Origin of the sequence: Mogibacterium kristiansenii (assembly GCF_029224645.1) — a bacterium.
GTDB classification, from domain to species: domain Bacteria; phylum Bacillota; class Clostridia; order Peptostreptococcales; family Anaerovoracaceae; genus Mogibacterium_A; species Mogibacterium_A kristiansenii.
Genome location: NZ_JAQXUZ010000018.1, coordinates 1 through 57,671, shown reverse-complemented (window position 1 = coordinate 57,671; position 57,671 = coordinate 1). Strand labels below are relative to the sequence as shown.

Here is a 57,671-nt window from a genome sequence, read left to right as displayed (position 1 = left end):
CCTTTCCGGCGCCGATTTCAAAATGGCATTTCACGATGCCCAGGTCCACCTTGGTGAAAGGACCCTTTCCCGCTTCCACGGAAACCACGTTTCCGAACCGCTCGAAGTAGAAGCTCTGCCGGTTCATGGCCGTGGGTGCCATCATGGCCGCCAGCACGCCGTTCTTGTACCATTCCGGAACGCTGAGGCTCACCTCCGTGCCGTCGCTCACGTCGCACATGGACTTGCTCTTCCGGCTCTTCCCCTGGTTGGCGCCGTAGCCGATGGCGATGGCCGCCACCACCTTCTCTCCCGGTGCCAAGTTGTAGCATTCCGGTTTTTTCTTGAAGGTGGAACCCACCCAGCAGGTATTCAGTCCCAGCTGCTGGGCCAGTAAAACCACTTTTTCGCCGTAATAGCCGCACCGTTCTTCCAGAGTATCGTCTTTCTCCCCCGCCAGAATGATGTAATTCTCCACGCCGCGAAACCGCATGGCTTTGGACCGGAGTCCGGAGAAGGCCTCCGGCTCGTGCAGAACCAGATGCATGTGCAGACCCCCTACCTGATTGCAGGCCCGCATGGCGGCCAGCAGGCGTTCCACGATTTCCTCCGGAATTTCTTTTTCCAGATATTGACGGACGGAATGCCTCCGCTGTATCGCTTCAATGATGTTCATCGCTAACTCCTTTTACAGAAACGCTCAGCCGATTAGTACTTCTTTACAATAAACGGATGATCTTCTCCCTTCAGGTAGGCCTGAATTCCCAGAATGGAATTCTCCACCATGTTAGCTACCGCTTCCTCCGTGTAGAAGGCGGTGTGCGGGGAGAAGAAGACGTTGTAGAAACTGCGGAGGATGGCCATCTCCGGATTGTCGATGATGGTGCCGGACAGATCCTTGTAGTAGATGCCCAGTTCCTTTTCGATAACATCCAGGGCGGCAAAGCCGATTTTTCCGTTGGACAGGTTGCGAATCATGGCCTCCGTGTCCACCAGCTGGCCCCGAGCGCAGTTCACCAGGATGACCCCGTCCTTCATTTTCGAGAAGGCGGTTTCATCGATCATGTGGTAATTGTCCTCCAGCGCCGGTGCGTGGAGGGTGATGATGTCGCTTTCGGCGTACAGGGTATCCAGGTCCACGTACTCCGCATGCTGCCGAACCGCATCCTTCGGGAAGATATCATAGGCCAGAATTCGGCATCCGAATCCGGACAGGTGCTCGATGACCGTCTGACCGATTCGGCCGGTGCCGATGACGCCCACGGTGCTCTTGGAGATTTCTCGGCCCAGTTTGCCCTTCAGGGTGTAATCCTGTACATCGGCCTTATCCATGATGTACCGCAGCTTCCGGCAGGCGATGAGCATCAGCATGATGGTGTAATCCGCCACGGAGGCCGGGTCATAGGTGACGTTGGTGACTCCCATCCCCACCTCAAAGGCGTGCTTCACGTCGATGTGATCGTATCCGATGGTGCGGGTGGAGATGACCTTTACGCCGTTCTCCTTCATGGCATCGATCATCTCCGCCGGGGTCGGAGTGGTGATGATGGAAATGGCATCGTAGCCTTTCGCCAGATGGTAGTTCTCCGGTCCCGGGGACTGGGTGGTGTAGCCGAATTCCACACCGTACTGTTTCGAAAATTTTTCAAAGAAAGGGAGTTCGTCGAACTCTCTCAGGGTATATACAAAGATTTTCACTTTTTTGCCTTCCTTTCCGGTCGCTTTTGTATTACGTTAAACTATTTTTATTATATCTCAATCCTCTTACCCTTGCAATCCGGCGCCCTTGGGATTACAATAGAGCGTACGTGTTTTCGGCGGAGATCGCCTCTGCCGGAAGACATTCCCATCAAGCAGTTCGGGTCCGATATCCTGCTTGTAAAATATCAAAACCAAAGGAGTACTATTATGAAAAAATGGATCAAAAGGGAACTGGAGGATTACCGAATCCTTCTTCGCAACGTTCCCAGTCTCGTAACATCTCTTTTCGTGGTCAGCGTCATCATGATGAACCTTCTGGCCAACAAGGAGCTGTTTTCGTTTAAATATCTGGCACTGGACTGCGGTTTCGCATTGAGCTGGGTATCTTTCTTGTGCATGGATATGCTGTGCAAGCGCTTCGGCGGAAAGGCGGCGGCGAAAATCGCCATTCTGGCTCTGGTGATCAACCTGGGTGCCAGCTTGATTTTCAAGGCGCTGACCATGACGCCGGGCATGTGGGGGGAATACTATTCCACCGGCAGCATGCAGGTGAACGACGCGCTGAACGCCACCATCGGCGGGGCCTGGTACGTGGTTCTGGGCAGCAGTCTGGCCATGTTCCTTTCTTCCATCTGCAACGCCGGCATCAACTCATTCCTGGGCAAAAGGCTCCGGAACACGAGCTACCGGGATTTCGCCATCCGCTCTTTCACCTCCACGATAATCGCGCAGTTCATCGACAACCTCACCTTCGCGCTGGTGGTGTCCTACCACTTCTTCGGCTGGACCCCGGTGCAGGTGTTCTTCTGCTCCCTCACCGGCGCCGTAATGGAACTGCTGTGTGAAGTGGTGTTCAGCCCGCTCGGCTATCGGGTAAGCCTGCAGTGGGAAGCGGAAAAAGTAGGCGAACCGTACCTGCAGTATTGCCGGAAAACGGCGCAGTTCGCGTAAATTGTTTTTAGGAGAATGTGATAAAAGGAGTTTGCCATGGACATTCTGATTACCGGCACGTCCGACGGTATCGGTCGGGCCACGGCGGAATATTTTCTGGAGCGGGGTCACTCGGTGGTGGGTTTCGACCGGAAGCCCCCTGCCCTCGCACATCCCAATTATCGCCATGAGATTCTGGATATCTGCGATGCGGATGCCTATCCGGAGGATGTGCAGCCGGAAATTCTCATCAACAATGCGGGCGTTCAAGACAGCGGAAGGGATATCGAAATCAACCTGATGGGGACGATTCGAATTACGGAAAAATATGCCATCGCCAACCCGCGGATTCGGGCGGTGGTGATGGTGGGATCCGCCAGCGCTCATACAGGGTCGGAATTTCCGGAGTATGCGGCCAGCAAGGGTGGACTTCTCACCTATACGAAGAACGCAGCGCTTCGTCTGGCGCCTCGGGCGGTGTGCAACAGCATCGATCCCGGCGGGGTTCTGACGGATTTGAACCGACCGGTGATGGAGGATCCGGAGCTGTGGAATCAAATCATGGCGCTGACGCCGCTTCGACGCTGGGCGACGCCGGAGGAAATCGCGGAATGGATCTATTTCGTCGGGGTACGGAATCGCTTCATGACCGGGCAGAACCTGCTGATTGACGGCGGGGAAGCCGGAGACGCCCATTTTGTATGGAAGGACTAGAGTTTTTAACGCATGCTGAATAATCTGATTTTTTGTCTCAACGCGACGGTGCCCATCTTTTTTCTGATTCTTCTGGGGATGTTTCTCCGGAAAATTCAGCTGATGGATGATGCTTTTACCGCGCGGCTCAACACGCTGGTGTTCCGGGTTTGCCTTCCGGCGCTGCTCTTTCACGACATGTACCGGACGGACTATCGGACAAACTGGAATACCGCTTACGTGGTGTACTGCGCCTTGGCCACGCTGGCCAGCATCCTGATCTGCACCGGAGTTTCCTATCTTCTGAAGGACCGGAGCGTTCAGGGAGAGTTCATTCAGACGTCCTACCGCAGCAGCGCTACCATTCTGGGCATTGCGGTGGTCCAAAACCTCTATCACAATGTGGGGATGGCGCCTTTGATGGTCATCGGTGCCGTGCCCATCTACAACATCGCGGCGGTAATCATCCTGGAGATGTACCGGCCGGACCGGGGGAAAATGGACGCGATGCTCCTCCGCAAAACCCTTCACGGGATTCTCACCAATCCTATCATTTTATCCATTCTCTTGGGTTTTGCATGGTCTCTCCTGTGCCTACCGCTTCCGACCATCGGCGATACCACCGTGGACTACGTGGGTCGCTGCGCTACCCCGCTGGGAATCATCGCCATGGGTGCTTCCTTTCAGTGGGAGAAAGCCCGGCAGTCTGCCGTTCCCGCGCTGGTCAGTACTTTTATCAAGCTGTTCGGTCTGTGTGCCCTGTTCCTGCCACTAGGAGTTCATCTGGGGTTCCGGAATGACCTGCTGGTGGCGGCACTGGTAATGTGCGGTTCGTCCACCACCATCAGCTGCTTTGTCATGGCAAAGGGCATGGGGCACAAAGGAGACCTTACCATCAGCACGGTGATGCTCACCACCCTGCTTTCCGCCTTTTCTCTCACCTTCTGGCTGTTCATCCTGAAGAGTCACGGGTGGATCTAAGTTTCGAAAAATTAACGCTACATCTTCCGGGGATATAAAAGATATCATCTTGCCGGACGCCACTAAAGCATCGGATGAGAAATACGATTATATTTTTAAAGGCTGGAGTCCGACCATCAAAGATGCCACGGAGGGTGCGGTGTACACCGCCGTGTTCGAGAAGGTATTTAAACAGTTTACGGTTCAATACGAATTCAAAAGTCTTACCGCCGACAAAGAACTGCCGGAAGAAGTGACGGCTTTGCTTCCGAAGGATCCCGCCGGCGACGGACGGGACACCGACATCAAGGCCATCGCGCCGGCCAAAACCGAGGTAAAGGTGGACGGCGGCACCTGGATTTTCAAGGGCTTTGATAAGGACTCGAAAAAAGCCGCGATGGAAAATGCCACCGGCGGCATGGGAACGCACCTCTTCATCATTGTGGGCGCGGCCCGAGAGAGGCCGGCCGGCGACCGGTGGGCCTCGCGGGCCCAATGACGTGGTGCCCCGCGACGAAGGATCAAGGCTTTGACGCGTGTGAAGCACCACGTCCACCCGAACGAAGACCCTTTCGGGTCCAACAACGTGGTGCCCCGCGACGAAAAATCAAGGCTTTGACGCGTGTGAAGCACCACGTTTACCCGAACGAAGACTCTTCCGAGTCCAGCGACGTGGTGCCCCGCGACGAAAAATCAAAGACTTGCGAGGAGTCAGGCGCCAACAGGATCGGCCGGTTTTCCGAGGCGCGGTTTGCTCCCCCATCCCCGCTAGGTCTTATAGTTCCGTCTCGGGGAGCAAAATCTTCACACAAATCCCGCGCCGGCGCATAAAAAACATTCCCTTTATACAAAATCAGCGGTGCGCCAACAGGCATTTCACCTGTAGCACACCGCTGTTTTCAATCTTCTTTTTTCAGGTCTTCCCTTTTTTCTTCAGTGCGGCCGACCGCTTCTATGGCTCGGCAGCGCCCCCTGTTTTTCTAGAACGTGGCCACTTCAGGATCCGCCGGCGCACATGCTTTTACCGACTTGGCGTAAAGCACCGGGCCCTTCTCCCCGTAGGCTTCCTCGTATTCCACCCGGACTTTGGCGGTGATTTCCACCCAATCGCCGGTTTTGAAATCATCCGCATTGGCGTAAATGCACATCAATCCGGCGAACTGAATATCCTCCACGCAGCAGGTCATCACGTGACGGCCGAAGGCGAAACGCCCCTTCGTGCTCAGGTCCTCCGCCATGGCCACGCGGCCCTTCAGGGTCAGGGTTTTGCCCTCGTAATCGTCCTCGTTCTCGTTGATATCCCGGTACCACTCCGCGTAATCATCATCGGAAATGGTGATTTTGGACTGGGTCTTATCGAACGGCAGCGGGTCCTCGATATCATCCGGCTCCACATCGTACGGACCGTACTCGTAGAGAATTTGAGATCTCCGGTTCGCCACCCGCACTTCCTTGTGGAACGGCATTTTGTCAAAACCCTTGGTGCAGCGGTTGAACACCACCAGCTCCGCGGTCTGCATTTTGTCAAAGCACAGCTGACGCATGTTCTGGTTGTACATCAGGAACGTGGTGGCATCCACGAACAGCATCTCCTGCGCCACAATCCAGTTCGGCGGCAGGCTGGCAAACAGGGACTGGAGCATCCACATGCCGTTGTACTCCACCAAAATCCGGTCGAACCGATACTTGCTCTCCAGCTTCTGCAATGCCATACGCGTCAAATCCGCCTCGTCATCGATGTATTCCACGAAAACGTTTTCCGGACTTGCGAATGCGCTGATATCGTATTCCGCCTCGCCCTCTTCGCAGACCAACAACAACGTCGGCACCTCCGGATCGAAGTCCGGGCTGTTCAGTGTATCTTGAATAAAAGTAGTTTTGCCGCCGCCCAGGAATCCGGTAAAAAGATATACCGGCAGTTCTCGGGCTTGACGATCTTCCAATCTTACTGTCATAATTTTCCTCTGCTATTATAATCCAAACAACTCTTTGATGTGATCCTGTGCCAGACCCACACCGATGACGCAAATCATGCCGGTGGCTTCCGGCTCGCCCTCACGCACTTCCGGCTCGCCCGGAACGTAATCGAACTGGTACCACTTGCCGTCGGTACCTTCCAGGATACCCTTGGAACGGAGCACCTGTCCGCATTCCGCTTCGTTCTGGATGGCTTCCAGAGCAGATTCAATCTGCTCTCTGCTGTATTTGTGAGCAGTGGTAACACCGAATTCATCGAACACTTCGTCCGCATCGTGGCCGTGGTGGTGGTGATGGTGATGGTGACCGCAGCCGCACTCGTGGTCGTGATCGTGATGATGCTCATGCTCTTCGTGGTCATGGTCGTGGTGATGTTCGTGATGGCCGCAGCAGCCGTGTTCTTCATGGTCGTGATCATGCTCCTCATGGTCATGGTGGTGCTCGCAGCCGCACTCGTGGTCATGGTCCTCATGGTCATGATCGTGATGATGGTGCTCCGCCTCGTGCTCTTCCTGTTCCCGATGTGCTTCTTCTCTCAGGTGATCCAGCTCCGCGGACAAAGTCTTCTTCTGTTCCATGGTTTCCAGGATCTTCTTGCCGCTGATTTCCTTCCAATCCGTGGTCACGATGGATGCCTCGGTATTGTGTTCTCTCAGCAGACCGATGACCTGATCGATTTTCTCCTGGCTCAATCCCTGCACGTGGCTCAGGATAATGGAGCTGGCGTGTTCCACCTGGTTCACGTAGAATTCGCCGAAGTTCTTCAGATACATCTTCGCCTTCTTGGCATCCACCACGGTGGTAAAGCCGTTCAGCTGAATCTCCTTATTCTCCAGATCCTGCACGGCGATGATAACGTCGGACAGTTTGCCCACGCCGGACGGTTCGATGAGAATCCGATCCGGATGGTACTGCTCGATGACCTCGTTCAGTGCCTTTCCGAAATCCCCTACCAGGGTGCAGCAAATGCATCCGGCATTCATCTGGTTAATCTGAATTCCGGTATTCTTCAGGAATCCCTTGTCTACACCGATTTCTCCGAATTCGTTCTCGATCAGAACGATTTTCTCGTCCCCATAAGCTTCCTCAATCAGCTTCCGAATCAGCGTCGTCTTTCCGGCTCCCAGGAATCCGGAAAAAATATCTACTTTCGTCATTTCTATCCCTTCTTTCTTGTATATCTTACCCTTGCGGGTTTTGGTTCAACGTATTTAATTTTAACAGAGTCCTAGCACTCATTCAAGGAAGTGGATGGGAATTCATGTGTTTTTTGCTTCACACATTCCGGGCCGGCGGTTCGCGCTCGGAAACCGAATTCATTGGCTTTGTCGGCCGGCGGGCGCGAACCGAACCTGAGTCCGGGCTGCTTTTCCGCCTCTTCCAGTTCCAGGGTTCGCGCTCGGGAACCGAATTCATTGGCTTTGCCGGCTGGCAGGCGCGAACCGAACCTGAGTCCGGGCTGCTTTTCCGCTTCCTTCCGTTCCAGGGTTCGCGCTCGAAAACCGAATTTATTGGCTTTGCCGGCTGGCAGGCGCCAACCGGGGAGGCCGCGTGCCGGGGAAACGGCGTCTCTGTTGGCGTGGCCCGACGAAGGCGCAAGGGCTTGCGGGAAGCAAGGCGCCAACATGGAAGCCCGCGCGCCGGGGAAACGGTGCCTCTGTTGGCGTGGCCCGACGAAGGCGCAAGGGCTTGCGGGAAGCAAGGCGCCAACAGGAAAGGCCGTGCGCCGGGGAAACGGTGCCTCTGTTGGCGTGGCCTGACGAAGGCGAAAGGGCTTGCGGGGAGCAAGGCGCCAACAGGGGAGCCCGTGCGCCCGGAATCGGGAATAGAAAAAGAGCTGCCGCCGCAGCTCTTTTCGTCTCGTTGACTTCGGTCGTTCTATTCCGCCAAAAATGCAGTTTTCAATAGGTAGCCTGTGAAAAACAGACTTTTTGTTTAAAACATTCCCAAGCTCTTGAACAGGAACAGCCACAGGAAGATGGTCACACAGGACAGCGGCGTGGCAAAAATCACCGCATTTCCCGCAAGCTCGCCGTCGGAGTCCATCGCCTCCGCCATGGTATAGGAGGAAACTGCCGGTGGCGCCGCCATCATGGCAATCAGGGAAACCAGCGCCACGTCTCGGACGCCCAGCATCGCCGCAAGCCCCAAGCCAATCGCCGGTACGATGACCAGCCGGGCCAGAACGCATATCGTAAGATTTTTTTTGCCCGCATGAACGCTGCTCTTGTTGAAGGATGCGCCCAGCAGAATCATGGCAATCGGCGTGGTGGCATCGCACATTCCGGAGATGGTTTTGTTCACCGCAGACGGCACCGAAATGTTCAGCGCCAGCGCCAGAATCGCCGCCACCGCACCCAGGATGATCGGGTTCGTCAAGATTTTTTTCAGCACGGACTTCAAATTCGCCCGGCCGCCCCGGAAGTATTCCAGCACGATGACCGCCAAGAAGTTGTACAGCGGCACCACGAACATGATCAGCGCCGCCGTCACCGACACGCAGCCCTTGCCGTAGATGTTCTCCGCCACCGGAAGCCCCATGAGGATGAAGTTGCTCCGGTACACCGCCTGAATCATGGCGCCCCGGGTTCGGTCCGGTATGTCCATGCGAACTACGATTCCCCAGGTGATTCCGCACACTGCCAGAACGAAGAGGCAGGCAAAAAGAATCAGCCGTCCGTCGAAGGCTTCCGAAATATCCGCCGAATAGAGATTTTCAAACATCAGCGCCGGAAAAAACACCGCGAATACCATCTTGTTGAATTTCCGCACATCCTTTTCCGTCAGCACGCTGTATTTTCGCACCAGCATTCCCACCACCAGATACAGCACCAGCGGGATGACTGCATTTAAGCACACGATAAAATTATGTATCATCAATCGCTCCCATTCCTCTTTATATTCACGAGGAATATTGTACCACAAAAAGAGTTTTTGGGAAGGCGAACATTTCCGACACCTTGCCTACAGCGCCTCCAGCACCTCGTCCGCAAACTCTCGGCAGGTTCCGCCGCCCGGAAGTCCGGTCATCTTCGATCCCAGCTTCGCATCCGCCGCATCCAAAGCTTTTTCCAGACGTTCCGCTTTTTCCACATATCCGATGTGGGCCAGCATCATCGCCGTCGCCTTCATCAGGCTGGCCGGATTGGCATAGCCTTCGATGCCCTCTTCCACCATGCGCGGAGCGCTTCCGTGAATGGCTTCAAACAGGGCGTAATCCCTTCCGATGTTGGCGCTTCCGGCGGTGCCTACGCCCCCCTGAATCTGCGCGGCTTCATCGGTGATGATGTCCCCGTACAAGTTCGGCAGCAGGAACACCTGGAATTGGTTTCGAATATCCTTGTTCACCAGGTTGGCCGCCATGATGTCCACGAACCAGTTGTCCGTCTCGATTTCCGGATATTCCTCCGCCACCTCCCGGCAAATCTGAAGGAAGTCACCGTCTGTCTTCTTCATGATATTGGCCTTCGTCACGATGGACACTCGCTTCTTTCCGTTGGCCCGGGCGAAATCGAAGGCAGCCCGAGCGATTCGCAGGGTTCCTTCCCGGGTGGTCACCTTGAAATCCACATCCAAGGAGTCGCCGATTCGAATGCCGCGGCTTCCCAACGCGTATTCCCCTTCCGTGTTTTCCCGGAAGAAGGTCCAGTCGATGCCCTCCTCCGGAATGGAAACCGGGCGCACGTTGGCATACAGATCAAAGGTTTTCCGCAGGTACACGTTGGCGCTTTCCAGATTCTTGGTATTCATGGATGCGTTCGGTGTGGTGGTGGGTCCTTTCAGCAGCACGTCGCACTGCCGCATCTCCGTCAACACTTCGTCCGGAACGGTCTGTCCCTTCTCCAGCCGGTTTTCCAGGGTAAAGCCATCGATTTCCCGAAGGCGCACCTCACCCGATGCCAGTTCCTCTGCCAGCAGTTTTTCCAGCACTGCCCGGGCTTCTTTCATGATGACCGGCCCGATGCCGTCTCCCGCCGTCAGACCGATGGTCACGCCCCGGCCTTCTTCTTTGCCGTTTCCGGCGGATTCCCGACTCTTCCGAATCCGTTCATTTCGCGCTACCTGTTCCCGCAGCAGCACTTCAAATTCCGCTACCGCTTTCTGAATATCCTTTTCAACTCCGCAGTCCACTGTCTTTCCTTCTTTCCCTTTTATCTCTGCTTACCCGTCGCTGCCGCATATTTCAGCAATCCGCCGGCCAGGAGCATTTCCTTCTGCCTTTCCGCCAGCTCCATTCGCAGCGGAATTTCTTTTTCCCCGGCGTGAAGAATCACCCGGTTCTCCTTCAACCCTTCGAAGATATCCGAAAGGGTCAGCACGTCGCCTTGCCGGATCCGATCGTAGTCCGCCGGGTCCTCAAATACCAGCGGCAGAATCCCTGCATTCACCAGGTTGGCCATGTGAATTCGAGCAAAGCTCTTCACGATTACCGCCCGAATGCCCAGGTAGAGCGGCGCCAATGCCGCATGCTCCCGGGAAGATCCCTGACCGTAGTTGGATCCGCCCACGATGATTCCCTTGCCCGCCGCTTTGGCCCGCTCCGGGAAGGTTTCGTCCACTACGCCGAAGCAGAAAGTGGAAATCTTCGGAATGTTGGAACGGTACGGCAGCACTTTGGCGCCCGCCGGCATGATGTGATCCGTGGTGATGTTGTCGCCCACTTTCAGGAGGACCTCCGCCTGAATTTCATTTTCCAGCGGGTGGGTTTCCGGGAACGGCTTGATGTTCGGTCCCCGAAGCACTTCCGCATCCTTCGCCTCTTCCGGCGGCAGCGGCGGAATAAAACCACTGTCGTTAATCCGGAACTGCTCCGGTATCTCTACCTTTCCAACGGATTCCAGGGTCGTCGGATCCGTGATATATCCCGTCAGAGCGGAAGCCGCTGCAGTTTCCGGGCTCACCAGGTACACCTGTCCGTCCTTGGTTCCGGAGCGGCCCAGGAAGTTTCGGTTAAAGGTCCGCAGACTCACGCCGCCGGAATTCGGGGAGAAGCCCATTCCGATGCATGGACCGCAGGTGCATTCCAGAATCCGGGCACCGGCATCAATCATATCCGTCAAAGCGCCGCACTCCGCCAGCATGGAAAGCACCTGGCGGGACCCCGGGGAAATTCCCAGGCTGACGCCGTCGGCGATTTTCTTTCCCTTCAGCATTCTGGCTACCTTCAACATATCCGCATAGGAGGAATTGGTACAGGATCCGATGGCAATCTGATCCACCTTTATTTTCTTCAATTCGTCCACCGGCTTCACGTTGTCCGGGCTGTGAGGGCATGCCGCCAGCGGTTTCAGCTCGCTCAAATCAATGGTATACTCCGCTGCGTATACCGCATCTTCATCGCTGAACAGCGGAATCCAATCTTCTTCCCGGTTCTGGGCTTTAAGGAACTTCCGCGTCTCCTCATCCGATGGAAAAATCGAGGTGGTGGCCCCCAGCTCCGCACCCATATTGGTGATGGTGCACCGTTCCGGCACGCTGAGGGATTGAATTCCTTCCCCACCGTACTCCACGATGGCACCCACGCCTCCTTTTACGGACAGCTGTCTCAGCACTTCCAGAATCACATCCTTGGCGCTCACATTGTCGCCCAGCCGGTTCTTCAGGTTCACCCGAATCATGCGAGGCATTGGAATGTAATACGCACCGCCGCCCATGGCAACCGCCACGTCCATTCCGCCGGCACCCATGGCCAGCATACCCAGACCGCCGCCGGTGGGTGTGTGGGAATCGGAACCGATCAGTGTCTTTCCCGGTTTTCCGATGCGTTCATACTGCAGCTGATGGCAGATGCCGTTTCCCGGACGGGAGAACCAGATGCCGTGCTTCGCCGCAACGCTCTGGATGTACCGGTGATCGTCCGCATTCTCGAAACCGGACTGTAATGTATTGTGATCGATATAAGCCACAGACCGTTCTGTGCGAACCCGATCCACGCCCATGGATTCAAACTCCAGATACGCCATGGTTCCGGTGGCATCCTGGGTCAGCGTCTGATCGATTCGAAGACCAATCTCTTCCCCGGGCTTCATTTCCCCGGAAAGCAGATGCTGCTCAATAATCTTCTCCGCAATTGTCTTACCCATTTTTACTGTTCTCCTTCTGTCCCCATATCGGAGGCGATAAATTCATCAATCTTCTTGTCCACTTCTTTTCCGCTGATGATGGACATTCTGCCGTTGGCGTACTGCTCATCGATCCAGCTCTTCACGTATTTCACCACCGGACTGTGCTTGCCGACCCGGTGTTCTCCCTCCAGTCCGTAGGATTCGTTAATCCACAGCGCCACGCCGGCCGCACCGGAATTCTGGTTCAAGGAAACCAGCGGCGGACGCTTCAGGAATTTCTTGGTGTCGAAAATATTATAGATTTCTTCGTTCTTCAGCAATCCGTCTGCGTGAATGCCCGCTTTGGTCACGTTGAAATTCTCTCCCACAAAAGGAGTCTGCGGCGGTACCTTGAATCCGATCTTCTTCTCATAGTATCTCGCCAGGTCGGTGATTACCGTGGTGTCCATCCCGTCCAAGGTTCCCTTCAGCTGTGCATACTCGAATACCATGGCTTCCATCGGGACATTTCCCGTACGCTCTCCGATGCCGAACAGGGTGGTATTCACCGAAGCGCATCCGTACAGCCATGCACTGGCCGCGTTGGCTACGGCTTTGTAGAAGTCATTGTGGCCGTGCCACTCCAGCATCTCGCTGGGCACATCGCAGTAGTTCTGCATGCCGTAGACGATGCCCGGTACGCTTCGCGGAAGCGCCGTTCCCACATACGGAATTCCGTATCCCAAAGTATCGCACATGCGGAATTTCACCGGAATCTTCGCCTGCTCCGACATCTTCTGAATGGCTCTCACGAACGGCACCACGAATCCGTAGAAATCCGCCCGCGTAATATCCTCCAGGTGACACCGCGGCACCACGCCGGCCTCAAAGGCATCGTTGATTACGGAAAGGTAATGCTCCATGGCCTGCCGTCTTGTCATTCCAAGCTTCGTGAAAATGTGGTAGTCTGAGCAGCTTACCAGGATGCCGGTCTCCTTTACGCCGATATCGTGCACCAGCTTAAAGTCCTCCTTCTTCGCCCGAATCCACGTGGTGATCTCCGGGAACTTCAATCCCAGGTCCATGCACTTCTCGATGGCCTCCCGGTCCCGGTCGCTGTATACAAAAAACTCCGTCTGCCGGATAATGCCATTCGGTCCGGACAGTTTGGAAATCATTTTGTAGATATCCACAATCTGCTGCACGGTATACGGCTCCCGAGACTGCTGTCCGTCCCGGAAAGTGGTATCCGTAATCCATATATTCTCCGGCATATTGTACGGGCTCCGCCGGAAGTTGAACGAAACTTTCGGAATCTCCGTATATTCGAAGAACTCCCGCATCAAATTCGGCTCTTCCACATCCTGCAGTTGATAGCTGTACGGCTCTTCCTGCAAAAGATGGGTCCGCTCGTTCAGTTTAATTTCATTCATATCTCTTACCTCTTACGCTGTTCGGGCACCATGCGCCCCCTTCTTTTAAAATTGTATACTTGTATTCTAAACCCCTGTTTTTCTCCTGTCAATGGTTTTTTTAACAATGCTTTATGTTTATTTTTGTAAAAAAATAAATAAAAAAATAAATCCGCAGCACCGGAGGCTTCCGATTGCCGCAGATTGTATTCAATATTTACAGGAACCACTCCGGGTCCTTTCTTTTGCTATACAGCTTCTCCAGCGCCAAGCCGGAAGCCGCACACATCGGTCCGTGAAAATCCCGCGCCCCTTCCGGACATGCCCGGATGCAAGCGGTGCAGGAAATGCACTTCCGCACATCCACCTTTCGCACATCCCTCAGATTAATGGCCCCCATGGGGCAAATCTGTGCACAGGCTCCGCAATTGGTGCAGTGCTTGTTGGGCGTCGGGTGCAGCGGCAAGCGCAGAGGGGCTTTGTGGGGAATGGACCCCTTGATGTTCAGCGGTGCCGGTTTCGCCCGCAGCTCTTGAATCATGGTGCCGCAGAATCGGTGCAGCTTGCGGGAGGTAAGCTCACAGAATTCCTTTACCTTCTGAAGATCTCGGACGTCCGGACGGCACGCCGCTATTTTTTTGAAAATTACGTGCTGGGAGACGAATGCTCCGGCGCTGAGCACGGAAAATCCCTGGTCCTCCATAAAGGTATATAACTCGTACAGCGCATCTCCGTAGGAGCTGTTGCCGTAATCCACCAAGCAGACGGTCATGGTATTCTTGCCGTGCATTTTCTGAATCATCTTAACACAAGGCAGGGGCACCCGTCCGGTAAACGCCGGAATCCCAATCACCACAATTGTTTCCTCATCAAAAGTACAGTCCTCCATCAGAGGATTGCGCAGCAAATCGATATATGATACAGAGAGGTTCTCAATGCAGGCGTCGTCCATGCGCGTCGCGATTTCCTCTGCTACTCTTTTGGTCAGCCTCGCGGTGTCGCCGGAGGGGCTGAAATACAATCCCACAAGTTTGTTAATCATGGATTCTCCCTATAAAAAATCAATACTCTACATTTCTATACACTAGAATTTTACCACATCCCGCGTTTTGTAAATGGTCGCATTGTGAAGAAATGATGTGACGAACAGAAATAGTTTTCCACAGAAATGTGTCGGTCGCCTCCGCACTTTTCGTCCCTTTTTTTACAGAAATTTTTCTGCAAAAATACAATTTCGGGATATTACATTTTCCGAATAGTGCTATACTGAACGCATATAAGGAGGTAAAAAAACATGGCGGATATTACAAGAACACTCGGCCTGCAGAAGCGGATTGCGCTGATCGCTCACGACCACAAGAAGCAAGCGTTGATTCGGTGGTGTCAGAAGAATCGGGACATTCTGGGACAGCATTTCCTCTGCGGAACCGGAACCACCGCGCGGCTGATTTCCGAGAACACGGGACTTCCGGTAGAAGCGCTGAAGAGCGGTCCTCTGGGCGGCGACCAGGAGGTGGGAGCCCGCATTGCGGAAGGGAAAATCGACATGGTGATTTTCTTCAGCGACCCGCTGGAAGCCCAGCCTCACGATCCGGATATCAAAGCGCTGCTTCGAATTGCCAATGTGTACGATGTGCCGTTTGCCAACAACCGATCCACAGCGGATTTTATGATTCACAGCGATTTCTTCAACCGAGAATACACCTGCATTAGCGAGGATTACACCGATATGAATCAGCGCAGGGTTCAGGACATCCAGGAAGAAATCGACAGTTCCGGGAAATAGGATGAAGCGGCGAATTTAAAACCATCAAAACCGAGGAAATATTGACTGGCGGCAAGACCCGACAAAAGCGGAACGGACCCGGAGGCTCCGGGTGTTTTCACGCTTTTTGTTATTTTTTGGTGCGGCCGGCGCGGACTTTGCGCGGCGGCGACCGGCCGGCACGGATTTGGTGCACGAACCCCCGCAAAACCCTGTTTCTCCGTTTCCCTTGCACCAAGTCCGAGAGACTTTTCGGCGATCGGCCGGCGGAGACTTGGTGCACGAATCCCCGCAAAGCCCTATTCCTCCGTTTCCTTTGCACCAAGTCCGGGTGCCTTTTCGGCGAACGGCCGGCGCAGGCTTGGTGCACGATTCCCCGCAAAACCCTGTTCCTCCGTTTCCCTTGCACCAAGTCCGAGAGACTTTTCGGCGATCGGCCGGTTTCATCCCATAAAAACACCCTCCCGCAAAAGGAGGGTGCTTATTTTCTCATGCTACTCGCTTCCCCGGCCGCTGCCTCGTCCGGCAACCAGGCGGAGCACATCGGTTTCCTTCATCAGCTCCGACACGATAATGCCCAGCATTTCGTCCAGCTTTTCCACGTCTTCCTCCGGAAAGCGTTTCCGAATCCGCTGGCAGACCATGTTCATGTAGTTGAAGATATCTCCGTAATCCTCTTCGTATTTCGGCGTAATCCGGAGATGGAACTCCCGCTTATCCGTGTCGCTCTGAACCTTCTCGATATAGCCTTTTTTCACCAGTTGGTTCACCCGGTACGCCGCATTGGGCGCGGACAGGGTGGCCATGGCGGCGAATTCGTTCACCGTCGGTTCGTTCATGCAGTTGATGATTTCCATGGAAATCACTTCCTGTGTGGTGAGGGAATCCTTTCCCCCGTCCCGGTCCTCTTTAAAAATCCGGGCGTATAATGATAATTTGAATCGGTTATAGACCCTTTGAAAATTTCGTTCCAGCATTTTGTTTCACCTCATCCGTGATTATATCAGAAAAAACGGATTCAGTATAGCTTACACCTCGCCGATTGCGAAAGAAATCTCACCGGTAACGGCCGTCTCGCCGTCCACCGTGGCCTCCACTTCCCCAAAACCAACGCTGCCTCTCATGCGGGTCAGGTAGCACCGTAGATTCAGTACGTCTCCGGGAACCACCTGTCTCCGGAAGCGGCAGTTCTTTACGCCGCCGAAAAAGGCCAGTTTCCCTTCGTTTTCCGGAAGGGACAAAATTGCCACCGCACCGGTCTGCGCCAACGCTTCCAGGATCAGCACCCCCGGCATCACGGCCTTTTCCGGGAAATGTCCCTGAAAGAAAGGTTCGTTGCCGCTGACGCATTTTACCGCCTCCGCCGATTCGCCGGGCACCAGATCGGTTACCCGGTCAATCAACAAGAACGGGCTGCGATGGGGAAGTATCTCTTTAATCTGTTCAAAATTCAGTTCCATTTTTTCTCCATTTATCCTTTGATTCTATGATTACACTCTCCGGAACAGCAGGGTGGCGTTGTGTCCGCCGAAGCCCAGAGAATTGGACAGCGCGTACTGCGTCTCCACCGCTTTCCCCTCGTTCGGACAGATGTCCAGGTCGCAATTTTCATCCGGCACCTGATAGCCTGCCGTTGGCGGTGCAAACTGATCCCGCAGCATGCTGGCGGTAATCACCGCTTCCACGCCGCCGCTGCCGCCCAGCAGATGGCCGGTCATGGACTTGGTGGAGGACATCACCACGTTGGATGCGGACTCTCCGAAGGCCAGCTTTACCGCAGCGGTTTCGCATCGGTCGTTCAGCGGCGTTCCGGTTCCGTGGGCGTTGATGTATCCCACTTCCTCCGGGCGCACATTTCCGTCTTCCATCGCCATCGTCATGCAGGCAGCCGCACCGCTTCCGTCTTCCAGCGGAGCGGTCATGTGGTGAGCATCACAGGTGGCGCCGTATCCCGCGATTTCTCCCAGGATTTCCGCCCCTCTTGCCACTGCATGCTCGTACTCTTCCAGAATCAGCACGCCGGCACCTTCGCCCAAGACAAAGCCGCCTCTTTCCCGGTCAAAAGGAATGGACGCCCGCAGCGGGTCCTCCGCCGTGGTCAGTGCCTTCATAGAGGTGAAACCGCCCAGCCCCAGGTCGCTGATGCAGGCTTCCGAACCGCCGGCGGCCATAACATCAAAGTATCCGTCCCGGATGGCATGGAAGGCCTCGCCAATGGAGTTGGTGCCCGATGCGCAAGCCGTCACGCAGCAGGTGCAGCTTCCCTTGAATCCCAAGCGGATGGCAACGGAACCCGCCGCCATGTTCACGATGGCCATCGGCACGAACAGCGGAGAGATTCGGTCGAAGCCCCGCTTCTGTCCTTTCCGGTATTCTTGCTCAATGGTCTGCAGGGAACCGATTCCGCTTCCGATATTTACACCGAAGCGAAGGGCATTCTCCTGCGCCATGTCCAGACCGCTCTGCTCAAAAGCCTCCAGCGCCGCCTTGATGGCGAACTGGGTAAAACGAGCACTCCGTCTGGCTTCCATTTTGTCCATGATTTCCGTCGGATCGAAGCCCTTGACCTCGCCGGCTACTTTTACCTGCCGCTCTTCGGTGTCCAGCGTCTCAATCGGGGCGATTCCCACCACGCCGTTCCGAACGTTCGTCCAGGTCTCCTTTGCGGAAAGTCCCACCGGTGTAATGGCACCCATTCCGGTAATCACAACTCTTCTTTTCATCCTGTTCTCTCCTTATCTCTGCCTCTACATCGCCATTCCGCCGTCTACCCGCAGGACCTCGCCCGTAATGTATCCGGCCTGTTCGCTCGCCAGGAAAGCCACTGCTTCCGCCACGTCTTCCGGCTTTCCGGTGCGCCCCATTGGTATTCCGGTGACGATTTTATCCTTGGCGCCTTCCGACATCGCCTCCGTCATATCCGTATCGATAAAACCCGGTGCCACGGCGTTCACCGTGATTCCCCGGCTGGCCACTTCCCGAGCGTAGGATTTCGTCATGCCCAGGATTCCAGCTTTGGCCGCCGCATAATTCGTCTGTCCCATATTGCCCATCAGCCCCGTTACGGAGGACAGGTTCACGATTCGGCCGTACCGCTGCTTCATCATGATGCGGTTCACGGCCTTCATCATATTCCACGGACCCACCAGATTCACATCCAGCACCGCCCGAAAATCCTCTTCCGTCATGCGTGCCAACAGCCCGTCTCGGGTGATTCCCGCATTGTTCACCAGCACGTCCACCCGGCTGAACGCCTCTTTGGCCTGCGCCGCCAGCTTCTCACAATCCTCTGCGCGGGACACATCGCCCTGCACCAGGAGTACCTCCGCTCCCAGCTCTCGGCAGAGCCGCTCCGTCTCTTCCGCCGCTGCGCTGTTCCCTCGGTAGTTGATCACCAGGTTCATTCCATCCTTCGCCAGGCGCACCGCCACGGCTCTTCCAATGCCCCGGCTGCCTCCGGTGACTATCGCTGTCTGCTTCATAATCTCTCCTTTATCGGCACTTCCGCCGCATCACTACGCCTCTTCCTTCAGCAGCGCCCGCACCTTCTCCACATCCTCGCAGGAGCTGATGCTGATGCACTCCGCCTTCCGGTCAATTTTCCGAACGAATCCCGCCAGGGTGCTGCCCGGCCCAATCTCAACGATTCGTTCCACTCCGGTCGCCAGCATATTTCGAATGATGGCTTCCATCTTCACGCCGTTGGACACCTGGTTCACCAAAAGTTCCGGGATCGCGTCCCCTTCCGATTTCTCATCCCCGATAAAGTTGTACATCAGGGTAAAAACAGGTTCGTTCCAGTCCACGTGTCCGAATCGCTCCCGGAGAGCGTCCCCCGCCGGCTTCATATAAGAAGTGTGGAAAGGACCGCTTACGTTCAGTTTCATGCAGCGCCGAGCGCCCATTTCCTGCGCCAGTTCCGCCGCCCGCTGCACCGCTCCGGCTTCACCGGAAACGATAATCTGACCCGGGCAGTTCAGGTTGGTAATCTCCGCCACGCCGGAAACCCCTTCGGATTCCCCGGCTCGGAGACAGCATTCTTTTACCCGATCTGCATCCAGTCCCATGATGGCCACCATTTCCGGCCGGATACCGGCCGCGGCTTTCTTCATCTCTTCGGCCCGAAAACGAACCAGCTCCACCCCGTCCTTCGGGGTCAGCACCTGTGCCGCCGTCAGCGCAGTGTATTCTCCCAGGCTCAGTCCGGCGCCCAGATCCGGTGTCCAGCCGTCCTTGTGAAGAATCTCATAGACGCCTGCACCGAATGCCAAGAGAATCGGCTGAGTGTAGGCCGTGTCGCTGAGCTGCTCCTCCGGTCCGTTCCACGCAATCTGCTGCTCCTCCGGAGTCAGCAGGTCGAACACCCGGCGAAACTCTTCGTAATTGTCATAAAGGTCTTTTCCCATTCCCACGGTCTGGCTGCCCTGACCGGCGAACAAAACTGCTGTTTTCATGCTTTACTCCTTTGCAGGAATCCGCCCCTATTCCGGGCAGAAGCCCTGCTTCAATTCATCCATTAGTTCTTTTACCGTTGTCATTCCATTGATTCGGCCCACGTTGGCCCCGGAGAAGAAAAGCCCTTCCTCCCAATTGCCATGGAATGCCTGAATCAGCGCCTGACTGATGCAGTACTTGGTGCTGCTCGGGTCGCAGCTCTGAATGCAGTTCCGGCACCGCTTCGGCGCGATGCGGCCTTCCCGGTCCACCCGCTGCAGCAGCGGGGAATCCACCGCTCTTCCCGGAAGTCCTACCGGACTCTGGATGATGCGGAGGTCCTTCTCCTGCGCATCCAGAATCACTTTTTTGAATTCCGGGGAGGCATCGCATTCTTCCGTAGCGATGAACCGGGTGGCAATCTGCACGCCCTCCGCTCCGGCGGCGGTCATTCGGCGAATGTCTTTGGCATCGAAAACGCTGCCGGCGGCGAACACCGGAATTTCCGGATCCAACGCTGCCACGTCCTTCACGATGTCTTCCAGCGACTGTGTCTCGTGAGCCAGCAGATCGTCCTCGGAGAATCCTAAGTGACCGCCGGCATCGGAACCTTCCACCACGATAAAATCCGGTTTCCGGCCGTGTCTCTTCCACGCCCGGCCGATCAAGCGCGCCGCCCGGCCGCTGGATACCACCGGCGCTAGCATCACATCCCGGGCTCCCGCAATTTCCGGAAGCTCCAGGGGCAGCCCCGCGCCGGAGATAACCGCATCCACGCCGGCCTCGATGGCCGCGTTCACCAGCTCTTTGTATTCCGTGGTAACCACCATGGCGTTGATGGCGATGGCACCCTTTCCTTCCGAGATTTCCCGGGCTTTTCGAATTTCCTCTTTCAAAGCGCGAATGCCCGCTTCCACCGGATGGGTCCAGGCGTCTTCTTCCCGAAAACCGATGACCGCCGTGGAGATGACCCCCATGCCTCCTTCCCGGGCAACGGCTCCCGCCAAGGAGCCCATGGAGATTCCAACACCCATGCCTCCTTGAATGATCGGCACCTGCCATTTTTTGTACATATTCATTCCTCGATTCTATCCATCTGCAATCTCTACAGGCTCTCGTATTCCTTCATCATCTCTTCCAGAATCACGCGCAGGGGACGGATTTCCTTGATGTAGGAAGCGTCCTGTCCCGCCATCAGCGATCCCCGGTCCACGTCACCCTCGTGTACCGCTCTCCGAAGGGCACCCAATGTGAACTTCTCCAGCTCCATCTTCTCGGCACCGCTCTGCTCCAGCTCCAAATAGTCTCGGGTCATGCCGTTTTTCAGTACCCGCACCGGAACACCTACGCTTCGGCCGGTCACCACGGTGGCGCGGTCCTTTGCCTTAATCAGAGCATTTTTGTAGTTCGCATGGATTGGACACTCTTCGCTTCCCAGAAGCACCGTACCGATCTGAACGCCCACTGCACCCAGGATTTCCGCCGCCTTCATCTGTCTTCCGGAAGCGATTCCGCCGGCACCGATCACCGGTACGGAAACCGCATCCGCCACCTGAGGCAGCAGCACCATGGTGGTGAGCTCTCCGATATGGCCGCCGCTTTCCGTTCCTTCCGCGATGATGGCATCCACGCCTTCCCGCTCCAATCTCTTTGCCAGGGCTACGGAGGAAACCACCGGAATCACCTTGATGCCCTGTTCCTTCCACATCTTCACATATTTGCCCGGATTTCCCGCCCCGGTGGTGACAACGGACGGCTTCTCTTCCGCAATAATCTGCGCCATCTCTTCCACGTCCGGATTCATCATCATGAGGTTCACGCCGAAGGGCTTGTCCGTCAGGGATTTCGCGGTTTCGATTTCCTTTCGCATCATCTCGCCGTTCATGGCGCCGGTGCCGATGATTCCCAGCGCACCCGCATTGGATACCGCCGCCGCGAACGCACCGGTTGCCACCTGAGCCATACCGCCCTGCATAATCGGGAATTCCGTTCCCAAAATCTGATTCAGTTTCATATTCTCTCCTGTCCCTTTAGATTGTCATGAGAACACCGCCGTAAGTCAGTCCGGCCCCAAAGCCCACTGCCATCATACGGTCTCCCCGCTTGATTTCTTTTCTTTCCAGGCATTCCGCCAATGCCACCGCTACGCTGGCCGCGGAGGTATTTCCGTACTGCTCCACGTTCAGGAAACACTTCTCCTCCGAAATGCCCATCTTCCGAACGGCACTTCGAATGATCCGCATGTTGGCTTGATGGAAGATATACCGATCCACATCCTCGACGGTTCTGCCCGCCCGGCGCAGAAGCTCTTCTCCGCACTCCGGCACCGCCGATACCGCAAAACGATACACTTCCTGTCCCGCCATCCGGATATTGGGATCGAATCGGTCGCACCACAGGATATCGTGGTTGGGTTCCGTTCCCTCCAGGTGCTCAAACTCCCCGTCCGGATCTGCTTCCAGCACCACAGCTCCCGCCGCATCGCCGAAGAGGACGCAGGTTCTCCGGTCCTCCATGTCCATCATGGGACTGATTTTCTCGCTTCCAATCAGCAAAATCCGCCGAAAGCCGCTGCTCATCAGCGCGTTGGCCAGCACCAGTCCGTACACGAATCCGGAGCAGGCGCTGTTCACGTCCAGGGTCATCACCTTTCCGGAAATGCCCAGCCGACCCGCCACTTCCGCCGCCATGGACGGTGTCGCCATATCCGGCGTAAAAGTAGCCACGACCAGTCCGTCGATTTCCGACTTCTCTTCCGGTGTCAGACGGGCCACTGCTTTCGCTCCGGCCTCTGCCGCCATATCCAAATTGCTTTTATTCTCTGCGAAATACCGCTGGCCGATTCCCGTCTTGCTTCGAATCCACTCATCGCTGGTATCCACATACTGTTTCATGTCCTCGTTGGAAACGCATCGGTCTCCGTGGGCACTGCCCCATCCGAGGATTTTCATTCCTGCCATAATTACTCCTGTTCTTCTCCTGAATCCCACGGATTCTCCCGAAGGAGCTCCCGCCCCACGTTCCGGAGTCTCCGATACCGAAGTTCCGCAATATCCTTTCGGCGAATCCGCTGAAGCTCCGTCAGCGCCTGCGCCACTTCCTTCTCCACTTCTGCGAAAACGAAGGGCCGCTGCTCGTGCGCTCCCTCTCCCGGTTCCGGCACGATGACGTCGCACACGTTCATCTTCTTCAGATCCGGTGCGGTGAGCCGCATCACTTCGCTGGCCTCCTCCCACCGGGTTCCGTCCTTCCACAGGATACTGGCAAAACCCTCCGGCGACAGGATGGAATAGACGGCGTTCTCCAGCATAATCATCCGGTCGCAGATGCCGATGGCCAGCGCGCCGCCGCTTCCGCCTTCGCCGATAAAAACAGAAATCACCGGCACAGACACCCGGGACAAGGTCCTCAGACATTCCGCTATGGCATTGCCCTGGCCTCGCTCCTCCGCTTCCTTTCCCGGATATGCGCCCGGGGTATCCACAAAGGTGATAATCGGCCGGTGGAATTTCTCCGCCTGCTTCATCAGGCGAAGGGCCTTCCGGTACCCGTCCGGATTGGGCATGCCAAATCTTCTTTTCAGGTTTTCCTCCAGGGAACGGCCCTTCTGGTGGCCGATTACCGTCACCGGAATTCCGTGAAAGCTTCCGATGCCTCCGATAATCGCCTCATCCTCCGAGTAGGCCCGATCTCCGCCCAAGGGAAGAAAATCCTCAATCATCGCTTCTATATATTCTTTCGTGGTCGGCCGGGATTCCATCCGGGCAATCCGCACCCGGTCCGCCGGCCGCCGTTCCGTTATCTTCATCATCATTGCTGCTCCTTCAATCACCTACGCGTGCAGCTCCAGAATTCGTCCCAGGGTATCCCGCATTTCGCGGCGATCCACGATTCGATCCAGGAATCCGTGGTCGTACTGGAACTGAGCCCGCTGAAAGCCCTTTGGAAGCTTTTCCCCGATGGTCTGCTCGATGACCCGGGGACCCGCAAAACCGATCAGGGCATCCGGCTCCGCCAGCTGGATATCTCCCAGCATCGCAAAGCTTGCCGTAACGCCGCCGGTAGTCGGGTGAGTCATAACCGATACGTACAGCAGCCCCGCTTCATCGTGTTTGGCCACCGCCGCGGAGGTCTTCGCCATCTGCAGCAGGGACATCATGCCTTCTTGCATCCGAGCGCCGCCCGACGTGGAGAACACGATGACCGGCAGTTTTTTCTTCGTGGCATATTCAAAGGCGCGGGTGACTTTTTCTCCCACCGCCATGCCCATGCTGCCCATCATGAATCGGTTGTCCATCACGACCAACACCGTGCGCCGTCCGTGAACCTTTGCCGTTCCGGTCACCACCGCATCGTTGAGATTTGTTTTATCCCGCATCTCCTGAATCTTCTCGGTATATCCGGGAAAACCCAGCGGATTGCCGCCGCGAATGCTGCGGCCAAATTCCCGAAAGCTTCCGGAATCCGCGGTGATGCGAATCCGCGATGCGGCCGTCATCCCCCGGTGATTTCCGCAGTGGGGGCAAATATACAGGTTGTCCCGCCATTCCTCCCGCATAGCGGTCTCGCCGCAGGCCCGGCATTCCACCGGTTCTTTGTCCCGGCGAATCTTGGCCGCCGGCTCTTTGGCGTGAGCCAGCCGGTGAATGGCTTTCATTACACCCTTTCGTTCCTGAAACGGATTCATTCTTTACTCCTTTATCATTCCTGCCGTCTGAATCATTTCCGTCAGCTCCGGCAGCTCCTCTCCGATGAAACCGGTGTTGTAATTTCCCCGAAGGAATTTCCGGTTGTAGAGGATCATCTGCTGTAACGGCTGGGTGGTTTTCGGACCACGGATGATGGTCTCTCCCAGCACTCTTCTCATGCGGCGCACCGCACCGATTCGGTTCTCTCCCTTTACGATGACCTTGGCCACCATGGAATCGTAGTACGGACTGATTTCCGCACCGCTGTACAGGGCGCTCTCCACCCGGGTTCCAAAACCCGACGGGAAGTGCACGAAGTCCACTTTTCCCGGGCACGGAGCGAAATCATTCAGCGGATCCTCGCAGCAGATTCGGCATTCGATGGCATGTCCCTTTACTTGAATCTCATCCTGGGTATACCGAAGGGGCGCGCCGGAGGCAATCCGCAGCTGCTCCGCCACGATGTTAATTCCCGTCACCATTTCCGTTACCGGATGCTCCACCTGAATTCGTGTGTTCATTTCGATAAAATAAAAATTCTCCCGGTCGTCCATGACGAATTCCACCGTGCCGGCACCTTCGTAGTCGCAGGCTTTTGCCGCCGCAACCGCCGCCTCGCACAGGGTCTTTCGGGTGCTCTCCTGAAGGCCGAAGGCCGGAGCTTCTTCCAGCATCTTCTGATTCCGCCGCTGGATGGAGCAGTTTCGCTCTCCCAGATGAATCACGTTATGATGCTGATCGCCCAGAACCTGCACTTCGATATGCCGCGGGTTGATGATCAGCTTCTCCAGGTACACGGTGCCGTCGCCGAAGGCCGCTGCCGCTTCCATTCCCGCCTGTTCCATCGCGGTGGGCAGTTCTTCCGGAGAGTCGGCTCTCCGCATGCCGCGGCCGCCGCCACCGGCGGATGCTTTTACCAGCACCGGATACCCGATGCGTTCCGCCACCTTCAGGGCTTCTTCCGGCGTCTTCACGGCGCCGTCCGAACCGGGAACCACCGGAACCCCGGCTTTCATCATCATCTGACGAGCGGTGGATTTGTCCCCCATCTTGGAGATGGTGTCCCCGTCCGGGCCGATGAACTTGATGTCGTTCTCCCGGCACTTCCGGGCGAACTCCGCGTTCTCCGACAGCAAACCGAACCCGGGATGGATGCCGTCGCATCCGGTGGACATGGCCGCCTGCAGGATATTGTCCATATTCAGATAACTTCCGGAGGCATTCCCCGGACCGATGCAAACCGCTTCATCCGCAATCAGGGTGTGAAGGGAATTTCGGTCCGCTTCGGAGAACACCGCCACTGCGGGGATTCCGCAATCCTGACATTCCCGAATGATGCGAACCGCGATTTCTCCTCGGTTTGCCACAAGAATTTTCTTTAACATTTTTCAACCTCGAAAAGCACCTGATTGTATTCCGCCATCTCTCCATTCACTCCCAGAATGCGGCGAACGATCAAATCGTACGGTGCGGTTAATTCGTTCATCATTTTCATGGCCTCCAGGATGCACAGGGTTTCCCCTTTGGATACCTTCTGGTCCTCCTGAACAAAAGGATCGGCGTCCGGAGACGGTGCCGCATAGAAGGTTCCCACCAGCGGTGCTTTTACCGGTTCCAGATTGTCGTCGGTGCCTGCCGCCGGTGCATTTTCCTTTACGTTCTCCGGGGCACTTGCCGACGGTGCGTTTTCCTTTACGGTCTCCGAGGCACTTGCTGCCGGTGCAGCGGCATTGCCGGAAACCCGTTCCGCGGCCGGATTATTTTGGGCAAAGGAATTGCCGGATGCCATTCCGCTTCCGGCATTTACGCCTCGACCGAACCGAAGCCGCAGCTCCGCAGTCTCCATTTCAAATTCCGTCAAATCCGATTCCTTGAATTCGTTCAGAAGATCCTTGACGATTTTCTGACTGTCCATAATTCACCTACTGATATTTCTCAACACAAGCAACAACGTCGCTGACCAGCTTCATGTTCGGAAGCTCGGTGTCCGGAATCTTCACGCCGAACTCGTCTTCCAGTGCCATTACCAGCTCTACGGCATCCAGGGAGTCGATCTTCAGATCCTCTGCGATGGATGCTTCCGGTGTAATCTTGTCCTCGTCACAGCTCAGGGTGTCTATCATCACTTCTTTTACTCTGTCAAATGTCATTTTCTTTTCTCCTTCTTCGCTTGGTTTTAATTTGGAAATATTTTTTCGGTATGTTTGTTGGTTAAAATATTTTTTGTAAAGAAATTTAAATAAAATATTTTAATTAAAATTCTTGAATATAATACACCCGGTTCCCGACGGTGTCAATACGAGTTATGTGAAGAATCCTTCATATAGTTAAAATTTTTTAATAAAAAAGTATCGGGTAGAGATTCTCAATTGCGGAAAGCCAATCTGTTGGCGTGGCTCAACGGGAAAATCCGATTGACAGAACCGGGTTTTGCGGACATACTGGTGATAGGATTTTAAATTAAGGAAGGGAGGCACACCATGCCACATATTAATGTAAAGATGTTCCCGGGACGGGACGATGAGAAGAAGAAGGATCTTGCGGACAAGCTGCTGCAGTGCGCACAGGAAGCGCTGGGCTGCCCGGCGGAAGCACTCTCCGTATCCGTTGAGGATGTTGCACCGGAAGATTGGAACCGGGATGTTGGGGAGAAGATTCCGGAAGATAAGATTTACTCCGGCGAGATGTACAAGGTAAAATAGTCGACTTGGCGACTTCACGTCGTCGGTTTGGCAACTTCAAAAGAAAATGATGCAAATGGCTGCGGCTTCGGGAGAGAAAGATGGATTCTCGCTCGGGCCGCAGCTTTTTTTTGCCTTTTCGGTGGCGCGCGGCTCAAGACTTGGTGCAAGGAGCCCCGCTAACCCCTATTACTCCGTTCCCTTTGCACCAAGTTTCATCCTCTTTTCGCCGGCGCGCGGTTCAGGACTTGGTGCAAGGAACCCCACTAACCCTTATTACTCCGTTCCCTTTGCACCAAGTCCCGCCCACTTTTCCTCACTGCGGCCCGCCGGCAGGCGGCTTCCAGCCGCCCAGGGGGTGCCGCATATGTTTGTACATGTGCACAAAGAATTTGTTTTATTTTGTGTACATCGCTTATTTTTTATTGCATTTAACAAATTCTTGAGTATAATATAGTTTATCAAAACAATCGAACAGCCCAAAGGAATCGCAGATATCCGAAGGGCGCGAACTCCTCCGCGGGTTCAAAGGAATATATATAACAGGGATAGAAGGAGATAAGGAAATGAATAATCGAAAAGTTGGAATCATCGGTGTCGGTCACGTAGGAGCTCATGTTGCGTACAGCTTGGCAATTCAGGGCATCGTGGACGAGCTGGTGCTGGCGGACACGGACACCGCCAGAGTGGAGAGTGAATATCAGGATTTGCTGGATGCGCTTCCTCATATGCCGCACCGCACCAGAGTGTCCATCGGAGAATATGAGGATTTGGCCGATTGCGATTTAATCGTTAACAGTGCCGGGCACATTGAGTTGCTCTTGGGATCCGACGATCGATCCAGAGAGCTGAAGTTCACGATTCCCGCCGTTCACACCTGGGTGGACCGCGTTCGCAAAGCCGGTTTCGACGGCGTGGTTCTCAACATCAGCAACCCATGCGACGTCGTTACCCGAGAAATCGCCAAAAGCCTTGGCCTCCCAAAGGGCCGCGTGCTGGGCACCGGCACCGGTCTGGATTCCGCCAGACTGGTTACCCAGATTGTAAAAAAGACCAATGTGGATCCGAATTCCATTCAGGCCTTCATGTTCGGCGAACACGGCAATTCCATGTTTGCTGCCTGGTCCTGTGTCACCGTCAATGGCCTGTCCATCGACGAGATGGCGAAACAAGATCCTCGCTGGGATTTCGACCGACCGGAAGTAGAGCAGCTGGGTCGCCACGGCGGCTGGGTCACCTTCAGCTGGAAACATGCCACCGAATACTCCGTTTCCACCACCGCCGCACGCATGGTAAAAGCAATTCTTCACGATGAGAAGATTCTCATGCCGGCCAGCACCGAGTTGAACGGCGAGTACGGCCAGCGCGACGTCTACGCCGGCGTTCCGTGCATCATCGGCAAAGACGGCGTGGAGCGTGTCGTGGAATTCCCGCTGACGCAGGAAGAACTGGACAAATTCAACGACAGCTGCAACGCCATCCGCGCCAACATCAAGATTGCAGACTCGCTGTAGTCATTGATGTACATAAAAATATATCGCCTCGCCGGAAGCGTCCAACCTTCCACTGACAAATTGCGTTTCCGGCCTTGCATTGCATAGTGATGGGACTATTGGTACCTTTGCCAACCTAAGTTTCATTCATTACATTATCACACATGAGAGAGCAGGTTCCGCTTTCGGAGCCTGTTTTCTTCTTTCCTTCGGACATTCTGTACGAAAATAGTTTATTTTTACCTTGACATTTTTACTCATGTAGTATATTATATTTATAAAGAATCATTCCTAATAAGGAGGCTCGATGAAACGACGCAATACCATACAGCGAAATCTGGTGCTGGAAGCCATCCGCACCATGAAGAGTCATGTTACCGCCGAAGAGGTGTTTGAATTTATTCGAAAGAATCACCCCCACATCGGAAAGGGAACTATCTACCGGAATTTGGGGATTTTGGCGGAGGAAGGCGAGATTCGCCGAGTGGAAATCCCGGACGGCCCGGATCGATTTGATTTTACCCTGAAGGATCACTACCATGTGCGGTGCATCCGATGCGGCGAGGTCTTCGATGTGAAGATGGACGCGCTTTCGGATTTGATGTCGAAGGTTCGGGGACCTCGGGGAATGGAATTTCTGGATTACGATATTTCTTTTAAAGGAATCTGCCCGGATTGCCGGACGAAATAGCACAATTTCAACAAGGAGGAAGAAAATGGCTAAGAATAAGTACACAGGAACACAGACGGAAAAGAATTTGCAGGAAGCATTTTCCGGAGAATCTCAGGCGAGAAACAAATACACCTATTTTGCATCCGTTGCGAAGAAGGAAGGCTACGAACAGATGGCGGCTCTCTTCCTGAAAACCGCGGACAACGAAAAAGAACACGCAAAGATGTGGTTCAAGGAATTGGCAGAGTTGAACGACACTCCGGCGAACCTGGCTGCGGCCGCTGCCGGCGAGAACTACGAATGGACCGACATGTATGATGGTTTTGCAAAGACCGCGGACGAGGAAGGTTTCCCGGAATTGGCGCAGAAATTTCGTGCAGTAGCGGCAATCGAGAAGCACCACGAGGAGAGATACCGGGCGCTGCTGAAGAATATCGAGACTTCTCAGGTATTCGAAAAGAGCGAAGTGAAGGTATGGGAATGCCGGAACTGCGGTCACATCGTGGTAGGAACCAAGGCGCCGGAAGTATGTCCGGTATGCAGTCACCCGCAGAGCTACTTTGAAGTTCATGCAGAGAATTACTAATCGATAAAAGGAGGTACGATTATGAAGTACGTATGTAATGTATGCGGATGGGAATACGACGAAGAGAAGGGGTATCCGGAAGGCGGAATCGCACCGGGCACCAAATGGGAAGACGTTCCGGAGGATTTCGAGTGTCCTCTGTGCTCCGTCGGAAAGGACCAGTTCTCGGCAGAATAGTTTTTCAGCCCTCAATTAACACTAAAGAGATAGCGGCGAAGAGCCGGAGCGGGAAGCCTGCTCCGGCTCTTCGCCTTTTCATTTCGCATCGTCACAGATTCTTCACACTATAATTAGCACTCACCTATTGACAGTGCTAACAAAAAGAGTTATAACATAGTTGTAATCGGAAAAAGGTTACAACAAGAGAACAGATGAGTTCCGACCAGGAGTGTTCTCCCTGAGAGACTCCACCGGTTCTCCTTCGATTGTGTATAACGTCAGTAAAAGGAGGATTTAATTATGTTACTGCCTAGTGTATTTACAAATGATTTTACAAATGATGACTTTTTTGATGATTTCTTTAACGCTCCGGCAAGAAGAAGCTACATGCCGACCGCAAGCATGAAGTGCGATGTCAAGGAACTGGATCAATCCTATCAGATTGATATGCAGCTTCCGGGATACGACAAAGACGATATAGAAGTTTCCGTGGACAAGGGTTACCTCACCGTATCCGCTTCCCACAAGGAGAACAAAGAAGACAAGGAAGACGGCAAGTACATCCGGAAGGAATGCTTTACCGGCAGCTGCCAGCGCAGCTTCTATGTGGGCGACGCCGTAAAAGGCGAGGACATCGGTGCCGCATTCACCAACGGCATTCTGAGTCTGACCGTTCCAAAGGCCGAAGCGCTTCCGCAGAACGAAACCAAGCAGTTGGTTCATATCGAAGGATAGTCCAACGTGAGACGTTCCCGCAACGCTCCGATAAAAAAAGAATTCGCAGGGTCGGAAGTCTCCGGCTCTGCGATTTTTCTTTTACCCGATTCTTTTGGCGTTCTACTTCAGCCGTTGGGACTCGATAAACTCATTTTTCTTCACCCGGAACGGCGTGCAGTTGCTGCCGTAGAACTCGTACGGCTCGTCGATAACTTCGGCGCCCATTTTCAAAAGTATTTTCAGCGTCACATCCCGAGCGTCTCCGTACACCTCCGAAGCCCCCAGAGCAAACAGTGCACTCAAAACCCCGCGCAGCAGGTCGGTGCCCAGATGGCGATGCCGAAAGCTTGGATGAACGGCAAAGCGTCCTACATGCGGTCCTTCCGGTTCTTCCCAGGATACGATTCCCCCCACGATCCTGCCGGAAATCTCTATGCACCACCACTGGGGTGATTTCTCTGCAGGAATGTCATCCATGTCCCGCGGGATGCCTTGCTCGATTTCAAAAACATCGGATACCAGGGTCAGCACCCGTTCCTTCTCCTCCGGTCGAACGCGGCGCATCACCGTCAGCTTTTCTCGATTCTCCATTCGTCCTCCACGATTCTTTCTTTATAAGATTAAATCCATAGACCCGATTTTAAATCCCTTGTTAAGTACTATGATACCATAGATTCCCCTTGATAGCAAAGTTCCCCGGCTCCGGAACCTTCCGAAGCCGGGGAGATCGATTCGAATTTTTCAGAACAACAAGTTGTTCAATAAACTACTTTGTCTTAACGCTCTTTGCGGAAGACCAGCTTGAATAGTATTTTGCCTTTCCAACCTTCTTGTAGGTACGGATTCTTACATAGTATCTCTTATGAGCTTTTTTCTTAATCACCCATGTGGACTTCTTCTTCGAAGAAACAGCCTTAATCTTTGCAGATTTGAAATTCTTCTTGGTAGAGTACTGCACCTGATATCCGCTAATCTGCCTGGTCTGCTTCTTCCAGGTCGGTTTGAATGCTCTCACACCCTTCTTCAGATGCTTGATGGAAGTTCCCTTCGGATTGATCTTGAAGGATACGGTCTTGGAACCTGCGTAATCGTTCTTCAGGGTAACCTTAACGGTGTACTTTCCAACGTTCTTTCTTCCCTTTCCGTATGATACGGAGTAGTTGTCCTTGGTCAGTACGGTGCCGTTTACGGAAACCTTCACTCCAGGCGTCTTCACCTTTCCGTTATAGGTGTAGGCGGAGGTGCTCAGCTTTACGCTCGGTGTTGCGCTTACAACGTTCTTCTTCCAGTGTGCGAATACGGTGGTATCCTTGTCGAATACGGTATCTGCCGTTACGGCATCGCCACCCTCTGCGGCGGTGAACCAGCCCTCAAAGGTGTATCCGTCTCTTGCTGCGCCCGGAAGCTCTGCCAGCTTTCCGTCCTTGTCGGTTCTTGCAGTTTCGGCATCGGCCTTTCCTTCACCGGCATTAAAGGTCACCTTGTGAACCAGCACGATTTCGTGAGCCGTACCCTTTGCCACGACCTTTGCATAATCTCCGACGGCATTTACCTGATCTTCCACCAGAGAAATCAGTGTGACTTTCGCATTTCCTTCAAAAGCCGCTGCGTCCAGAACCTTTACGGTTGTCGGCAGGTCGATGGACTTGCATTCCGAAGTCAGTGTCTGGTAGAAGGCTTTCTTTCCGATGCTCTCCAGACCTTCATGCAGTACCACCTTATCAATGCTTGCCTTGATGCTATCCTGCGTTCTCTGGAATGCATATTTGCCAATTGTCTTTACATTTCCCGGAATTTCCAGTTCCTTCATTTGGTTGTTCCAGAATGCATAGTCGTCGATTTTTTCTACGGTGTCGGAAATCTTCAATGTTTCCACGCGGTTTCCGGCAAATGCACGGGAGCCGATGGTTTTAATTCCTTCCGGGATTTCCACGTTCTTAATCTTTTGATTGGTGAACATGCTGGCCGGAATGGCGGTCATACCCTTGGATAGCTTCACCTTTTCGATATGTGTGGTTGCCTTCTCCGTGTTGGTGAATGCACCGTTTCCGACGGATGTAACGCTGTCCGGAAGGCTTACCTCTGTGAGCGGCGCATTCTGGAATGCGGTATCCCCAATGGTCTTCAGAGTTTCTGGGAATTCCACTTCCTTCACACCGTGCTTCACCTCGGAGGTTTTCGTGTCCACTACAGCGGAGAACGCAAAGTTTCCGATGCTTTCCAGCTTTGCCGGGAGCTTTACGGAATCCGGAGCGTATACGGTGCCGTCCGCAGTCTTATATCCGAAGGTGCCCACTCCAACGGTTCCTTTACCGATTGCGGTTATATCCTCACCGGCTGCATTCTGATCCGGAAGTACCAGGTTGGTATCGTTCTGAATCTTAATCTTTCCGCTTTCCGAAAGACCGGTGATTGTGGTTCCGTCGAAGATGAAGTGTGCGGTGCCCCATGGCTTTTCCGCCCACGCTTCGGCCGGAATGGCATCGCCGACAAACGGCTTCTGAGTAGCGTTACTGTCCACGTAAGAGCCCTTGGTCTTTGGAATGTACAGATATACGGTGCCGTTCTCCATACCGGTGTTCTTCACAAAAGCCTGTTTGCTGACCTTTTCGGTCTTGTCCGGCAGCCAAACGGATTTGATTTTATTTACCATAAATGCGCCGTTATCAATTACCAGCGGGAAATCCGTGGTTTCCGGGAAATTCAGCGACTCTATCGCGCAACTTCCAAAAGCACCTGATGCAAGCGTCTTTATTGTGGATGGAAAGGTTACCTTCTTCAGGTTTGCATTTTTAGCAAAGGCCTGCCGTGCCAGATAGAACACGCCTTCCGGAAGGGTTACCTCTTCCAGGTTGTTGCTCTGGAATGCCAGTCCTCCGATAAAAAAATCGCCTCGCTCTTTTACATTGCTGTCCCAATTGGTATCATTGGCCGTCTTCACGTTCTCCGGGAACTTTACGGATTTAATACCCATTGATTTGAATGCGCTTTCACCAACACCCTGAACCTTCTTTCCGTCCGGATCCTTCGCCGGAATCACCAGGTCCTTGTTGTTCTCCAGCTTCGCTTTTCCGGAATCCGACAGGCCGGTTACCACCCATACCGTGGTCTTCAAATACGCCTCGGTGTCATTGGACGGGCAGATTTTATCATTTTCACCGATTGCCCACGCCCCGTATGTAAAGTCGGTCGCTTCCCATGCATTGGATGCCGGGGTTTCATCCTTCTTCTCTTCGCCGGTTCCTTCCCCCGGTACAATCGGGAGTTCGTTTTCGTCCAACTGGGCATCTTCCTGCACGGAAGCTTTCCCCTTTGCCTGATTGTTTTCTACGCTCTGTTCGGTCGCTGCCTTTGCCGAAGCATCGGCGTCTGCGGGAGCTGTTCCATCCTCTGCCGCAAAAGCGCTGAACGGTGTTGCCACCATCATTGCCGAGAGCAGAAAGGCCAGAGACTGTTTTTTGTCCATGGTTATTCTCCTTTCATGGTTCATTGGTTTTAACTTTCTTAATTAATATATGCGGCGGTGCAGTTCGGGCAGATTTTAAGCAGAACTGCACCGTTGTCATATCGCGTGTTTGGCAGGACTATTTCGTCTTTACCTTCTTGATTTTCGACCATCCGGAGTAATACTTCTTCCCCTTTACGGTCTTGTAGGTCCGCATGTGAACGTAATACGTCTTTCTCTTCTTTAACTTCTTTACCGTGACCTTCGTCTTCTTATAGGACTTCACGGTAGCGGCCTTTGCCTTCTTGAACTTCTTGGAAGTACTGTACTGCACCTGATATCCGGTCGTCCAAGTCTTGGAAGATTTCTTCCAGGTTGCTTTGAAAGACTTCTTGCCCTTCTTCACGCTCTTCAGGGAAGTTCCCTTCGGATTAATCTTGAAGGTCTTGGTGATGGTTCCGTTGTAATTTCCGGTTCCGGTAATCTTGATTTTTGCAGTTCCCACCGACTTATTTCCGGAGTAGCTTACCTTGTATTCGCTTCCGCTGTTCAGCGTCATCAAGGAGTTCTTTACGGAAACCTTCTGGGTCTGAGATTTTCCGCTGTAAGTCTTGTTCTTCACACCCGAAACCTTGGTTCCGTTCTTCGCCAGGCTGCGGAGCTGAACCCGGAAGTTCTCATCCGCCGTATTCACCTTGAGCAATTTGCTGTTATTGGTCAGCACCAGTACCGGATGTCCGCTGATTCGGATGTTTCCGGTGTTGTTCTGGAATGCCGCCTTTCCGATGCTTTCCACGGAATCCGGCAGGACCACGGTGCACAGATGTCCTTCCTTGAACGCTCTTTCGCCGATGGTCTTCACGCCGTTCTCGATAGTCAGCTTCTCCAGAGAAGCCGCCTTGTAAGTTCCTTCAAAAGCACTTTCTCCCACTTCCTTTACGTTGCCCGGAATAGTCAGGCTCTTCATCTGATGCAGATGGAAGGCCTTTCTTCCAATCTTTGTAACGGATTTCGGAATGGTCAGGCTCTTTAGACGAGCACCGGCAAATGCGGTCTGTCCGATTTCCTTTACCCCTGCCGGAATGGTAATGCTGCTCATCCGGATATTCATGGAGAATGCACCGGATGGAATTACCGTCATCTTATCCGACAGCTTCAGCTTGTAGATGTTGTTCATGGAAAATGCGCCATCGCCCACTGCGGTTACCGCATCCGGAAGCGCCACGTTGCACAGGTGGTTTCCGCGGAATGCGCTGCCGCCCACATAGGTGAGATATTTCTGGTCTGCCAGGAAGTGATCCTCACCGGTGGTTTCCGTCGGTGTATTCACGACGTTTCCGTCCTTGTCATGGTTCCGCAGGTTGTTGTACTCAAATGCTTTTGCTTCGATTCGTTCCAGATATTTCGGGAACTTCACGGACTGGAATCCATTTGGTGATGTACAATCGTATTTGCCAACAGTTACTTCTCTGTCAGAGAAGGCAAAAGCTTCCTCTCCGATTACGGTAATGTATTCTTTTGCCTCTCTGGATGCTTTATCCGGAAGCACCAGATGGTGATTGCTCATGCGAACGTCCTTGCCCGACTTGCTCAAACCCACTATGGTTTTTCCGTCTTCACTGTACACGAAATCGCTGTATTCCCAGCCGGTTCCCACCAGCTTATCGTATTTCAACTGATGTCCGTCGCCCTTTGCCGTTACCTTTTCATATGGTGTCTCGCCGGAAGCTTGTTTATCGGAAGATGTCCAAACCTCTGCAACCACGGTATTTCCGTTAAATGCACTCGCCGGGAGCACTTCCACGCTGTCCGGTAGTTCTGTTTCTTTCACTGCACTTCTGCCAAAAGCATTTTCACCGATGCTCTTCAATTTCCGATTCAGCTTCAGTTCGGTCAGCGTCTTTTTCAAATTGCTGTCCGTTACCGCAAATGCAGAATCGCCGATTTCGGTTACGTTCTCGGAGAGCACCAGCTTCTTCAGCTGATGATTCTCAAATGCATTATTTCCGATGGTTTTCAGTTCTTCATTCAATGCCAGATTTTCCACCTTGTTATCGGCAAAAGCACCGCTGCCGATTTCGGTGATGTTCTTCGGCAGTGTCACGCTCTTCAGTTTCTGTCCCCGGAATGCATTTTCCGGAATGGATGTCAGCCCCATCGAGAGGGATACTTTTTCCAGTGCCGCCTCATTCTTGTCGGTCGCCTCAAACGCACCCTTTCCAATTGTTTTTACCGACTTCGGAATCTGCAGCTCCATTTCTTTGCTGTTTCGGAACGCGTAGTTTCCGATGGTTTCCAGCTGATCCGGAAGTTCGATTTCCGTCAATCCGGATACGCCCTCTGCTGATGCATCAAAGGCGTAATCCCCAATGCTTTTCAGTGTTCTCGGCAAAATCACCTTCTTCGGAACGTAAGTCTTTCCGCCTTCTGTGTATCCGAAAGTTCCGATGCCTTCCGTCCCGTTTGCGATTCCGGTTACGGTCATACCATTGATCCGACTTGGAATAATCAGTTCGGAACTGTTCTTCAGCTTCGTCTTACCCTCTTCGGAGAGACCGGTGATGATATTTCCGACTACATTATTATACGTAAAATGTCTGGTGCCCCACGGTGCCTCTGCTGCCGGAATCCGACCGACAATCAGCTTCTGCACATTGGATTTTCCGTTGGAAATATTTTCCAGACCATCCGGAACGCTTCCGGCGGTGGCTGCATATACGTATACCACGCCGCCGGACTGCTCCTCCGTTGTTCCCGTTTCTACCTTTTCCTTGCCGGTATTTCCGATAAACGCATTTCCCTTCATGGAAGTGGTGGCCTTCGGGATTTCTATCGACTGAATTTTGTTTCCGGCAAAGCAGCGAGATTCCAGTACCGGAGAATTATCACCGGTATCCTCGAAGCTTACTTCCCGAATCTGGTTGGATTCAAACGCACTTTCACCGATTCGCTTCATCGAAGCCGGAACGCGAACCATCGTCAGACGGTTTTCTCGGAAAGAATTGTTCCCAATTTCGGTGATACCGGAGCCCAAGTCCAATTCATTGATATCGTTGCCGCGGAATGCAGATTCACCGATAGTGAATCCCCCCGCATACGGGCATTTTACCGATGTGATTCCCTTTTCCCGGAACGCTTCTGCGGCCACGCCGGTCACCGCATTTCCTTCATCATCCTTCTCCGGGAGTTCGATATCCCTGTTTTCCGTCAGTTTTCTCTCTCCCAGCGATGAGAATCCGGTAATTTCATTCGTTCCGGATTCTTCCTTGGAGTAGGTGTAGTCGTCGGAAGTCCAGATCATCGGATCCGCCAGATACAGCTTGTGGAACGCTTCCGTTCCTTCTTTCGGGTCCGGGAAATTCTTTTTATCGTAATACTGCTCTGCGTTTCTCACATACACCTTTGTGACGCTTCCGTTCACCTTGTGTCCGTCGGAAGTGTATTCCTTGCGGAAGGTGTTGAGTTCCAATCCTTTTACGGTACTCGGCAAATCAATCTCTGTAATTGCCTTGTTCCGAAATGCGTTGTCGCCAATGACCTCCAGGCCTTCCGACAGGGATACGATGCACGACTCGTTGAGATAGTTCTTGGTGGAGAACGCGTACTCGCCGATTTCCTTTACGGAATCCGGAATCACGATATTGTGAATGTTGTTTCCGGCAAAGGCCCGGCTGCCGATTTTCGTCACGGTATCCGGAATCTCAATTTCCGTCAGATTCGACATGTAGTGGTACTTATCGCTGCAGCCAAATGCCGCATCCGGAATTTTCTTTAAGTTCTTGGAAAGAATGATGCGTTCAATATTGGAGTTGGTACTGAAAGCACCGTTGCCCATATACTTCACGCTGTCCGGAAGGATCACCGATGTCAGCTCGTTGTTGGAGAACGCCAACATGCCGATGCTTGTGAGGGTTCCGGAGAATGCAACTTCCTTCAATCCGCTGCTGCAGAACGCCCGGTCGCCGATTTTCTGAATGGTATTCGGCATATACACAGAATCGAACTTTTCATCTTCCGTCGCAAACAGACCGGTATAGCTGTCGGTGGAACCGATTTCTTCTACCTTTTTTCCATCCGGTGTCTTGCTTGGAATGACCAGGTCCTTGTTCACTTTTCTTTTGGCAATGCCGCTTTCGGAAAGTCCGGTAACCGCGCCGTCCTTGTTGTATTCAAAGTCCTTCGCATTCCACAGAGTCTTATCCGGATTCTGATTTGCCTCCGATCCGTCGCACACAACCAATTTCTGGTACGGGGAATAGATATTGGTATTCTTACCCTCCACGGAGTGAAGCCGGTTCTGAAGCTTATCCTTCAGCCCCGGATTGTCGGTGTACATATATACCAGACCGGCAGTTCTTGTCTCTTTATGGAACTCCTTTTCCAGTATGTTTTCCTTGCCCCAAGGATCCTTTTCCGGTGCTTTGGTCATTCCCGGGTTAAAGGCGAATGCGGTTTTGTTCACCACCTCGGTGAAGTCCGGGAGGCGCACCGATTTGATGTTGTTAAACGCAAACGGCATGCCGTGAAGTTCCATCATAAAGTCCGTCGTCACAGGGAATTGAACATCGGTAATCTTATTGTCCGCAAAGCCTTGGCTTTCAATCCACCAGATGGTCTTCGGGAGTTTTACTTTTACAATCTGATTTCGTTCAAAGGCCTTTGCCAATACGGAAATAACGCCCGTAGGGAGAACGACTTCTTTCAGCTTATTTCCATAAAAAGAGCTCTCGCCAATCACGAAGTTTCCGCGGCGGGAGACCCGTTCTTCGTCGGTCTTTGCCAGCGGATCGTCGTAAGGAGTCAGCATTCCCGTCGGGAACTGAACCGATTCCAGACCCTTTTCTTTAAATGCGCTCTCGCCGATTCCCACGATATTCTTTCCATCCGGTCCCTTCGCCGGGATTACCAGATTCTTGTTGCTCTTCAGTTTCTCTTCACCCTGCTTGGAAAACCCGGTGATGACTTTTCCGCGAACATAAAACTGCCGGCTGTAGTCACAACCGTACATGAGCTTTTCGTATTCCCCATAGGTGAAATCCGCTGTTGTCCATTTATCGCTGACCATCTCGGAGCCGGTGTTCTCTGCCGCCTTTGCCGCTTCTTTCGAAGCTTCGGCATCCGCAGATTCCTCGGTCTTTTTTTCTTTTGCCGAATCCTGTTCTCCGGTCGCGTCTTCTTCCGAACCCTTTACGGATTCTGCTGAAAAATCACTTTTCTCATTTTCAACTGCGTCCCCGCGATCCGGTTCGGATGCCTTGTCCGGATTTACCGGTTCATTGGATTCACTCTCATTTGTGGAACCCGCTGCTCCGGAAATCTCCTGGGCAAATGTCATGCAAGGAGTCGCAACCATGAATAGGGCCAGTGCCCATGCAATCCATCGTTTCTTATCCATAACGCCAACCTCATTTTCTAAGTAATAATTCGTCATCCCCTGTCTAACCATGGTATCAACCATTTCGGTATATTTAAAATCAGTTTTATCTATTTGGAAAATTTTATTATTGGAAAACTCTATATTTCGAAACTCTGTTCTACTAATAGAAGCTTCTCCCGGATTTCTCCGAGAGAAGCTTCTGTGTAATCGTTTGTATCATGGATGGTATCCGAAAAGAGCATGCGCTGCCTGCAAGTCCTACTCTTTTTCCGACTCTTGAATCAGCCGAAGCTTTTCACTGCGCGTCATCTTCTTAATGGCGCATTCCCGCCGCAAAGCTTCCTTCTTATCCATGTATTCCTCATAATATTCCAGCCGCACCGGCCTGCGAGCGCGGGTGTATTTGGCCCCCTTACCGGCATTGTGCATGGCCACCCGGTGCTCCAGATCCGTGGTCCAGCCGGTGTACAGGGTGCCGTCCCCGCACCGGAGAATATATACGTATTGCGTCTTCTGCTGATTCTCTTCCACTGCGCGCTTCTTTCTCTGTTCGGAATTGCGGTATTCGGCCCAACCCCGGTTCCGCCCGCAATCTTTTTAGTGATACTTTTTTCTTTTATATAGTACCACACCGAAAATCCATCCGCCACACAGAAGAAGCGTGACAATTCCGGCCGCATAATACGGCGCGTCGCTGTTTCCCACGCCGGTGACCGTGGCGATGGGACGGTTGTTGGTGACGATCACTTCAATGTCCCCATCCTCTTCATCCAGCACTTCCGCCTCCGTGGCGAGTTCCTTTCCCGCATCGGCATTTTCCCGCTGCACGGCTTGATGCGTCGGTTTTTCACCGGTGGCTTTCTGCCGATAGGAGGCGATGTGGTCGCTGGCCGCTTCCGTAATCCGATACGTTGTACCCGCCGGAAGTTCTTTGAATTGCGCGCTTTCGTCGTCCTTCAATTTCAGACGAAGGTCCGCCTTTCCGCTTTCATCCGAAGAAAAACCTTTTTCCGTAAGCTCTCCCGTGTCCGCCGCTTCGATGCCGTCCGCCTCGTATTCGGCGGACGGCTTCAGCCCGGATAAGCTCACTTGGAATTCGAACTTCTTGCTTCGATCCCCCAGCGCACCGGTCACTTCCTTACGCAGGGTTAGGGTGCCCACCGGAATTTTTCGGTACACCACTTCAATGTGGTGATCCTTCTGAACATCGGTAAAAGTATATTCGTTCGGATATTCTTTTACATTCACCGCCTCGCCGTCCACGGTCACCTTCTCCAGTTCATACCCATCGTTCGGACGGTAGTGAATGGTCTCATTATCTCCTTCTCCCACCACCACGTCGGGATCGATGGTTCCGCCGGTCACCTTGGTGGTGATCTTGTGTTCAATCCGTTGAAATTGGACATCGATGGTGTAGATTTTGGTCTCCAGCTCCCGGCCCGTCTTGGCGCTTCGCGGGTGTACCGGACTGGTGTACAGGCGATCGAAACGATAGGTTCCGCCCGCCGGATTGAAATCCACCGGCTCCCCCTCTACCGTCAGGGATTTTACCCGGTACCCTTTCGCCGGGGTGTAATCGTAGGTGGTGGAACTGTTGATAATGTAGGTGGTGAGTCCTTCCTTCTGAATGGAACCGCCCTCGCCTCGAGTGGCTTTCACCGCCACCTCCGGCTGCGTCCACAACGCCGTCCCCATCATTTTCCCGGAAATACTGATGGAACCCGTCCATTTGAAACTAAAGCCCTGAGGCTGCACCGGGGAAATAAAACCGGAGTAATAGGTTCCGTTGTCTCCGCTGGTTCCGGTGGCCTTGTTGTAGGCTTCCATCTTCGCACCGTCCCCGCAGACCCGCAGGTTCTCTCCTACCGTCATCACCTTTTCCAGCGTCTGCATCGCTTTGTTGGCATCACTTTTCTTCGCCAGTGCCACCGGACTCTCGAATCCGGAAATCAGCTCTACGCCCTCTGCGTAGGGTCCGTTATACCGTTCCGCCGCACTCTTCCCTTTGGCGATGGTGGTATCCTCCACATCCAAATCCCGGAACCCGAAGAGCAGCCGCGGATATTTCGCTTCGTCCACCGGCGCATCCGTTCCCGACTGAAGGATTTGAATCTTCACATTGCACTTCGTGGTGATGCAGGCTCCCGCCAACGAATTGGCCGTGGTTCCGTTGTTCACGCTGTACTTCGTGCGCGGGGAAGCGGTGCACAGCTCCGTGGCTTTGCTGTTCGGTCCTGAGGACTGAAGAATTGGCACGTACACCTTTGTGTCATTCCCAATCTTTGAATTCTGATTTTTTCCCAGGGAAAAAGTCCATCCGCTCACCACGACCTTCACGTCGGCCTTGGTGTTGTCCGAAAGAACCGCCCGGTTCCGCCAGCGCAAGGTGATATTTCCTTTTACCTCGTTGGCCTTCGTAACCGCATTGCTTGTGTCATTTCGATTCCGCGTTCCGAACTTCACCGCTCCGTAGTACGCCACAAAATCCCGCTTCTCCGTCTGATTGTTCCCCACGTATCCGTTGTACTTGTGGATATTTCCGTTCGTGGTGGTAATCTCCGCCTCCTGCAGGGGCAGTCCGGTAATCTTCGCGTAATTCTCCGGCAGCTCTTGAAATCGGTCGTAGGTCACCCGAAGATCTTTGGTGGCACCGTATGTGGGCACGCCCGCACCGATTGTGAACAGGGTAAAAAGAAGCAGCGTACCGACAAGGGTGCGCATGCAATCCTTCTTTCGTTTTCGGCGATTCTTCCTTAGACAAAACAACGCCGCCAACGCGCCGAGAAAACCCGCGCCCGGGAGAAACAGGGATTTTACATCTCCCGTCTCCACCAAAGCCGCCTTCTCATACCGATCTTCGTACCGAATTTCCGTCACCTTCTCTCCGTCCGTCTCAATCACCTGCTGCACATCTCCGTCGCTTCGCACTACCACCGTTACCCGGTACACCGAGGAATCTCGGGCGGTGATGCCTTCCGGATTATTCCGGCGATTGACTTCATAGATATACACACCGGGGCCGGGAAAAACGATTTCCCCAAAAGAACGCGTCTCTCCCGCCGGCACACAAAGCCGGTGCCCCACTGCTCCTTCCGGCATGGGAGTATCTTCCGTGGTCCCCCGCAATTGAAAAACACCCTCCGCATCTCCCGGGCTGCCCACTGCACTGTAGCTCACCTTGATCTCCGTCATCCATCGGCTTTCCGCACCCACGGAAACCGCATACATCATGCACAGGATCAAGGCGAGCCAAAGCGTCGCTATTTTTCTCGTCATACTTCTCTCCTTTCTATATGTTGCGCCGTCGCCACAGGAGAAATACCTTCCCCCGAATTTGGTCCTTTTCAATCGTTCCAAAGCATCGACTGTCCGCAGATTCCTCCCTGCAGTCTCCCAGGATAAAAAACCGTCCCGGTTCCACGGTAACCCCTGCCTTTAGATCTCCGGCCGGCGTTTCGCTGTAAATTCCCAGTCCCGGCTGTACCGGCTGAATCCGCCCATCGATGGTCAGGCGGTGATCTTCGGTTTTTCCGATAACCGCCCCCTCGCATCCGGCAATCCGCCCCAGGTACACGTTCCCGTTCGCTTCATACACCACGCTGTCCCGATTGGCAAAATCTCCGCACCGATAGTACACCACCAGGTCTCCCTCCCGAATCGCCGGTGCCATATCGTTTCCGTCCGCAATCCGGATTCCGAACACGAACGTAAAAACAATCCATAGCGTCAAGGCGAAGGTTCCCGCACGAATCAGGATTCCCTTCCGGATGCTCTTCACGATTCTCTTTTTTTTCGCAATTTCTTCTGTCATTCTTTTCTTCCTTCCGTATGAGACTCTTCCTGTTCCGTCATTCGGCAGAACACCACGATCCTCCGGTCGTCCATATCTCCGGAGCAGGTGGACAGGCACAGGAGCCGGTCCCGGAACTTCCCGCGGACCGGCCGTTTCCGCCTGCACCGGCGGAAGGATTCCATGGGGCGGTTCTTCTTTCCGTTTATGCTGTAGATTTTGGAATCATAGGCATCGAATATGCCCGCCCCGATAATCTCCAAATCGTATCGGCCCTTCGGTGTCAGCAGCTGACCCCTTTTGTTTTTATGGAAGAAATTCTTGTCCAAATACTTCTTCAGGTCGCCGAACATGGCACCTCCGGCCATATGGTGGCCGTGAATGAGCTGGTATTCTTGGGCGAAATCCTTGGGGCATTGCTCGTCCAGAAACAGGGTGCCGCCGGCATAGGTTTTTCCGTAGAAGTCCCGGTCCAAATATTCGAAATTATCCGTTCCCTTCACCACCGGATGGTCCACATGGGTTCCGTCCAAAGTGAGCCAGGCGGCCACATCGGGATTAATCTGCCGCAAAGCCGCGAAATCCCGATACGCCACTCCGTCGATTCCCGCCCGGGTAAATCGATACATGTCGTAGTAGGAAAAGCCCACCATGAGCAGCAATGCCAGCACGAACCATTTCAGCATCCATGAGACGATGCGGTCCGCCCGGATGCTTCGCCGTACACGGCGATTCCAACGCTCCAGCTCCCGGCTCTCCTCGGATTTATTCATATTTCCGGCGGCGTGCGACAATAGCGCCGGCTGCCGCGATAGCCAGAAGTGCCGCCGGTCCGGTGCTCTCCGCTACGCCGGTAACGGTTGCCAGATTTCGCTCATTGATAAAGGCCACCGTGACGGTTCCGTCCGCCTCATCCACGCGCTCCGTTTCGGTGCTCAGCGCTTTGTCCTTGATGTCGTTGTCCTTCATCTTGTTCTGAATTTCCGGTGTTTTTCCGGAACCGCTGATTCGGTAGGAAGCGATATGGTCGCTGGCCTGCTCCGTTACTTGATACGATGCGGAAACCGGCAGCCCGTTCAGAACGAATTTTTCATCGTCCTTCAGACGAACGGTGAATTCCGCTTTTCCGGAATCGTCGGAAACGAGGGTCTTCCCTTGAAGTGTTCCCACCGATGCCCGCACCACATTCACCCCGTCGTCGGTTCGGTCTTCCGTATCCGCCGCCGCTTCCTCCGTGGTGTAAGCGGTTCCCGGCTCCAACCCGGACAGTTTTACCTGAAATTCGAAGGCTTTATTCCGGTCCCCCAGATTTCCCTTTACGTTGTTGGTGATTACCAGGTCCTGGACGTGAGCGTCATTCCAGAAGCGATAGGCTTCCAGCCGGTTCGGATGCTCGCCGTCGGATGTTCCGACTTTTGCCAGATTTTCCCTGACGTTTTCCGTAGCATCGGTTCCGCCGTTGTCGGTGATTCCGGAGATGTCCGAGAGGTTCGGCTGATAATTTTCCTTGCCGGACTCATTCCGATAGGAGGTAATATTGTGCACATATACGCCATCCTCCGTATTTCCCGCATCGTCGGTTTTATTTGTTACGTAAACGGCCACAAAATAACTGTGGTCATCGTATGTGATACCCGGCACCTTTTCCGGGTCGGAGCCTTCTTCCGTGAGCTTATACAGATAATAGCCGGCCCGGCGGAACTTGATTTTCACCGGGGTCACGCGGCTCTTCTTCGTGTCGCTGTCCCGCTCCGCCGTCTGAAAATCTCCCACCGTAATCTCGGCATTGGTGCCGTTTACTTTTACCTGATGGTGTTCTGCTGCGGACGCTTCCGGCATAGGCATGTTCTCCGCCGCAATGGGCTTGCCGCTGGCGCCGGTGCTTTCGTTGGCGTTGTCAAAACCTCGCACCGCCGTCAGCTTGTACTTCACGTCCCGCAAAGTACCCGGAAATTTCCCGGCGTGGTTGGCCGTGAGGATTTTGCCCATGGTCAGGGTGGCTTCGTCACCGGAAACCGCCTGACGAGGGTCCATTCCCCCAGCCCATGCGCCGCTTGGGATTGCCGCGCCCAAAGTCAGACAGACGGCCAGCAGGCCTGCCCGAATTCTGTGTGATGTGTGATTGGCCGGACCTCCGGTGTGATTGGCCGGACCTTCGGTGTGATTGGCCGGCCCTCCGGTCACTGTGTGGGGGCCGTTGGCCCGTTTTTCTTTTCTCATTTTTCCCTCCTTAGAACTTAGTTTGATGACTTTGCATTTGCTGTGGGGATATTATGGCACATAAAAAATTCCCCTTCAGTACACGTTTGTTTTCATCCGGCATGAATGGGTACTGAAAAGGGGAATCTTAAACTTATTATTCGGTTTTTCGGGATTAAAAATATTTGCTAGTTGGGTTAGAATGATTTTTCTGTATATCGGTCTACTTAATTTGCTCTCCTCGGCTCGGTTGGGGCTGCGATGGGCCGACGGCGGCTACCCTATTTCTGCATATACTCGTCCATGTGAGCAGCCGCCAGTTTGCCGGCGCCCATGGCCTTGATTACAGTGGCAGCGCCAGTTACCGCATCACCGCCGGCGAACACGCCTTCTCTGGTGCAAGCACCGGTTTCTTCATCAATCTGAATGCCGCCGCGTGCGTTTTCGTCCAGTCCTTCGGTGGTATCCACGATGAGCTGGTTCAGGCTGGTACCCAGAGCCATGATGACACCGTCTACGTCCAAAGTAAACTCGGAACCCTCAATGGCAACCGGTCTGCGACGTCCGGAAGCATCCGGCTCGCCCAGTTCCATTTTGATGCACTCGATCTGGTTTACGTAGTTGTTCTCGTCGCCCAGAATGCGAACCGGGTTGTTCAGCAGGTGGAACTGAATGCCCTCTTCCTCTGCGTGCTCGATTTCCTCGGCACGAGCCGGCATCTCATCTCTGCCTCTCCGGTAAATTACATGGACCTCAGCGCCCATTCTTTTAGCGCATCTTGCTGCGTCCATGGCAACGTTTCCGCCGCCTACAACCGCAACCTGCTTGTGCTTTTTGATCGGAGTGTCGTACTCGTCCAGGTAGCCCTTCATCAGGTTGATTCGGGTCAGATACTCGTTGGCGGAGTATACGCCTACCAGGTTCTCGCCTTCGATGTTCATGAACTTCGGAAGGCCGGCACCGGTACCGACGAATACAGCATCGTATCCCTCATCGAACAGGTCCTGGATATCCAGGGATCTGCCCACTACCACGTTGTGGTAGAAAGTGACGCCCTTCTTCCGCAGGGTGTCGATTTCGTATGCCACGATATCCTTTGGCAGACGGAATTCCGGAATTCCGTATACCAGCACGCCGCCCTCTTTGTGGAGACTCTCGAAAACGGTTACTTCGTATCCCTTGTTCACCAGATCACCGGCAGCGGTCAGTCCGGCCGGGCCGGCACCGACAACGGCAGCCTTCTTGCCGTTGGATGGGATTTTTTCTACTTTATCATTGCCGATGTGCTCTCTGTGCCAATCCGCTACGAAACGCTCCAGTCTGCCTACAGCAACCGGCTCGCCCTTGATTCCGCGAACGCACTTTCCTTCGCACTGGGTTTCCTGCGGGCATACACGGCCGCACACTGCCGGCAGGGAGTTGGTGGAAGTGATCACTTCATAGGCACCGGCAAAATCCCCCTCGGCTACCTTTGCGATGAATTCCGGAATCCGTACGTTTACCGGACATCCTGTCACGCAAGGCTTGTTTTTACAATTGAGGCAACGCTGCGCTTCGTTTACCGCCATCTCCTCGGTATATCCCAGAGCAACTTCCTTAAAATTCTTATTTCTGACATCCGGTTCCTGAGACGGCATCGGTGTCTTTGTCATCTGATTATTCATAGTGTCTTACACCTCCTGTCAGTCGGCAGATATGATCCCGTTCTTCCTTCTCTTCTTCGTGGTAATATGCATTGCGGGCAATGAGTACATCCCAGTCTACCGCTGCCGCATCGAATTCCGGTCCGTCTACGCAGACATACTTGGTCTCGCCGTTAATGGAAACTCGACATCCGCCGCACATTCCGGTTCCGTCGATCATCAGCGCCGTGAGAGATGCGATGGTCTTGATTCCGTAAGGCTTGGTCACCTCGTTGACGAACTTCATCATGATCGGAGGTCCAACGGTGATGACTTCATCGTAATCGTTTCCGGCCTTGATCAGCTCCTCCAGCTTTGTGGTGGTGAACCCCTTCTCGCCGGCAGAACCGTCGTCCGTCATCAGGTAGAAATTATCTACCGCTTCTTCAAACTCTTCCTTCAGCACAATCAGCTCCTCGGTTTTGAATCCGGAAACCATGTCCACCTTCACGCCGGCTTCCGCAAGACCTCTTGCCACCGGGTATGCCAGTGCGTTTCCGGTACCGCCGCCAACCACGCAGACCTTCTTCAGGCCCTCCATGTGGGTCGGTTTTCCCAGCGGTCCAACCACGTCCTGAATGTAATCGCCTACTTCCAGCTGGGACAGCAGCATGGTGCTTCTTCCCACTGCCTGGAAAATCAGGGTTACGGTTCCCGTCTCCTTATTTGTTCCCGCCATGGTAATCGGAACTCTTTCCCCGTATTCATCCACGCGGAAAATAATGAACTGTCCCGGTTTCGCTTTCTTTGCAACAAAAGGTGCCTCGAACTCAATCCAGAACATATCGTGGCTGAGCTGTTTCTTCAGTACAATCTTGTGCATTTCTAACTCCTTCCTCAAGTAAAAATATCCTGCAACGATCCCGCAGTCTCCGCCGGGAAACTACATCTCGTCTTGCATGCGCTGTGTAATCTTCCGCTTCGCCGGATCCTTTGCTCTCCGGTAAAGCACGAACCGCCGGCCGATGGCCTGGACGAAATCTGCTTTTAGCTCATCCGCAACCTGATTGGCGGTTTCCTTGGCCTCCAATTCTGCACCCTCCTGAATGGCCACTTTCAGCAGCTCATTGGCGGTCAGATATTCATCGATGGTCTGCATCACCGCATCCGTCACTCCGGCTCTGCCGACGATTACCGCCGGCTGCACGGTCTGCGCCAGTTTTTTCAAATAACCTCTCTGCTTTCCTGTCAGCATCCTCTCTCCTCCAAAAATAAAATCGCTATCTCGCGGAAGCTTCCGGCTGTTTCGGGTTCACATCCTCCGGATACGCCGCAATCGGCTCGTTGCTGAGACGCTTGTAGTACGCTTTCGCCTGGTACAGCGCCGCCACCGGATTGTGACCCATCACCCGGTCTTTGGTTACCAGGGTGGTGCACAGGGCATCCGCATATTTATAGAAAAGACTGTCGTGTCCCACGCACAGCCCCACGATCACGTTGAAATCCGTCTTCTCCCGGTTCATGATTTTCGCCTGCATAATCGGGTTGCACATAATCGGACCGGTAATCCGGGTGTCCTCTTCCGGAACGCCCACCTTGGTCTTCTCAAAAGAACCCACTTTGCACACGGCGCCTACCACTTCGAATCCGTTCTTCCGAAGGATCCGGGCAAAAATCCGGCTTTCCTCAATCAGACCCACACAGGTGGCGATTCCGATCTTGTGATAGCCCATCCGTTTTGCGAAAGCCACGATTTCCTGCACCCGAGTGTATCGCAGGTAAAAATCCGATTCAATCTGAGCGGATACCACCGACGCCTTCTGATTCTCCGGCTCTTCGTACAGCTTCCACACTTCCGCTCTTTCCTCGTCCGTCAATTCCGTGGTCAGGCAGAAGTCCGGATACTCCTTGTCCCGCGTGTGGCAGTTGTATACACCGCAGTCCACACAGGAGCGTTTGGTTTCCTCGTTCATCATGCTCCTCCAATATTTAAAAACATTTGTATTAAGGATAACATATCTTCCTTATTTTTCAAGTAATTCTAAAGATTTTTTGCACTAAAAATTGGTTTACCTCTGTTTTTTTATCTGAACTTTTTGCATGAATCTCGAGATTTCCCGTTTTAACAGTGATGTTGCGCGCTTTCATCCCTATAAAAAACCGGTGGGTTTCCCCACCGGTTACACTCCTCATCCGTTGCCCGCTCGGACGCCGAATGCCTTCCCATCTTTTTTTATCGAAAGCTTCGCTGCTGCAGCGCCCTCCGGTACCTTCCGGCTTTAGTCCGCAGCGCCCGGTAGTTCGCATACCCATCCCGGTCGCTCCGGTTCATCCAAATACCTTCGCCCCTCCGGAAAAACTGCAGGCAGTTCGGATAGAGCATGTAGTCTTCCTCGTAAATCATCCGTTCCATCTTCCGGAGCACCGCTTCCACCTTCTCTTCCCACTCCTCCTTATCCGGGAAGCGCACCAGAGAACGCAGTTCCGCGACGATTTCATCCTCTTCCGTTTTCATCTGCTTCACCCAGCCGGCAGCCCCGTATCCTTGCTTCAGCATCGGATACAGAACATCCCACTTCTTGGCATAATGTTCGCCCACACCTCTCAGAATTTCTACTTCTTCCCGTGTAAGATCCCGGTTCTGCCCGGCGCGTATATTTCTCCGTACCACATCGATCTGCTTCTGCAGCACGGCGTTTTCCAATTTCAGAATGTTCAGATTATTCATCTTCTTCATTTTCTCCTTTCCACCAGAGATGACCTCTGCCGGAATACCCGGCGGTTCCCTCCTCGGTACGGTCATTGTATCATCTGAACTTCCGGAATCCGTAACTGTTTCATGTGCGTTCCATGAACAGCCGGTGATGTGCCCGAGGGGGCTGCTTATGCCTACCACCGGCGACCCCGGATCACCGGTGGAAATCGGGAAAGTGATGCAGGAACGCTGAAAAAAGAGTCTCATGCATTAACTCCGGAATTAGAGTTAATGCATGAGACAGAAAAACAAGGGGGAATGCATCACTTTCCAACAGAACGGCTCGGTATCCATAACAACCGACCTCTCTGCGTTGTTTGTTCGAGGCATTCTAGCTTAGAAAAGCGGAGTATTTTCTAATAATTATCCCACAAATACTCATGAAGAACCCTTTTGTTCCCTCATGTCGAGCCAATTCTGATGTTTTTGCTCGTAAAAACAAGCTCCATGCATCAACTTCATTTTCCGGATTGATGCATGAGGCCATGATTTTTGTTCCCATGCATCACTTTTCTTTCCCTTCGCCACAACATGTTCCATATTTTGAAAAATCTCGATTTTTCTCGATAAGTGTGTACTGAAGGGGAAAAATTTTTCTGGCATAATCATGGCAGGAGAAGCATCATTTACTGGCACTGAAAGGAGACGCTCATGATTAATTACAAAAATATTTTACTCAATGCATTACAAGATCACCAACAGCTGAAAAAGCAGTACAAAGCAAAAATCAAAGAACTCGCGGCATTCGACGGTTTGTTTCTGACGACCAGCCAACGTGAAGGAAAGATTTATTATTCCTGTTTCTACAGCGGTGGCAAGCGGCGCTACTTAGGTCGGGAAACCCACGAGGTCGTCCGCAAGATTCGTGACCTACGCTTCTGCAAGAAAATGGTGGAAATTCTGGATGACAACATTCGTCTCCTCCGGGAGTTCACAGAACGGTATTGCGACACCGACGTGGAATCCGTTCGGCAGCGTCTCCCGAAGCAGTACATTCCTCTGTTGACCGACATCCTGGAGCTGAACACCAACAGCATCGAAGCCCGCGTTCAGGCGATGCGGGAACGGAAGGCTGCGATTCCGCCCAGACATCCGGAGGCCCTTCGGATTACCACCTTTGACGGCACTCTGGTGCGGAGCCGTGTGGAAGCATTGCTGTACGAACGTTTCTGTGCCGCGGGCTTCTACGTCCTCTACGAATATCCCGTCGAATACGCCCCGGGCAATTACCTCTGCCCCGATTTCTTGCTGATTCACCCGGTCACCGGCCAGGTCATTCTCTGGGAGCACCTGGGACGCTGGTTTCACGCGGAGAATTCCCGGCAGTACCGCGACAGCTTCAACTGGAAAACCGACATCTACCGGGAGCTGGGTTTTATTCCTGGCATCAACCTCCAGATGTCCTTCGAGACCGACAGCGGGCTGGACCTGGAATGGATCTCCGGCCAAATTGAATATTTATACAATTCCGTCCCGACCACATCCCTTCTGGCCATCCGGGAAAAACAGCTTCACGATTTTGCCGACTTCAATCTGCTCATAAAAAAAGCTTCGTGAAACCCAAGGGTGTCCGGCAGAAACCGCAGACAACAGGAACTGTGTCCGGCCCATCTCCAAAACCAAAGAACCGGGCTGCCGCGCCTTTCGGGACGACAATCCGGTTCTCACTTCGAATCCATATATTTCCATTTAGAATTTGCTCTTTATCGCATTCACCACGAAGCTCTTGAAATCCTCACTTAGGAGAAACTCCCTCATGCCCGTCACATCGTTAATCAGGCGCATGCAAATGGACGCCAGAAAACCGATGACCAGCAGGAGAATAATCGTCGTGGCCGGAATATCCAGGCGACCTTCGTCCTGCTTCTTCTTTCGCCGCCACAGAACGTAAAGAATTTCCATCAGCACCGTGAATAACAGGATGAAAATTGCACTCATCGTAATCTCCACGGACATGGATTGAATCTCTCCGTCATCCAAAAAATCCATGCTCAGGTGACCCACCATCACGCCGATAATCAGCAATACACATCCAAAAAAATACTCACTTCTTGCCGGTTTCTTCATTATTCCCCCATTAATTCTTCATGATCCCAAAAAATACGCATAAATTTTAGCATTTAAATGCACGAATTTCAATATAAATCCATTGATTTCTTCATTTTTGCGCTACAATTCTTCCATTTTTGCCGCGATTTCCCGGTAAAACGTCTCCTTCTCGGCATCACGTCTCTCCAAGCAATCCAGCAAATGTCCGTCCTTCATAAAAATAACCTTCCGGCAATACATGGCGATTTTCGGGTCGTGGGTAACGAGAATCACCGTCTTTCCGTCCGTCTCATTGAATTCCGCCAGGGTTTCAATCACTTGCTGTCCCATCACGGAATCCAAATTTCCCGTAGGCTCATCCCCCAGAATGACATCCGGATCGTTGATCAGCGCCCGGCAAAGCGCCACTCGCTGCTGCTGACCGCCGGACATTTCATGGGGATACTTATCCCGATATGCCTGAATTCCGAAACGCTGAATCAGCTTCTCCGTCCGGTCCTTCCGCTGCTGCTCGTCCATTTTATCCAGCAACGCCGGCAGCATGATATTCTCCCGCACCGTCAGGCTTCCCATCAGGTTGTAGTCTTGAAAAATAAATCCCATATTCCGCCGGCGAATATCCGCGATCTCGCTTCCCCACAGTCCGGATACCGCATTGCCTTCAAAGAAGTATTCCCCCTCCGTCGCAGACTCAATCAACCCCAGGGTTTTCAGCAACGTGGTCTTTCCGCAGCCGGATCGTCCCATAATCGCAATAAAATCCTGTTTTTCAATTCGGAGATCGATTCCCTTCAGAATCCAATCTCCCTTCTCCTCGTATCTCTTCCGAAGCCCCTTTAGCTCCATCACACTGCTCATTCTCTATCCTCTCCATCACGTCTCGCCGGCGGCAGCTCACCGCCGCACATCTATCGATTCACTCGTCTGTAATATCTCGTCAGCACCGTCAGAACCAGAAGCAGCACGGTCATCGTTCCGCCGCCGAGTCCCAGCAGATTCCGCAGGTACAAAAGGCTCTGACTCCGGCGGAACATCCGCAGAAACGGCAGCAATGCGGCAAAAGGCGCCGACAGTACCAACGCCGCCCCCATGCTGCACAGCACATAGGTTCGAGCCTCCCGATTGAACAGCTTCTCCTGCTCCCGGTCGTTCATCCCCAAAGTGCCCAGCAATCGGTACTCCTTCCGCTGCTCCGCTCCCGCCAAACTGTATCGAATGCAGAAGGTAAACAGCACCATCAATAACAATCCCACCGCGGTCATCTCTTCCATCCGACGGGCAAAATCGGCGGCCGCTTCGTTGTTCTTCTCCGCCTTCGCCACACCGTACCAGGTCCGAATGGATTCATCGTACTGCAGGTCGGAAGAATGCCTCTTCTGAATTTTCTCCAGTACCGATTCCACCGCTTTATTCTGTCCCGTCTTCACCCGAATCAGTACCAGCTGATCCGGTCCCTCCTTCACGGCGGAAGGGGGAATGCTTACCGACGGATCCCGCGCTTGTCGCTTCTGCGAATACACGGACCGGAAATACGAATCGGACAGAACCAGGATGTTTTCCTGATTTCCTGCATGCAAAGCGCCCACCAAATTCGTCCGCTCATAGGTCGCGTCGTGGGGGATGTAGGTCCGGGTCACCTGGTTTCGGTCGTAGGCCACCAGCGGCTGCCCCAGCCGAAACAGATTGCCGCCGCCCCCGCTGTACCATTCCAGATTGTGCGCCTCACTTGCGGCGTTTTGCTGCATCACGATGTGCACCCGATGGCCATCCGCGCTGAGATTCAGCTTCTTCGGAGTTTTCCCCGCCTGCCGGCAAAGCTTCCGGTAGCTGATTTCCGACACCGCAATGTGCTGCCCCTGGGGCCACAGCACCGTCCGATAATCCTTCTTCAACCGGGAAATATCTGCCCCCAGCGGCGTGGTCGCCCGCAGCATCGGAAGTTCCTGCAGGGTGCCTTCTTTTTTTAGTCCCTGAAGATCCGGAAGATCCGAATCGTACACCATTGCTACGTAGTCATAGGGCGCGGTTTTTTCCGTCGGAATTCCCTGTGCTGCCAGCCGCGGCAGGAAAATGCCGAACAGCATGATTTGCAGCGCCGTCAGTAAAAACAAAAATCGAACGTTCGTGCGAAACCGGTTGCGCCAAGGGAGGATGGTCAGGAGGCCGGTTTCCGTTACTTGGAGCCGGTCGACGCGTTTTTTCAGAATTCGGGTGGCCGCGCCGTACAGGAACAGGCCAAAACCGGCAATCAGGCCGCCCAGGATGTACAGATTCTCCCCGGAACCACGGCGGGCGAAGAGGCCCAGGCTTCCCAGCATGACAAACAGGCCGATTCCCATCATCACGCCGGCGCCGTAGCGAGGCACCGGTTCGTTGGCGGAAGATCGGTTGTAACGAAGGACATTTTTGAACTCAAAAATATGATAGTTCACCAAAGTGGAAATCAGAACCACCAGCAGGTAGCAGAGCACGGCCGGCGGAAGCATTCGAAGTAAATTCCCGGCAATCGGAACCCCGATTATTTTCAGGGTGGCCAGTCCCAGGAGGATTCCCCCCGCCAACGCGGTGAGGATGCAGGTACCGTATTCCAGCCCGATGATTCGAATCAGGGTTTTGTTCCGAATTCCCAGGGCGATGTACATGCTGTAATTTTTCATGCGGGTCCGCAGGTATCCACTGATAATCAGGGACAGCATCAACACCGCCAGGAACATGAACACCGGCAGCAGCTGTTTCAGGCTGCTTGCTATCTGCTGCTGAAGCGCCGATGCCCCCAGCAGACGAATTCCGCCGCACCCCTGCTCCATTCCCCAGATGACCAGGAGCACCGTCATGGTCAGGACCGCTCCCACCAGGAACAGCAGGAAATCCCGAATGTTGGCCCGGAAGTTCTTGAAAATCACGCGATAGAATTCACTCCCGTACCGGCCCGGGAACGCCTCTCGCCGCTTTTTCTCTTCCTTTTCCGCCTGCTCTTTCGCTCGCAGCGCCGCTTCCGCTTCGCGTAGGGCCTGCCGCTCGTCCAGATATTTTCCAAGCATGGCATCCAGGAACACCAGCAGCATTCCCACGATCATTCCGCCGGAGTACCCGTAATAATTAAAAATCATAAAGGCGCACAGGTACAGAAGCCCCAGAGCATATGCCGCCCCGCTGAGGAATCGTTCCTTTCGGCCGGCAAGAAGCCATGCCGCCCGAAGCAGCATCACCGCCCCCAAAAAGATGATCAGATAAATGCACCAATAGTTCATGGTGAGATTGGCAATCCCCTCGGTGTTTCCCTTTCCGGCCTCCGTTAGTGCGAATTTCTCAATTCCGCCGGCGGCTTTCACACCATGAATAAAAACACGCACCGAAAAACTTCGGTTCCCTTCTCGAAGCCATGGTGCCAACACCACATCCGCCAAGAAAAAAACCGCCGTCAATACCCGGAAATACCGGGATGGATTCTGTTGTAGATTCTTTTTTTCGTTACTCATGGTTTGATTATATCACCCTTATATCTTATTGGGAACAAATTATAGCGTTCCGGAAGAATAATCCTCATGCAAAAACGACCTGCCCTTTCGGGTCGGCCGTCTCTGCATGTATGAATGTATTTTTATGAAAATATTAGGCTTATTTTCCGGCGCACTCTTCCTTGAGCATGTCGCCCAGGAGATGAATGCCTTTGTCGATGGCTTCCGGTGAAGCGTTGGTGAAGTTGAGGCGCAGGGTATTGGCATCGTGAACGCCTACGTAGAACGGATCGCCCGGAACGTATACCACGCCCTTCTCCGCTGCTTTCGGGAACAGTTTGATGGCGCTGACGCCTTCCGGCAGGGTTGCCCAGATGAACATGCCGCCTTCCGGTCTGGTGTAGGTGACGTTTTCCGGGAAATATTTGTCCATGGCGTCCAGCATGCAGTGGCACTGCTGTCTGTACAAATCCTGAATATCCTTAACGTGTGCCGGCTGGTCGTTGTTCTGTAGGTAATCCAGCAGCAGGTACTGGGAGAAGATGTTGGTGTGCAAGGAAGTGGCTTCCAGAGCCATAGCGATGTATTTGGCCAGTTCCTTGTTCTCGGTTACCACGTAGCCCACGCGCATTCCCGGGGTTGCCACCTTGGAGAAGGTGCCCAGAAGCGCCGCCTGCGGGAGCTTGCCCAGACCGATGTACGGCGGTTTGGTTCCTTCAAAACGCAGCTGGCCGTACGGATCGTCCTCAATCAGAACGACGTTGTATTTCTTCAGGATTTCGGTGACCTTTGCGCGGTTTTCTTCCGTGTAGGTCAAGCCGGTCGGATTCTGGAACTCCGGAATCAGATAGGCCAGCTTGATTTTGTCGCCGTACTTCTCTAAAGTCTCTTCCAGTTCTTCGATGTCCAGTCCATCGTCATTCAGTGTGACCGGATAGTATTCCGGGCAGTACTGGTCAAATGCCTGGAACGCACCCAGATAGCTTGGCTTCTCTACCAGGATTCCGTCGCCTTCGTTGATAAATACTTTTCCAAAACAATCCAGTGCCTGCTGGGAACCGGTGGTGACAACGATGTTGTCTGCATCCAGGTTCACGCCGTAGGTTTTGTTGTAGTCCTCTGCCAGGTACTGACGGAATGCCTGCAGACCTTCGGTCTTCGCATACTGGAATACGGCGGAACCGTATTTATCGATAATGTTGTTGCAGGATTCTTTCAGCGCTTCCATCGGGAAGGACGCCGGATTGGGAAGTCCGCCCGCGAAAGAAATCACGTTGGGATCCGCTGCCGCGGTCAGGATTGTGCTGATAAAGGATTCGCCGGTTTTCGCATACGCTTTGGATAATAACTCTTTCATTTCTGTTCCCCTACTCTCTTCATTATATTTGCTTTTGGTTTGTCTGGTTTCTGTCGGATGGAGTCGGACCTGCTAGGGTCAGACCTGTGCGGGCTCCGCCGTACCGGTGGGCTCTGCCGCCATGTGGGGCTCCGCCGTACCGGTGGGCGCTGCCGCCATGTGGGGCTCTGCCGTACCGGTGGGCGCTGCCATACTTCATCCGAATATCTGAATTATACTCTGTTCGATTCAGGATTTCAATATGTTTTTTGTATTATTTATAGAAATTACGCTGTATAAATTGTGATACAATACAATTTATTTGATGCAGTGAGGGCCGGCGGCTCAGCGGCTGGCCCATTGATGCAGGCCGGCCCGGGGGCCGGCTTGGTTCGCGCTCTGTTCCCCGCTAACCCTTTAATTTCGGTTTCCGGGCGCGAACCTCGGGCCGGGATTTTCGGGTTTAGCGGCCCGGCGGCCGGATTGGTTCGCGCTCGACTCCCCGCTAAGCCTTTGGTTTCGGTTTCCGGGCGCGAACCTCGGGCAGGGATTTTCGGGTTTGGCGGCACGGCGGCCGGATTGGTTCGCGCTCGATTCCCCGCTAACCCTTTGGTTTCGGTTTCCGGGCGCGAACCTCGGTCCGGGATTTTCGGGTTTAGCGGCCCGGCGACCGGATTGGTTCGCGCTCGACTCCCCGCTAAGCCTTTGGTTTCGGTTTCCGGGCGCGAACCTCGGGCAGGGATTTTCG

General features: G+C 53.6%; 51 protein-coding genes (1 of these 51 running past the window's edge). 12 read left to right on the top strand and 39 right to left on the bottom strand.

Annotated features, from left to right (window positions below; genetic code table 11):
• Both PUE40_RS05110 and PUE40_RS05105 read right to left on the bottom strand, forming a co-directional pair.
• Positions 1-655 carry the 5' portion of a nitroreductase family protein gene (locus PUE40_RS05110; RefSeq protein WP_154553904.1) on the bottom strand. Its footprint begins 32 nt before the window's first position, so the window shows 655 of its 687 coding nt (coding positions 1-655); it begins with the start codon at positions 653-655; its stop codon lies beyond the left edge, outside the window.
• A gap of 32 nt (positions 656-687) precedes the next feature.
• Positions 688-1,677, bottom strand: coding sequence for a D-isomer specific 2-hydroxyacid dehydrogenase family protein (locus tag PUE40_RS05105; protein WP_277672099.1), 990 nt, complete (start codon positions 1,675-1,677; stop codon positions 688-690).
• Positions 1,678-1,887: 210 nt separating this feature from the next.
• Between PUE40_RS05105 and PUE40_RS05100 the strand changes: the two genes are divergently transcribed.
• The 4 genes from PUE40_RS05100 to PUE40_RS05085 are packed head-to-tail and all read left to right on the top strand — an operon-like array spanning position 1,888 to position 4,762.
• On the top strand, positions 1,888-2,631 hold the full coding sequence (locus tag PUE40_RS05100) for a VUT family protein (protein WP_277672098.1): 744 nt from the start codon (positions 1,888-1,890) through the stop codon (positions 2,629-2,631).
• A 36-nt stretch (positions 2,632-2,667) separates the two neighbouring features.
• Complete coding sequence (locus PUE40_RS05095; RefSeq protein WP_154553902.1) at positions 2,668-3,324, top strand: SDR family NAD(P)-dependent oxidoreductase; 657 nt, start codon at positions 2,668-2,670, stop codon at positions 3,322-3,324.
• A 12-nt stretch (positions 3,325-3,336) separates the two neighbouring features.
• Positions 3,337-4,284 carry an AEC family transporter gene (locus tag PUE40_RS05090; RefSeq protein ID WP_330681545.1) on the top strand — a complete coding sequence of 316 codons (948 nt, stop codon included), beginning with the start codon at positions 3,337-3,339 and terminating at the stop codon, positions 4,282-4,284.
• Positions 4,285-4,333: 49 nt separating this feature from the next.
• Positions 4,334-4,762, top strand: coding sequence for an SHIRT domain-containing protein (locus PUE40_RS05085; protein WP_277672097.1), 429 nt, complete (start codon positions 4,334-4,336; stop codon positions 4,760-4,762).
• A gap of 481 nt (positions 4,763-5,243) precedes the next feature.
• On the opposite strand, the gene PUE40_RS05080 is transcribed toward PUE40_RS05085, so the two are convergent.
• The 7 genes from PUE40_RS05080 to PUE40_RS05050 all read right to left on the bottom strand — a co-directional run bounded on the left by PUE40_RS05080 (position 5,244) and on the right by PUE40_RS05050 (position 14,738).
• Positions 5,244-6,218: a TIGR03943 family putative permease subunit gene (locus PUE40_RS05080; protein WP_277672096.1), complete on the bottom strand. Its 975-nt coding sequence runs from the start codon at positions 6,216-6,218 to the stop codon at positions 5,244-5,246.
• Between the two features lie 15 nt (positions 6,219-6,233).
• A complete protein-coding gene (locus PUE40_RS05075; RefSeq protein WP_277672095.1) occupies positions 6,234-7,397 on the bottom strand; it encodes a CobW family GTP-binding protein in 1,164 nt (387 codons plus the stop codon).
• Between the two features lie 778 nt (positions 7,398-8,175).
• Complete coding sequence (locus PUE40_RS05070) at positions 8,176-9,117, bottom strand: AEC family transporter (protein ID WP_154553895.1); 942 nt, start codon at positions 9,115-9,117, stop codon at positions 8,176-8,178.
• An 87-nt stretch (positions 9,118-9,204) separates the two neighbouring features.
• The gene (locus PUE40_RS05065; protein WP_277672094.1) at positions 9,205-10,371 is read right to left on the bottom strand and encodes an isocitrate/isopropylmalate family dehydrogenase; all 1,167 of its coding nucleotides are present in this window, start codon (positions 10,369-10,371) and stop codon (positions 9,205-9,207) included.
• A 20-nt stretch (positions 10,372-10,391) separates the two neighbouring features.
• On the bottom strand, positions 10,392-12,323 hold the full coding sequence (locus PUE40_RS05060; RefSeq protein ID WP_277672093.1) for an aconitate hydratase: 1,932 nt from the start codon (positions 12,321-12,323) through the stop codon (positions 10,392-10,394).
• Positions 12,324-12,325: 2 nt separating this feature from the next.
• Positions 12,326-13,717: a beta/alpha barrel domain-containing protein gene (locus tag PUE40_RS05055; RefSeq protein ID WP_277672092.1), complete on the bottom strand. Its 1,392-nt coding sequence runs from the start codon at positions 13,715-13,717 to the stop codon at positions 12,326-12,328.
• 196 nt (positions 13,718-13,913) lie between these two features.
• Positions 13,914-14,738 (bottom strand): 4Fe-4S binding protein, encoded by an 825-nt coding sequence (locus tag PUE40_RS05050; RefSeq protein WP_277672091.1) that lies wholly within the window; start codon positions 14,736-14,738, stop codon positions 13,914-13,916.
• Positions 14,739-14,990: 252 nt separating this feature from the next.
• Between PUE40_RS05050 and PUE40_RS05045 the strand changes: the two genes are divergently transcribed.
• Complete coding sequence (locus PUE40_RS05045; RefSeq protein ID WP_277672090.1) at positions 14,991-15,482, top strand: methylglyoxal synthase; 492 nt, start codon at positions 14,991-14,993, stop codon at positions 15,480-15,482.
• Positions 15,483-15,955: 473 nt separating this feature from the next.
• Here the strand turns inward: PUE40_RS05045 and PUE40_RS05040 are convergent, their stop codons facing one another.
• The 13 genes from PUE40_RS05040 to acpP are packed head-to-tail and all read right to left on the bottom strand — an operon-like array spanning position 15,956 to position 26,733.
• A complete protein-coding gene (locus PUE40_RS05040; protein WP_154553890.1) occupies positions 15,956-16,438 on the bottom strand; it encodes a MarR family winged helix-turn-helix transcriptional regulator in 483 nt (160 codons plus the stop codon).
• 51 nt (positions 16,439-16,489) lie between these two features.
• Complete coding sequence (gene fabZ / locus PUE40_RS05035) at positions 16,490-16,921, bottom strand: 3-hydroxyacyl-ACP dehydratase FabZ (RefSeq protein ID WP_277672089.1); 432 nt, start codon at positions 16,919-16,921, stop codon at positions 16,490-16,492.
• A gap of 30 nt (positions 16,922-16,951) precedes the next feature.
• Positions 16,952-18,184, bottom strand: a complete 1,233-nt coding sequence (fabF, locus tag PUE40_RS05030) for a beta-ketoacyl-ACP synthase II (RefSeq protein ID WP_277672088.1) — start codon at positions 18,182-18,184, stop codon at positions 16,952-16,954.
• A gap of 24 nt (positions 18,185-18,208) precedes the next feature.
• A complete protein-coding gene (gene fabG / locus PUE40_RS05025; RefSeq protein WP_277672087.1) occupies positions 18,209-18,943 on the bottom strand; it encodes a 3-oxoacyl-[acyl-carrier-protein] reductase in 735 nt (244 codons plus the stop codon).
• 33 nt (positions 18,944-18,976) lie between these two features.
• The gene (locus PUE40_RS05020; RefSeq protein ID WP_154553886.1) at positions 18,977-19,915 is read right to left on the bottom strand and encodes an ACP S-malonyltransferase; all 939 of its coding nucleotides are present in this window, start codon (positions 19,913-19,915) and stop codon (positions 18,977-18,979) included.
• A 27-nt stretch (positions 19,916-19,942) separates the two neighbouring features.
• Positions 19,943-20,968: an NAD(P)H-dependent flavin oxidoreductase gene (locus PUE40_RS05015; protein ID WP_277672086.1), complete on the bottom strand. Its 1,026-nt coding sequence runs from the start codon at positions 20,966-20,968 to the stop codon at positions 19,943-19,945.
• A gap of 32 nt (positions 20,969-21,000) precedes the next feature.
• Positions 21,001-21,909 carry a nitronate monooxygenase gene (locus PUE40_RS05010; RefSeq protein WP_277672085.1) on the bottom strand — a complete coding sequence of 303 codons (909 nt, stop codon included), beginning with the start codon at positions 21,907-21,909 and terminating at the stop codon, positions 21,001-21,003.
• Between the two features lie 16 nt (positions 21,910-21,925).
• Positions 21,926-22,855: a beta-ketoacyl-ACP synthase 3 gene (locus PUE40_RS05005; RefSeq protein ID WP_277672084.1), complete on the bottom strand. Its 930-nt coding sequence runs from the start codon at positions 22,853-22,855 to the stop codon at positions 21,926-21,928.
• Positions 22,856-22,857: 2 nt separating this feature from the next.
• A complete protein-coding gene (locus tag PUE40_RS05000) occupies positions 22,858-23,709 on the bottom strand; it encodes an acetyl-CoA carboxylase carboxyltransferase subunit alpha (protein WP_277672083.1) in 852 nt (283 codons plus the stop codon).
• Between the two features lie 18 nt (positions 23,710-23,727).
• A complete protein-coding gene (gene accD / locus PUE40_RS04995) occupies positions 23,728-24,582 on the bottom strand; it encodes an acetyl-CoA carboxylase, carboxyltransferase subunit beta (protein ID WP_330681544.1) in 855 nt (284 codons plus the stop codon).
• Between the two features lie 3 nt (positions 24,583-24,585).
• Complete coding sequence (gene accC, locus PUE40_RS04990; RefSeq protein ID WP_154553880.1) at positions 24,586-25,968, bottom strand: acetyl-CoA carboxylase biotin carboxylase subunit; 1,383 nt, start codon at positions 25,966-25,968, stop codon at positions 24,586-24,588.
• Positions 25,962-26,498 (bottom strand): acetyl-CoA carboxylase biotin carboxyl carrier protein, encoded by a 537-nt coding sequence (locus PUE40_RS04985; RefSeq protein ID WP_277672082.1) that lies wholly within the window; start codon positions 26,496-26,498, stop codon positions 25,962-25,964. The genes accC and PUE40_RS04985 overlap by 7 nt, the downstream gene beginning before the upstream one ends.
• A gap of 7 nt (positions 26,499-26,505) precedes the next feature.
• On the bottom strand, positions 26,506-26,733 hold the full coding sequence (gene acpP / locus PUE40_RS04980) for an acyl carrier protein (RefSeq protein WP_154553878.1): 228 nt from the start codon (positions 26,731-26,733) through the stop codon (positions 26,506-26,508).
• A 330-nt stretch (positions 26,734-27,063) separates the two neighbouring features.
• Here acpP and PUE40_RS04975 point away from each other — a divergent pair, with 330 nt between their 5' ends.
• The 6 genes from PUE40_RS04975 to PUE40_RS04950 all read left to right on the top strand — a co-directional run bounded on the left by PUE40_RS04975 (position 27,064) and on the right by PUE40_RS04950 (position 30,910).
• Entirely contained in the window at positions 27,064-27,285 is a 222-nt protein-coding gene (locus tag PUE40_RS04975) for a tautomerase family protein (RefSeq protein WP_154553877.1), read from the top strand.
• A gap of 545 nt (positions 27,286-27,830) precedes the next feature.
• On the top strand, positions 27,831-28,778 hold the full coding sequence (locus tag PUE40_RS04970) for an L-lactate dehydrogenase (protein WP_277672081.1): 948 nt from the start codon (positions 27,831-27,833) through the stop codon (positions 28,776-28,778).
• Between the two features lie 286 nt (positions 28,779-29,064).
• Positions 29,065-29,448, top strand: a complete 384-nt coding sequence (locus PUE40_RS04965) for a Fur family transcriptional regulator (RefSeq protein WP_277672080.1) — start codon at positions 29,065-29,067, stop codon at positions 29,446-29,448.
• Between the two features lie 25 nt (positions 29,449-29,473).
• Positions 29,474-30,016 carry a rubrerythrin gene (gene rbr, locus PUE40_RS04960; protein ID WP_277672079.1) on the top strand — a complete coding sequence of 181 codons (543 nt, stop codon included), beginning with the start codon at positions 29,474-29,476 and terminating at the stop codon, positions 30,014-30,016.
• A 21-nt stretch (positions 30,017-30,037) separates the two neighbouring features.
• A complete protein-coding gene (locus PUE40_RS04955) occupies positions 30,038-30,193 on the top strand; it encodes a rubredoxin (RefSeq protein ID WP_277672078.1) in 156 nt (51 codons plus the stop codon).
• A 282-nt stretch (positions 30,194-30,475) separates the two neighbouring features.
• Complete coding sequence (locus tag PUE40_RS04950) at positions 30,476-30,910, top strand: Hsp20/alpha crystallin family protein (RefSeq protein WP_154553871.1); 435 nt, start codon at positions 30,476-30,478, stop codon at positions 30,908-30,910.
• A gap of 102 nt (positions 30,911-31,012) precedes the next feature.
• Here PUE40_RS04950 and PUE40_RS04945 read toward each other — a convergent pair whose 3' ends face one another.
• The 13 genes from PUE40_RS04945 to PUE40_RS04885 form a co-directional block, all read right to left on the bottom strand.
• Positions 31,013-31,483 (bottom strand): GNAT family N-acetyltransferase, encoded by a 471-nt coding sequence (locus tag PUE40_RS04945; protein ID WP_277672077.1) that lies wholly within the window; start codon positions 31,481-31,483, stop codon positions 31,013-31,015.
• 175 nt (positions 31,484-31,658) lie between these two features.
• Positions 31,659-34,358: a leucine-rich repeat protein gene (locus PUE40_RS04940; protein ID WP_277672076.1), complete on the bottom strand. Its 2,700-nt coding sequence runs from the start codon at positions 34,356-34,358 to the stop codon at positions 31,659-31,661.
• Between the two features lie 118 nt (positions 34,359-34,476).
• The gene (locus tag PUE40_RS04935) at positions 34,477-39,732 is read right to left on the bottom strand and encodes a leucine-rich repeat domain-containing protein (protein WP_277672075.1); all 5,256 of its coding nucleotides are present in this window, start codon (positions 39,730-39,732) and stop codon (positions 34,477-34,479) included.
• 240 nt (positions 39,733-39,972) lie between these two features.
• Positions 39,973-40,245 (bottom strand): GIY-YIG nuclease family protein, encoded by a 273-nt coding sequence (locus PUE40_RS04930; RefSeq protein ID WP_277672074.1) that lies wholly within the window; start codon positions 40,243-40,245, stop codon positions 39,973-39,975.
• A 66-nt stretch (positions 40,246-40,311) separates the two neighbouring features.
• Positions 40,312-42,990 (bottom strand): DUF7601 domain-containing protein, encoded by a 2,679-nt coding sequence (locus tag PUE40_RS04925; protein WP_277672073.1) that lies wholly within the window; start codon positions 42,988-42,990, stop codon positions 40,312-40,314.
• A 13-nt stretch (positions 42,991-43,003) separates the two neighbouring features.
• Positions 43,004-43,525, bottom strand: a complete 522-nt coding sequence (gene lepB / locus PUE40_RS04920) for a signal peptidase I (RefSeq protein ID WP_277672072.1) — start codon at positions 43,523-43,525, stop codon at positions 43,004-43,006.
• Positions 43,522-44,277, bottom strand: a complete 756-nt coding sequence (locus tag PUE40_RS04915) for a class B sortase (RefSeq protein WP_277672071.1) — start codon at positions 44,275-44,277, stop codon at positions 43,522-43,524. The genes lepB and PUE40_RS04915 overlap by 4 nt, the downstream gene beginning before the upstream one ends.
• The gene (locus PUE40_RS04910) at positions 44,270-45,724 is read right to left on the bottom strand and encodes a DUF7601 domain-containing protein (protein ID WP_277672070.1); all 1,455 of its coding nucleotides are present in this window, start codon (positions 45,722-45,724) and stop codon (positions 44,270-44,272) included. The genes PUE40_RS04915 and PUE40_RS04910 overlap by 8 nt, the downstream gene beginning before the upstream one ends.
• A gap of 260 nt (positions 45,725-45,984) precedes the next feature.
• Positions 45,985-47,367: an NADPH-dependent glutamate synthase gene (gltA, locus tag PUE40_RS04905; RefSeq protein WP_277672069.1), complete on the bottom strand. Its 1,383-nt coding sequence runs from the start codon at positions 47,365-47,367 to the stop codon at positions 45,985-45,987.
• Entirely contained in the window at positions 47,360-48,208 is an 849-nt protein-coding gene (locus tag PUE40_RS04900; protein ID WP_154553865.1) for a sulfide/dihydroorotate dehydrogenase-like FAD/NAD-binding protein, read from the bottom strand. The genes gltA and PUE40_RS04900 overlap by 8 nt, the downstream gene beginning before the upstream one ends.
• Before the next feature lie 60 nt (positions 48,209-48,268).
• On the bottom strand, positions 48,269-48,580 hold the full coding sequence (locus tag PUE40_RS04895) for a YhbY family RNA-binding protein (RefSeq protein WP_154553864.1): 312 nt from the start codon (positions 48,578-48,580) through the stop codon (positions 48,269-48,271).
• Between the two features lie 25 nt (positions 48,581-48,605).
• A complete protein-coding gene (locus PUE40_RS04890; protein WP_330636935.1) occupies positions 48,606-49,301 on the bottom strand; it encodes a DUF1847 domain-containing protein in 696 nt (231 codons plus the stop codon).
• A 257-nt stretch (positions 49,302-49,558) separates the two neighbouring features.
• The gene (locus PUE40_RS04885) at positions 49,559-50,287 is read right to left on the bottom strand and encodes a hemerythrin domain-containing protein (RefSeq protein ID WP_277672068.1); all 729 of its coding nucleotides are present in this window, start codon (positions 50,285-50,287) and stop codon (positions 49,559-49,561) included.
• 444 nt (positions 50,288-50,731) lie between these two features.
• Here PUE40_RS04885 and PUE40_RS04880 point away from each other — a divergent pair, with 444 nt between their 5' ends.
• Entirely contained in the window at positions 50,732-51,637 is a 906-nt protein-coding gene (locus PUE40_RS04880) for a hypothetical protein (RefSeq protein WP_277672067.1), read from the top strand.
• Between the two features lie 132 nt (positions 51,638-51,769).
• Here the strand turns inward: PUE40_RS04880 and PUE40_RS04875 are convergent, their stop codons facing one another.
• The 4 genes from PUE40_RS04875 to PUE40_RS04860 all read right to left on the bottom strand — a co-directional run bounded on the left by PUE40_RS04875 (position 51,770) and on the right by PUE40_RS04860 (position 56,944).
• Positions 51,770-52,147 carry a hypothetical protein gene (locus PUE40_RS04875; RefSeq protein WP_277672066.1) on the bottom strand — a complete coding sequence of 126 codons (378 nt, stop codon included), beginning with the start codon at positions 52,145-52,147 and terminating at the stop codon, positions 51,770-51,772.
• Between the two features lie 102 nt (positions 52,148-52,249).
• The gene (locus PUE40_RS04870) at positions 52,250-52,987 is read right to left on the bottom strand and encodes an ABC transporter ATP-binding protein (protein ID WP_154553860.1); all 738 of its coding nucleotides are present in this window, start codon (positions 52,985-52,987) and stop codon (positions 52,250-52,252) included.
• Positions 52,988-53,037: 50 nt separating this feature from the next.
• The gene (locus tag PUE40_RS04865; protein WP_277672065.1) at positions 53,038-55,608 is read right to left on the bottom strand and encodes an ABC transporter permease; all 2,571 of its coding nucleotides are present in this window, start codon (positions 55,606-55,608) and stop codon (positions 53,038-53,040) included.
• Between the two features lie 139 nt (positions 55,609-55,747).
• A complete protein-coding gene (locus PUE40_RS04860; protein WP_154553858.1) occupies positions 55,748-56,944 on the bottom strand; it encodes an aminotransferase-like domain-containing protein in 1,197 nt (398 codons plus the stop codon).
• Positions 56,945-57,671 lie beyond the last annotated feature (727 nt).

Coding starts and splice junctions, on each gene's coding strand:
- PUE40_RS05100 (WP_277672098.1), top strand. CDS start 1,888: ATGAAAAAATGGATCAAAAGGGAACTGGAGGATTACCGAATCCTTCTT.
- PUE40_RS05095 (WP_154553902.1), top strand. CDS start 2,668: ATGGACATTCTGATTACCGGCACGTCCGACGGTATCGGTCGGGCCACG.
- PUE40_RS05090 (WP_330681545.1), top strand. CDS start 3,337: ATGCTGAATAATCTGATTTTTTGTCTCAACGCGACGGTGCCCATCTTT.
- PUE40_RS05080 (WP_277672096.1), bottom strand. CDS start 6,218: ATGACAGTAAGATTGGAAGATCGTCAAGCCCGAGAACTGCCGGTATAT.
- PUE40_RS05075 (WP_277672095.1), bottom strand. CDS start 7,397: ATGACGAAAGTAGATATTTTTTCCGGATTCCTGGGAGCCGGAAAGACG.
- PUE40_RS05070 (WP_154553895.1), bottom strand. CDS start 9,117: ATGATACATAATTTTATCGTGTGCTTAAATGCAGTCATCCCGCTGGTG.
- PUE40_RS05060 (WP_277672093.1), bottom strand. CDS start 12,323: ATGGGTAAGACAATTGCGGAGAAGATTATTGAGCAGCATCTGCTTTCC.
- PUE40_RS05055 (WP_277672092.1), bottom strand. CDS start 13,717: ATGAATGAAATTAAACTGAACGAGCGGACCCATCTTTTGCAGGAAGAG.
- PUE40_RS05050 (WP_277672091.1), bottom strand. CDS start 14,738: ATGATTAACAAACTTGTGGGATTGTATTTCAGCCCCTCCGGCGACACC.
- PUE40_RS05045 (WP_277672090.1), top strand. CDS start 14,991: ATGGCGGATATTACAAGAACACTCGGCCTGCAGAAGCGGATTGCGCTG.
- PUE40_RS05040 (WP_154553890.1), bottom strand. CDS start 16,438: ATGCTGGAACGAAATTTTCAAAGGGTCTATAACCGATTCAAATTATCA.
- fabZ (WP_277672089.1), bottom strand. CDS start 16,921: ATGGAACTGAATTTTGAACAGATTAAAGAGATACTTCCCCATCGCAGC.
- fabF (WP_277672088.1), bottom strand. CDS start 18,184: ATGAAAAGAAGAGTTGTGATTACCGGAATGGGTGCCATTACACCGGTG.
- fabG (WP_277672087.1), bottom strand. CDS start 18,943: ATGAAGCAGACAGCGATAGTCACCGGAGGCAGCCGGGGCATTGGAAGA.
- PUE40_RS05020 (WP_154553886.1), bottom strand. CDS start 19,915: ATGAAAACAGCAGTTTTGTTCGCCGGTCAGGGCAGCCAGACCGTGGGA.
- PUE40_RS05015 (WP_277672086.1), bottom strand. CDS start 20,968: ATGTACAAAAAATGGCAGGTGCCGATCATTCAAGGAGGCATGGGTGTT.
- PUE40_RS05010 (WP_277672085.1), bottom strand. CDS start 21,909: ATGAAACTGAATCAGATTTTGGGAACGGAATTCCCGATTATGCAGGGC.
- PUE40_RS05005 (WP_277672084.1), bottom strand. CDS start 22,855: ATGGCAGGAATGAAAATCCTCGGATGGGGCAGTGCCCACGGAGACCGA.
- PUE40_RS05000 (WP_277672083.1), bottom strand. CDS start 23,709: ATGATGATGAAGATAACGGAACGGCGGCCGGCGGACCGGGTGCGGATT.
- accD (WP_330681544.1), bottom strand. CDS start 24,582: ATGAATCCGTTTCAGGAACGAAAGGGTGTAATGAAAGCCATTCACCGG.
- accC (WP_154553880.1), bottom strand. CDS start 25,968: ATGTTAAAGAAAATTCTTGTGGCAAACCGAGGAGAAATCGCGGTTCGC.
- PUE40_RS04985 (WP_277672082.1), bottom strand. CDS start 26,498: ATGGACAGTCAGAAAATCGTCAAGGATCTTCTGAACGAATTCAAGGAA.
- acpP (WP_154553878.1), bottom strand. CDS start 26,733: ATGACATTTGACAGAGTAAAAGAAGTGATGATAGACACCCTGAGCTGT.
- PUE40_RS04975 (WP_154553877.1), top strand. CDS start 27,064: ATGCCACATATTAATGTAAAGATGTTCCCGGGACGGGACGATGAGAAG.
- PUE40_RS04970 (WP_277672081.1), top strand. CDS start 27,831: ATGAATAATCGAAAAGTTGGAATCATCGGTGTCGGTCACGTAGGAGCT.
- PUE40_RS04965 (WP_277672080.1), top strand. CDS start 29,065: ATGAAACGACGCAATACCATACAGCGAAATCTGGTGCTGGAAGCCATC.
- rbr (WP_277672079.1), top strand. CDS start 29,474: ATGGCTAAGAATAAGTACACAGGAACACAGACGGAAAAGAATTTGCAG.
- PUE40_RS04955 (WP_277672078.1), top strand. CDS start 30,038: ATGAAGTACGTATGTAATGTATGCGGATGGGAATACGACGAAGAGAAG.
- PUE40_RS04950 (WP_154553871.1), top strand. CDS start 30,476: ATGTTACTGCCTAGTGTATTTACAAATGATTTTACAAATGATGACTTT.
- PUE40_RS04945 (WP_277672077.1), bottom strand. CDS start 31,483: ATGGAGAATCGAGAAAAGCTGACGGTGATGCGCCGCGTTCGACCGGAG.
- PUE40_RS04940 (WP_277672076.1), bottom strand. CDS start 34,358: ATGGACAAAAAACAGTCTCTGGCCTTTCTGCTCTCGGCAATGATGGTG.
- PUE40_RS04935 (WP_277672075.1), bottom strand. CDS start 39,732: ATGGATAAGAAACGATGGATTGCATGGGCACTGGCCCTATTCATGGTT.
- PUE40_RS04925 (WP_277672073.1), bottom strand. CDS start 42,990: ATGACGAGAAAAATAGCGACGCTTTGGCTCGCCTTGATCCTGTGCATG.
- lepB (WP_277672072.1), bottom strand. CDS start 43,525: ATGACAGAAGAAATTGCGAAAAAAAAGAGAATCGTGAAGAGCATCCGG.
- PUE40_RS04915 (WP_277672071.1), bottom strand. CDS start 44,277: ATGAATAAATCCGAGGAGAGCCGGGAGCTGGAGCGTTGGAATCGCCGT.
- PUE40_RS04910 (WP_277672070.1), bottom strand. CDS start 45,724: ATGAGAAAAGAAAAACGGGCCAACGGCCCCCACACAGTGACCGGAGGG.
- gltA (WP_277672069.1), bottom strand. CDS start 47,367: ATGAATAATCAGATGACAAAGACACCGATGCCGTCTCAGGAACCGGAT.
- PUE40_RS04900 (WP_154553865.1), bottom strand. CDS start 48,208: ATGCACAAGATTGTACTGAAGAAACAGCTCAGCCACGATATGTTCTGG.
- PUE40_RS04895 (WP_154553864.1), bottom strand. CDS start 48,580: ATGCTGACAGGAAAGCAGAGAGGTTATTTGAAAAAACTGGCGCAGACC.
- PUE40_RS04890 (WP_330636935.1), bottom strand. CDS start 49,301: ATGATGAACGAGGAAACCAAACGCTCCTGTGTGGACTGCGGTGTATAC.
- PUE40_RS04885 (WP_277672068.1), bottom strand. CDS start 50,287: ATGAGACTCTTTTTTCAGCGTTCCTGCATCACTTTCCCGATTTCCACC.
- PUE40_RS04880 (WP_277672067.1), top strand. CDS start 50,732: ATGATTAATTACAAAAATATTTTACTCAATGCATTACAAGATCACCAA.
- PUE40_RS04875 (WP_277672066.1), bottom strand. CDS start 52,147: ATGAAGAAACCGGCAAGAAGTGAGTATTTTTTTGGATGTGTATTGCTG.
- PUE40_RS04870 (WP_154553860.1), bottom strand. CDS start 52,987: ATGAGCAGTGTGATGGAGCTAAAGGGGCTTCGGAAGAGATACGAGGAG.
- PUE40_RS04865 (WP_277672065.1), bottom strand. CDS start 55,608: ATGAGTAACGAAAAAAAGAATCTACAACAGAATCCATCCCGGTATTTC.
- PUE40_RS04860 (WP_154553858.1), bottom strand. CDS start 56,944: ATGAAAGAGTTATTATCCAAAGCGTATGCGAAAACCGGCGAATCCTTT.